General features: G+C 66.9%; 45 protein-coding genes and 1 riboswitch (1 of these 46 running past the window's edge). Of the genes, 17 read left to right on the top strand and 28 right to left on the bottom strand.

All coding sequences use genetic code 11. From position 1 onward, the window contains the following. On the bottom strand, positions 1-95 hold the 5' end (the start) of the coding sequence (gene rpmB, locus GIW57_RS03830; protein ID WP_005411638.1) for a 50S ribosomal protein L28. 142 nt of this gene lie to the left of the window's left edge; 95 of the gene's 237 nt are visible here — the first part of the coding sequence; its start codon is at positions 93-95; its stop codon lies beyond the left edge, outside the window. Between the two features lie 394 nt (positions 96-489). Then, complete coding sequence (gene dnaQ / locus GIW57_RS03825; protein ID WP_089237855.1) at positions 490-999, bottom strand: DNA polymerase III subunit epsilon; 510 nt, start codon at positions 997-999, stop codon at positions 490-492. 204 nt (positions 1,000-1,203) lie between these two features. On the opposite strand from dnaQ, the gene GIW57_RS03820 reads away from it, so the two are divergent. Next, positions 1,204-2,436, top strand: coding sequence for a glycosyltransferase (locus GIW57_RS03820; protein WP_100461985.1), 1,233 nt, complete (start codon positions 1,204-1,206; stop codon positions 2,434-2,436). Here GIW57_RS03820 and GIW57_RS03815 read toward each other — a convergent pair. Further along, positions 2,405-3,298 carry a LysR family transcriptional regulator gene (locus GIW57_RS03815; protein WP_100461984.1) on the bottom strand — a complete coding sequence of 298 codons (894 nt, stop codon included), beginning with the start codon at positions 3,296-3,298 and terminating at the stop codon, positions 2,405-2,407. The genes GIW57_RS03820 and GIW57_RS03815 overlap by 32 nt on opposite strands. 110 nt (positions 3,299-3,408) lie before the next feature. Between GIW57_RS03815 and GIW57_RS03810 the strand changes: the two genes are divergently transcribed. The 5 genes from GIW57_RS03810 (at position 3,409) to GIW57_RS03790 (ending at position 10,161) form a co-directional block, all read left to right on the top strand. After that, positions 3,409-3,807 (top strand): RidA family protein, encoded by a 399-nt coding sequence (locus GIW57_RS03810; protein ID WP_100461983.1) that lies wholly within the window; start codon positions 3,409-3,411, stop codon positions 3,805-3,807. Positions 3,808-4,091: 284 nt separating this feature from the next. After that, entirely contained in the window at positions 4,092-4,436 is a 345-nt protein-coding gene (locus tag GIW57_RS03805; protein WP_100461982.1) for a hypothetical protein, read from the top strand. A gap of 56 nt (positions 4,437-4,492) precedes the next feature. Next, positions 4,493-5,746 carry a TolC family protein gene (locus GIW57_RS03800; RefSeq protein ID WP_236509195.1) on the top strand — a complete coding sequence of 418 codons (1,254 nt, stop codon included), beginning with the start codon at positions 4,493-4,495 and terminating at the stop codon, positions 5,744-5,746. Next, a complete protein-coding gene (locus GIW57_RS03795) occupies positions 5,743-6,942 on the top strand; it encodes an efflux RND transporter periplasmic adaptor subunit (protein WP_236509194.1) in 1,200 nt (399 codons plus the stop codon). The genes GIW57_RS03800 and GIW57_RS03795 overlap by 4 nt, the downstream gene beginning before the upstream one ends. A gap of 9 nt (positions 6,943-6,951) precedes the next feature. Then, a complete protein-coding gene (locus GIW57_RS03790; protein WP_236509193.1) occupies positions 6,952-10,161 on the top strand; it encodes a CusA/CzcA family heavy metal efflux RND transporter in 3,210 nt (1,069 codons plus the stop codon). Between the two features lie 116 nt (positions 10,162-10,277). Here GIW57_RS03790 and GIW57_RS03785 read toward each other — a convergent pair whose 3' ends face one another. From GIW57_RS03785 to GIW57_RS03745, 9 genes are all read right to left on the bottom strand, one after another. After that, on the bottom strand, positions 10,278-12,050 hold the full coding sequence (locus GIW57_RS03785) for a DUF885 family protein (RefSeq protein ID WP_236509192.1): 1,773 nt from the start codon (positions 12,048-12,050) through the stop codon (positions 10,278-10,280). 652 nt (positions 12,051-12,702) lie between these two features. Further along, entirely contained in the window at positions 12,703-13,050 is a 348-nt protein-coding gene (locus GIW57_RS03780) for a lipid-A-disaccharide synthase N-terminal domain-containing protein (RefSeq protein ID WP_025878793.1), read from the bottom strand. Beyond that, the gene (locus GIW57_RS03775) at positions 13,050-13,772 is read right to left on the bottom strand and encodes a glycosyltransferase family 2 protein (RefSeq protein ID WP_100461979.1); all 723 of its coding nucleotides are present in this window, start codon (positions 13,770-13,772) and stop codon (positions 13,050-13,052) included. The genes GIW57_RS03780 and GIW57_RS03775 overlap by 1 nt, the downstream gene beginning before the upstream one ends. Positions 13,773-13,862: 90 nt before the next feature. Continuing rightward, positions 13,863-14,828, bottom strand: a complete 966-nt coding sequence (locus GIW57_RS03770; RefSeq protein WP_236509191.1) for an NAD-dependent epimerase/dehydratase family protein — start codon at positions 14,826-14,828, stop codon at positions 13,863-13,865. 64 nt (positions 14,829-14,892) lie between these two features. Next, the gene (locus tag GIW57_RS03765; RefSeq protein WP_236509190.1) at positions 14,893-15,618 is read right to left on the bottom strand and encodes a suppressor of fused domain protein; all 726 of its coding nucleotides are present in this window, start codon (positions 15,616-15,618) and stop codon (positions 14,893-14,895) included. Between the two features lie 144 nt (positions 15,619-15,762). After that, complete coding sequence (locus GIW57_RS03760; RefSeq protein WP_089237881.1) at positions 15,763-16,683, bottom strand: ParB/RepB/Spo0J family partition protein; 921 nt, start codon at positions 16,681-16,683, stop codon at positions 15,763-15,765. After that, positions 16,683-17,480: a ParA family protein gene (locus GIW57_RS03755; protein ID WP_025878788.1), complete on the bottom strand. Its 798-nt coding sequence runs from the start codon at positions 17,478-17,480 to the stop codon at positions 16,683-16,685. The genes GIW57_RS03760 and GIW57_RS03755 overlap by 1 nt, the downstream gene beginning before the upstream one ends. A 112-nt stretch (positions 17,481-17,592) precedes the next feature. After that, positions 17,593-18,231 (bottom strand): 16S rRNA (guanine(527)-N(7))-methyltransferase RsmG, encoded by a 639-nt coding sequence (gene rsmG / locus GIW57_RS03750; RefSeq protein WP_100461976.1) that lies wholly within the window; start codon positions 18,229-18,231, stop codon positions 17,593-17,595. A 39-nt stretch (positions 18,232-18,270) separates the two neighbouring features. Continuing rightward, positions 18,271-18,870 (bottom strand): 4'-phosphopantetheinyl transferase superfamily protein, encoded by a 600-nt coding sequence (locus GIW57_RS03745; protein ID WP_089237883.1) that lies wholly within the window; start codon positions 18,868-18,870, stop codon positions 18,271-18,273. A gap of 84 nt (positions 18,871-18,954) precedes the next feature. On the opposite strand from GIW57_RS03745, the gene GIW57_RS03740 reads away from it, so the two are divergent. Continuing rightward, positions 18,955-19,206, top strand: coding sequence for a GlsB/YeaQ/YmgE family stress response membrane protein (locus tag GIW57_RS03740; protein ID WP_025878785.1), 252 nt, complete (start codon positions 18,955-18,957; stop codon positions 19,204-19,206). Positions 19,207-19,278: 72 nt separating this feature from the next. Here the strand turns inward: GIW57_RS03740 and xth are convergent, their stop codons facing one another. The 4 genes from xth to GIW57_RS03720 form a co-directional block, all read right to left on the bottom strand. After that, positions 19,279-20,046: an exodeoxyribonuclease III gene (xth, locus tag GIW57_RS03735; protein ID WP_100461975.1), complete on the bottom strand. Its 768-nt coding sequence runs from the start codon at positions 20,044-20,046 to the stop codon at positions 19,279-19,281. A gap of 173 nt (positions 20,047-20,219) precedes the next feature. After that, positions 20,220-21,626 carry a coniferyl aldehyde dehydrogenase gene (locus GIW57_RS03730; RefSeq protein ID WP_236509189.1) on the bottom strand — a complete coding sequence of 469 codons (1,407 nt, stop codon included), beginning with the start codon at positions 21,624-21,626 and terminating at the stop codon, positions 20,220-20,222. Positions 21,627-21,855: 229 nt separating this feature from the next. Continuing rightward, positions 21,856-23,511, bottom strand: coding sequence for an MFS transporter (locus GIW57_RS03725; protein WP_100461973.1), 1,656 nt, complete (start codon positions 23,509-23,511; stop codon positions 21,856-21,858). A 111-nt stretch (positions 23,512-23,622) separates the two neighbouring features. After that, positions 23,623-25,044 (bottom strand): DcaP family trimeric outer membrane transporter, encoded by a 1,422-nt coding sequence (locus GIW57_RS03720; RefSeq protein ID WP_236509188.1) that lies wholly within the window; start codon positions 25,042-25,044, stop codon positions 23,623-23,625. Positions 25,045-25,289: 245 nt separating this feature from the next. On the opposite strand from GIW57_RS03720, the gene acs reads away from it, so the two are divergent. After that, positions 25,290-27,233, top strand: a complete 1,944-nt coding sequence (acs, locus tag GIW57_RS03715) for an acetate--CoA ligase (protein WP_089237893.1) — start codon at positions 25,290-25,292, stop codon at positions 27,231-27,233. 121 nt (positions 27,234-27,354) lie between these two features. Then, a complete protein-coding gene (locus GIW57_RS03710) occupies positions 27,355-28,020 on the top strand; it encodes a response regulator transcription factor (protein WP_005420420.1) in 666 nt (221 codons plus the stop codon). Between the two features lie 102 nt (positions 28,021-28,122). Here GIW57_RS03710 and GIW57_RS03705 read toward each other — a convergent pair whose 3' ends face one another. The 4 genes from GIW57_RS03705 to GIW57_RS03690 all read right to left on the bottom strand — a co-directional run bounded on the left by GIW57_RS03705 (position 28,123) and on the right by GIW57_RS03690 (position 35,490). Further along, a complete protein-coding gene (locus tag GIW57_RS03705; RefSeq protein ID WP_236509187.1) occupies positions 28,123-28,578 on the bottom strand; it encodes a transposase in 456 nt (151 codons plus the stop codon). A gap of 147 nt (positions 28,579-28,725) precedes the next feature. Beyond that, complete coding sequence (locus GIW57_RS03700; protein WP_230111190.1) at positions 28,726-29,301, bottom strand: manganese efflux pump MntP family protein; 576 nt, start codon at positions 29,299-29,301, stop codon at positions 28,726-28,728. 88 nt (positions 29,302-29,389) lie between these two features. Beyond that, positions 29,390-29,479: riboswitch (yybP-ykoY riboswitch) on the bottom strand. A gap of 253 nt (positions 29,480-29,732) precedes the next feature. Beyond that, a complete protein-coding gene (locus tag GIW57_RS03695) occupies positions 29,733-33,188 on the bottom strand; it encodes a PAS domain-containing hybrid sensor histidine kinase/response regulator (RefSeq protein WP_236509186.1) in 3,456 nt (1,151 codons plus the stop codon). A 154-nt stretch (positions 33,189-33,342) separates the two neighbouring features. Then, positions 33,343-35,490, bottom strand: a complete 2,148-nt coding sequence (locus tag GIW57_RS03690; RefSeq protein ID WP_236509185.1) for a S46 family peptidase — start codon at positions 35,488-35,490, stop codon at positions 33,343-33,345. 264 nt (positions 35,491-35,754) lie between these two features. Here GIW57_RS03690 and GIW57_RS03685 point away from each other — a divergent pair, with 264 nt between their 5' ends. Together GIW57_RS03685 and GIW57_RS03680 are read left to right on the top strand one after the other, a co-directional pair. Beyond that, positions 35,755-36,516, top strand: coding sequence for a hypothetical protein (locus tag GIW57_RS03685; RefSeq protein ID WP_236509184.1), 762 nt, complete (start codon positions 35,755-35,757; stop codon positions 36,514-36,516). Beyond that, positions 36,513-37,613 (top strand): hypothetical protein, encoded by a 1,101-nt coding sequence (locus GIW57_RS03680; RefSeq protein ID WP_236509183.1) that lies wholly within the window; start codon positions 36,513-36,515, stop codon positions 37,611-37,613. Before GIW57_RS03685 ends, GIW57_RS03680 begins: the two co-directional genes overlap by 4 nt. A gap of 51 nt (positions 37,614-37,664) precedes the next feature. Here the strand turns inward: GIW57_RS03680 and GIW57_RS03675 are convergent, their stop codons facing one another. From GIW57_RS03675 to glyQ, 4 genes are all read right to left on the bottom strand, one after another. Then, positions 37,665-41,531: a translocation/assembly module TamB domain-containing protein gene (locus GIW57_RS03675; RefSeq protein ID WP_236509182.1), complete on the bottom strand. Its 3,867-nt coding sequence runs from the start codon at positions 41,529-41,531 to the stop codon at positions 37,665-37,667. Further along, complete coding sequence (locus GIW57_RS03670) at positions 41,528-43,324, bottom strand: autotransporter assembly complex family protein (protein WP_100461964.1); 1,797 nt, start codon at positions 43,322-43,324, stop codon at positions 41,528-41,530. Before GIW57_RS03670 ends, GIW57_RS03675 begins: the two co-directional genes overlap by 4 nt. 298 nt (positions 43,325-43,622) lie before the next feature. After that, complete coding sequence (gene glyS / locus GIW57_RS03665) at positions 43,623-45,698, bottom strand: glycine--tRNA ligase subunit beta (RefSeq protein ID WP_236509181.1); 2,076 nt, start codon at positions 45,696-45,698, stop codon at positions 43,623-43,625. Positions 45,699-45,786: 88 nt separating this feature from the next. After that, positions 45,787-46,698 carry a glycine--tRNA ligase subunit alpha gene (gene glyQ / locus GIW57_RS03660; protein ID WP_099819939.1) on the bottom strand — a complete coding sequence of 304 codons (912 nt, stop codon included), beginning with the start codon at positions 46,696-46,698 and terminating at the stop codon, positions 45,787-45,789. An 83-nt stretch (positions 46,699-46,781) separates the two neighbouring features. Here glyQ and GIW57_RS03655 point away from each other — a divergent pair, with 83 nt between their 5' ends. The 3 genes from GIW57_RS03655 to GIW57_RS03645 are packed head-to-tail and all read left to right on the top strand — an operon-like array spanning position 46,782 to position 50,297. Continuing rightward, the gene (locus GIW57_RS03655) at positions 46,782-48,617 is read left to right on the top strand and encodes a GspE/PulE family protein (RefSeq protein ID WP_236509180.1); all 1,836 of its coding nucleotides are present in this window, start codon (positions 46,782-46,784) and stop codon (positions 48,615-48,617) included. Continuing rightward, positions 48,589-49,335 carry a glutamine amidotransferase gene (locus GIW57_RS03650; RefSeq protein ID WP_100461962.1) on the top strand — a complete coding sequence of 249 codons (747 nt, stop codon included), beginning with the start codon at positions 48,589-48,591 and terminating at the stop codon, positions 49,333-49,335. Before GIW57_RS03655 ends, GIW57_RS03650 begins: the two co-directional genes overlap by 29 nt. A gap of 50 nt (positions 49,336-49,385) precedes the next feature. Beyond that, positions 49,386-50,297: a BPSS1780 family membrane protein gene (locus GIW57_RS03645; protein ID WP_089237918.1), complete on the top strand. Its 912-nt coding sequence runs from the start codon at positions 49,386-49,388 to the stop codon at positions 50,295-50,297. 90 nt (positions 50,298-50,387) lie between these two features. Here the strand turns inward: GIW57_RS03645 and tatC are convergent, their stop codons facing one another. The 4 genes from tatC to GIW57_RS03625 all read right to left on the bottom strand — a co-directional run bounded on the left by tatC (position 50,388) and on the right by GIW57_RS03625 (position 52,815). Then, on the bottom strand, positions 50,388-51,137 hold the full coding sequence (gene tatC, locus GIW57_RS03640) for a twin-arginine translocase subunit TatC (RefSeq protein WP_099819942.1): 750 nt from the start codon (positions 51,135-51,137) through the stop codon (positions 50,388-50,390). Beyond that, positions 51,134-51,607 (bottom strand): Sec-independent protein translocase protein TatB, encoded by a 474-nt coding sequence (gene tatB, locus GIW57_RS03635; RefSeq protein ID WP_236509179.1) that lies wholly within the window; start codon positions 51,605-51,607, stop codon positions 51,134-51,136. Before tatB ends, tatC begins: the two co-directional genes overlap by 4 nt. A gap of 15 nt (positions 51,608-51,622) precedes the next feature. Then, positions 51,623-51,850, bottom strand: a complete 228-nt coding sequence (tatA, locus tag GIW57_RS03630; protein WP_100461960.1) for a Sec-independent protein translocase subunit TatA — start codon at positions 51,848-51,850, stop codon at positions 51,623-51,625. Positions 51,851-51,924: 74 nt separating this feature from the next. Then, entirely contained in the window at positions 51,925-52,815 is an 891-nt protein-coding gene (locus GIW57_RS03625; RefSeq protein ID WP_100461959.1) for a YSC84-related protein, read from the bottom strand. A 166-nt stretch (positions 52,816-52,981) separates the two neighbouring features. On the opposite strand from GIW57_RS03625, the gene hemH reads away from it, so the two are divergent. The 3 genes from hemH (at position 52,982) to GIW57_RS03610 (ending at position 57,186) form a co-directional block, all read left to right on the top strand. Continuing rightward, positions 52,982-53,944, top strand: coding sequence for a ferrochelatase (gene hemH, locus GIW57_RS03620; protein WP_100461958.1), 963 nt, complete (start codon positions 52,982-52,984; stop codon positions 53,942-53,944). Then, a complete protein-coding gene (locus tag GIW57_RS03615) occupies positions 53,941-54,798 on the top strand; it encodes an alpha/beta hydrolase (RefSeq protein ID WP_100461957.1) in 858 nt (285 codons plus the stop codon). The genes hemH and GIW57_RS03615 overlap by 4 nt, the downstream gene beginning before the upstream one ends. 291 nt (positions 54,799-55,089) lie before the next feature. Continuing rightward, a complete protein-coding gene (locus GIW57_RS03610) occupies positions 55,090-57,186 on the top strand; it encodes a methyl-accepting chemotaxis protein (RefSeq protein ID WP_236509178.1) in 2,097 nt (698 codons plus the stop codon). Positions 57,187-57,671 lie beyond the last annotated feature (485 nt).

The following is a 57,671-nucleotide window of genomic DNA, read 5'->3' as shown; positions in this document are numbered from 1 at the left end:
TTCGGCAGGAAACGACGACGGGTCTTGTTGTTGGCGTGCGAGACGTTGTTACCCGTCTGCACTCGCTTGCCGGAAACCTGGCATACGCGGGACATGGCGCACCTCGATAGTAAGTTGTGTCAGCCCGTAGCCCGGGAGACGGCGGCCTCGATGGTTGCCCACCACACGTCAAGAGAATCAAAGGGTTACGCTGGCGTTGGGCGGCCGGGGACGTGCTCCCGGGGGCGCCGCCCGGCACGAAACCGGACACAGCGAGCCGCGCATTATGCACGCAATCAAGACCTTGCGCAACTTACCCACAGGGCAAGGCTGAACACGGCGACGGGGCCCCTTGTAGCGCCGAAGGTAGCGGCAGGAGCCGCTGCCAACGTCGCTTGCGACGGCCCGTAGGGTGACGGTCAGGACGACCGGCATAGCCCACGCTCGGCTGGGTCGTACGGGGAGAGCAGCCGAGCATCGGCTCGGCTCTACAACAGCGACAGGGCCAGCTCAACGCAGGTGCGGCACCACCTGGGCCAGCAGGTGCGCATCCTTCAGTGCGCCATGCAGGCCGCGGGTGCCGGGAATACGCAGGCGCTGCAGCACATCGTCGAGCTTGTTGGGCATGCCCGGCCACCGGTTGCGGGCCAGCTTCAGGCTGCAGGTCACGCGGCAGTGCTGGGCCAGCCCATCGGCGATACCGGCCAGGCGCAGCTCGTTGTCGAGGAAGCCGACGTCGAAGGTGGCGTTGTGCGCGACCATCTCGCTGCCACGCAGGAATTCCAGCAGCTCGGCAGCCTTGCTCGCAAACAGCGGCTTGCCCACCAGCATCGCATCGCTGATGCCGTGCACGCGCTGTGCGCCCCAGTCCACTTTGCGCTGCGGCTGCAGATACGTGTGGAACTGGCGGCCGCTGAGCTGCCCATCGATCAGTTCCACCGCCCCGATTTCAATCACCCTGTGGCCCAGACGATGCGAGATGCCGGTGGTTTCGGTATCCAGCGCAACGACGCGGCTCATGCCCCACACCCGAATGCGGCAACGGGCATGCGGGAGACAAGGAACGGTAGTGAAGGCATTGCGGTCATGCGGTGCTGGATCCTGTTGCGCGCGCCCCGTGCAGCGTGGGCAGGTGATGCGGGATTGTCCCATGCGGCGCGCCAGCGGGTAGGCGGGACGAACACGGCGACACCGGCATACTGCCGTTTCACTGCGGAGGCTCCAATGCGACTGCTGGCCCTCACCTACGGCACCGAAGGCGACACACGGCCGCTGGTCATGCTCTGCCACGGGCTGATCGCGGCCGGCCACGAGGTCATGCTGCTGGCCGACGGCGGCACTCTGGGCAGCGCTAAAACAATGGGCGTCCCGCACGCCGCGCTGGAAGGCGACATCCACGATGAAGTGGTGGCGCTGGTCTCACGCGGCAACGGCGTGGCCGCCGCCAGCACCGGGCTGGCACGGATGGCGCTGCAGCACGTCGCCGGCTGGATGCGCCAGGCCGATGCTGCAGCCGACGGCTGCGATGCGATCCTGACCGGCGGCCTGGCGGCGTTCGTCGGCATGAGCGTCGGCGAACGTCGTGGTCTTCCGGTGATCGGCGCCGGCATGATTCCGCTGACGCCGACGCGCGCATTCCGCTCGCCCTTCCTGCCACCCGGGCGCTCACCGGGATGGATTAACCGGGCCAGCTACGGGCTGGTCAACGGCCTGATCTGGCGTCAGTTCCGCGGCCCGATCAACGCTGCCCGCCAGCACGCCGGGCAGCCGCCACGACGCTCGCTGTGGACCGGCCTGCCGATGCTGTACGGCATCTCGCCGCAGCTGTTGTCGCCGCCTTCGGACTGGGCGGCCGACCATGTCGTGTGTGGCCAATGGTCGGCACCTGCTGCGCCGTGGCAACCGTCGGCGGAACTGCAGACTTTCCTCGATGCCGGGCCACCGCCGGTCTACCTGGGCTTCGGCAGCATGACCGGCTTCGACCGCGAACGTGTGCTGCCGGCGCTGTTGTCGGCGCTGGCACCGCGCCGCGTGCTGCTGTTCCCCGGTTGGGTCGGCGTGCCCGACATGGCGTTGCCCGATACGGTATTTGTGATCGGGTCCACCCCGCATGAAGCGTTGCTGCCGCGCTGCGCGCTGGTGATCCATCATGGTGGCAGCGGCACCACGCATTCGGCCTGTCGCGCCGGCATACCGTCGATGGTGATGCCGTTTGCCGCCGACCAGTTCTTCTGGGCCGATCGCCTGCAGCGGCTGGGTGTAGCGCCTGCGCCGCTGTCACCGAAACGGTTGCAGCCGCAGGCGTTGGCCGATGCACTGGCGTTCGCCGAGCATGCGGATACATGCGCGCGTGCAGCCGCGTTGGGCGCTGCAATGGCGAACGAGGACGGAGTGGCATGCGGCGTGGCGGCGATCGAGCGGTGGCTCAGCCCAACACCTCCACCACCCAATCAATGAACACCCGCAGCCGCTGGCTCATGTGCCGGTTCGGCGGGAACATCACGTGCATCGGCATCGGCGGCAACTGCCAATCGTGCAGCACGGGCAGCAACTCGCCGCGCGCCACATGCGGTTCGGCCATGTAGCTGGGCAACGCGACCACGCCGAGGCCGGCCAGACCCGCCGCCAGATAGGCATTGCCATCATCGAAGCCGATTGAATAACACCCCTGCACCTCGATGCGCTCGGTGCCGCGCTTTGCGCTGAACACGCGGGCACGGCCACTGCGCGGGCTGAGGAAACCGACCGTGTGGTGGTCCGGCCCTTGCAGCGCGAGCGGGTGTTCCGGCATACCGAACTGCCGCACATAGCCTGGGCTGGCATGGAAGCCGATCGGCAGGCTCGCCAACGGCCGCGCCACCAACGCCGGGTCGGCCGGGGTTCCGCCGCGGATCACGCAGTCGACGTTGTCGGCGATGACATCGACCTCGCGGTCGCTGACCCCCACCTCCAGCTGGATGTCCGGATAGCGCGCCTGGAAGCCGGGCAGCGCCGGCACCAGCAGCAGCCGTGCGAACGGGCCGGGCACATCGATGCGCAGGCGCCCACGCGGTTGTGCGGCGGCATCGCCCAGCCCACCCTCGACCTCTTCCAGCTCGGCCAGCAGACGCACGATGCGCGGGTAATACGCCGCGCCATCGGCGGTGACACTGACCCGGCGGGTGGTGCGGTTGAGCAGCCGCAATCGCAGATGTGCCTCCAGCTGCTGCACCAACTGGGTGACCGTGGTGCGGCTGAGCTGCAGGGTGTGCGCGGCGCGGGTGAAGCTGCCGGTCTCCACCACCCGGGCGAAGGCCCGCATCGCCTCGAAGCGGTCCATGTCAGCGGCCCTGATTGTTTGGAATTATCAATCAATCTAGGCGCATCATTGCGGTTTATCCAGACAGCGGCAGCGGGGAGGATGGTCTCCTCCCGTCTGGAATCCGTCTTATGTCCCACCGTGATGTCGTCTTTCCCGCCGGCCGGCAGGCGCTGTACGAGCGCAACCGTTACTCACCGGCGATCCGGTCCAATGGCTTCCTGTTCGTCTCCGGCCAGGTCGGCAGCCGCGAGGACGGCTCGCCCGAGCCGGACTTCGAGACCCAAGTGCGCCGCGCCTTCGACAATCTCAACGCGGTACTGGCCGCGGCCGGCTGCACGTTCGACGACGTGATCGACGTGACCGTGTTCCTGGTCGACCCGGAAACCAACTTCGAAAAGGCCTGGGCAATCGTGCCGGAGTACTGGGGCGAAGCGCCGCACCCGACCCTGACCGGTATCGGCGTGACCTGGCTGTATGGCTTCCAGTTCGAGATCAAGGTGATCGCGAAGCTGCCCGCCGACCGGTAGTGCCGGCCGCTGGCCGGCAATGTGTCGGGGGTCAAAAAGCGTGTCGACCAAGGTCGACACCTACCGGGGCAGCTGGTCGCGCGACAGCAGCCGAGCACGGGCTCGGCTCTACAGAAGCGCATCCCGGTGTCGCACCCCACGGACCGAAAGGCGTGCCGACCAAGGTCGGCACCTACCAGAGCAGCAGTTCCGTGCGCGGCGCACCTGAACGGGAGGTTCCGACGAATTCCCGAGGTGGCCATTGATATTGTATCCACCGAAAACCGCTTGCTAGCCTCCCCTCCATGCGCCGGATCGCCCGCCACCTTCGTTCGTACCTGCTGATGCTGCTGATGGCGGCGTTTGTGGTCGTGCCGGTGGCCGATGTACTGGCGTGTGCGGTGGAACCGCACGACAGCACGGTGGTGCATGTGGAGTCGGCTGCCGAAGAGCCCGACGGTGACAATGACAGTGACGGCAAGCACACCGCTGCCTGCAGTCATAACCACTGCCACCACTCCAACCTGAGCCTGCCGGCGAGCACCTTCGCCGCCTTTGGCACGCCGCAACCGGCGCGCTGGATGAATGCAGGCGACGCGGCGACCTATGCGGTCGCCCAGGACGAACTGGCACGTCCTCCCCGGGCGTGAGTTGAGCGCGTCCCGCAATCGCGGGCTCCCGTTTCACTCACAACCGGAATCCCCCTATGTCGATCCTGACACGTCGGTCGCCGCGCGCGACCGGGCTGGTCGTCGCCGTGCTGCTGGGCCTGATCCCCGCCGCACAGGTCGCCGCACAAGCCGCACCTTCGTACGACACCCTGCTTGAACGTCTCGACCAGCTGCCCGGCACCCGCGTCGGCGCGGCATTGGCCGAGGCGGCCGATGCCCGCGCCGACCAGGCCCGGGCGCTGCCCAACCCCTCCCTTTCCTGGTCCGCCGAAAACGCCTGGGGCACCGGCTCCTACGGCGGCATGGGCAGGGCCGATACCGTGCTTACCCTGTCCCAGCCCTTGGAGGTCTGGGGCCAGCGTGGCGCGCGCGTCCGCGCCGCCCGCGCCGAGGCACAGGCCGCTGCCCTGCGCGGTTCGCAGAGCCGCAGCGATGTCGCCAGCCAGCTGGCGGCGATCTACGCACAGGCGGAAAGCGCCCTGCGTCGTTACACCCTGGCCGACGAAGCGCTGACCCTCACCCGCGACGATGCGGCGGCGGTCACCGCCATGGTCAAGCATGGCCGCGAGCCGCAGCTGCGCGCGGTGCAGGCACAAAGCGAAGTGGCCAATGCCAGCGCCGCGCTGGATGAGGCGCAGGCCTTCCGCGATGCCGCACTGGCCCGCCTGGCCGGCGCGGCCCTGCTCGATGCACCGGTGCAGACCATCGACAACAGCCTGCTCGACCGCGCACCGCCGGCACCGCGTGGCGCCATCGATGTGGCACTGGCCGTGCGTGTGGCCGAAGCCGAAGTTGATGCGGCCGGTCGCCTGGTCGATGTGGAGCGCAAGCGTGCCCTGCCCGACCTCAGCGTCACGGCCGCGCAGACGCGTTTCCGCGAGGACCGCGAGCAGGCCTACACGCTGGGCGTCAGCCTCTCGATCCCGTTGTTCGACCGCAACCGTGGTGGCATCCGCGCCGCCAGTGCCGAACAGCGCGCGGCCGAGGCGCGGCTAGACCAGCAGCGCCGTGACAGCGAAGCGGAACGGTTGTCGGCGGTGGCGGGCCTGAAGGCCGCCGGCAGCCGCACCCGCGCGGCCGACGAAAGCGTGGTTGCCGCCGAGGAGGCCTATCGCCTGGCCCGCGTCGGCTTCGACGCGGGACGCATCTCGCAGCTGGAACTGCGCAGTACCCGCAGTGCCCTCATCGCCGCCCGCGGCACCGCTGTGGACGCGCGTCTGTCGCGCGTCGGCGCGGAAATCGATCTCGCCCGCCTAGAAGGGCGCGCACCTTTTGTGGAGGCCCGATGAACCTGTCCCGCTCTTTCCCCCTGGTGGGTGGCCTGCTGCTGACCGTATTGCTGGCCGGCTGCTCCGGCAACGCACAGCCCCCGGAAGCTTCCGCACCCGATGCCAAGGCCGCAGCCGACGATGGCCATGGCCACGCCGCCGACAGCACCGAAGCCAAGGCCGAAACAAACAAGGTGCCCGACGCCGATGAAGGCGTGGTGCAGCTGACGCCCGAGCAGATCAAGGCATCCGGCATCGACGTGGTTGCCGTCGGCCGCGGCGGCGGCGGTTCGACGCGGCTGTCCGGGCGGGTGGAGCCATCGATCGGTGCGCGTGCATCGGTCGCCTCCACCGTGATCGGGCGCGTGGAGCGCGTGCTGGTCGCACCGGGCACGGCAGTGAAGCAGAACCAGGCACTGGCGATCGTGGTCAGCGGCGAGGCGGCGGTGTTCCGCGCCAATGCGGTTGCCGCCGCAGCGGAAGCCGAGGCGGCGCGCCTGGCCCATGGCCGTGACAAGGCGCTGGTCGAACAGGGCGTGGTCGCCCGCCAGGAACTGGAAACCTCACGCGCGCGCTCGCTGGCAGCACAGGCGCAGGCCGCGGCCGCACAGGCACAGGCCGCCGCCAACGGTTCACCCGACAGCAGCGGCCGCGTGCGCATCACCAGCCCGGTGGCCGGCATCGTCGGCAACGTGCAGGTCACGCCCGGTGGCGTGGTGGCGGCCGGCAGCCCGGTGGCCGACGTCGCCGATCCGTCGATGAACGAACTGGTGTTCACCGCACCGCCAGCGCTGGCCGCACAGGTCAGCCCGGGCATGACGCTGGAAGTCACCGTGCCGGGCGGCAGCTTCAGTGCCACCGTCACCGGTTCTGCCGCCGATGTGCGCCAGCAGGGCGGCGTAGCGGTGATCCGTGCCACGCCGGTCAATGCGGCATTGCCGCCCGCCGGTTCGCCGGTGTCGGCGGTGGTGGTCACCGACGGCAAGGACGGCGCGTTGAGCGTGCCGGCCGATGCCGTGCAGAACGTGGATGGCAGCAGCGCGGTGTTCGTCGCTGTCGAGGGCGGCTTCAAGGTGCAGCCGGTGCTGGCCGGCCGACGCGCCGGCGACCGCATCGAGATCCTCGGTGGCCTGAGCGGCAGCGAACGCATCGTCGGCGCCAACGCGTTCCTGCTCAAGGCCGAACTGGCCAAGGGCGAAGCCGAGCACGGGCACTGAGGACCTTCCATGTTCAAGCTCATCATTGAAACCGCGGTACGCCACCGCTGGCTGGTCGTGGCCCTGGCTGCACTCGTTGCCGCCGTGGGCCTGTTCCAGCTCGGCAAGCTGCCGATCGACGCGGTGCCGGACATCACCAACCGCCAGGTGCAGATCAATACCGTGGCACCGGCACTGACGCCCGAGCAGATCGAGCGGCAGGTGACCTATCCGCTGGAAACCGCGCTGGCCGGCATCCCCGGCCTGACCACCACCCGTTCGCTGTCGCGCAATGGCTTCTCGCAGGTCACCGCGATCTTCACCGATGCCACCGACATCTACTTCGCCCGCCAGCAGGTGGCCGAACGCATGCGCGAGGCCTCAGAAGACCTGCCTGATGGTGCGTCGCCGATGCTGTCGCCGGTCACCACCGGCCTCGGCGAGGTGTTGATGTGGACGGTGGACTTCACCGCGTTCGATCCTGCGAAGCTGGCCAGGCCGGGCGAAGCCGGCTGGCAGGCCGGCGAGGTCTACCGCACGCCGGAAGGCAATCTGCTGCGCACGCCGGAAGAGCGCGCCACCTACCTGCGCACCGTGCAGGACTGGATCATCGCGCCGCAGATGCGCTCCAGTCCCGGGCTGGCCGGCGTGGACACCGTCGGTGGTTACGTGAAGGAGTACGGCGTGCATCCGGACAGCGCGCGGTTGGCCGCGCATGGCCTGGGCCTGGCGGACCTGGTGACGGCCCTGCAGCGCTCCAATGTGCAGGCCGGTGCCGGCTTCGTGCAGCGTGCCGGCGAAGGCCTGGTGGTGCGTGCCGACGGTCTGGCACTGACCACCGACGATCTGGCACAGGCGCCGGTAGCGACCCGCAATGGCGTGGTGGTGCGCGTGGCCGATGTGGCCGAGGTCGAACTGAGCCGCGCACCGCGCCTGGGTGCGGCCAGCCGCAACGGCCATGAAGCCGTGCTCGGTACCGCGCTGATGATCGCCGGTGGCAACAGCCGCACCGTGGCCCAGGCCGCCGCCGCGCGCCTGGAACAGGTGAACAAGTCGCTGCCGGCCGACATCGTGGCAGCGCCGGTGCTGGACCGCAGCGTGCTGGTCAATTCCACCATCAAGACCGTGGCCAAGAACCTCACCGAGGGCGCGCTGCTGGTGGTGGTGGTGCTGTTCCTGCTGCTCGGCAACCTGCGTGCGGCGGCGATCACTGCACTGGTGATCCCGCTGTCGTTCCTGTTCGCGGTGATCGGCATGAACCGCTTCGGCATCAGCGGCAACCTGATGAGCCTGGGTGCGCTGGACTTCGGCATCCTGGTGGACGGTGCGGTGATCGTGATCGAATCAACGCTGCTGATGCTGGGCCAGCGTCGCGCCGAACTGGGCCGTGCATTGACCGCGATGGAACGCCTGCGCGTAGCGGCCGATTCGGCGCGCAGGATGGCGCGACCGGCAGCGTTCGGCCAGCTGATCATCCTGCTGGTGTTCGCGCCGATCCTCACCCTGGAAGGCGTGGAGGGCAAGACGTTCCACCCGATGGCGGCCACGTTCATGCTGGCTCTGGTGGGTGCCTTCATCTTCTCCTTCACCTTCGTGCCGGCGATGGCCGCACTGATGGTGCGCGAGCCGAAGCTGAAGGAAGGCGAGGCACACAGCGATGATGGCGAGCACGAAACGAAGCTGATCCGCGTGCTGCGAGGGCGCATCGAGCCGATCATCCGCCGGGCCGTCGCGCGGCCGCGGTCGGTGGTGGCGGGTGCGGGCCTTATGCTGCTGGTGGGTATTGGTTCGTTCGGCCTGCTCGGCCGCGAGTTCATGCCGACACTGGATGAAGGCAACGTGGCGATGCAGGCACTGCGCGTGCCATCGACCTCGCTGGAGCAGTCGCTGGCGATGCAGCTGGCGCTGGAAAAGGCGATTGCCCAGCAACCGGAAGTGGAAACGGTGTTCTCGCGTACCGGTACCGCTGAAGCGGCGATCGACCCGATGCCGACCAACATTTCCGACAGCGTGATCGTGCTCAAGCCACGTGCGGACTGGCCCGATCCGAAACTGGGCAAGGAAGCACTGGTGGCTCGCTTCGAAAAGCTGGCCGGCCAGCAGCTGGGCAACAGCTTCGAGTTCAGCCAGCCGATCGAACTGCGCTTCAACGAGCTGATTTCCGGCGTGCGGACCGATCTGGCGGTGATGATCTTCGGCGATGATTTCAGCCAGCTGCAGAAGGTGGCCGACCAGGTGGCGCTGAAACTGCGTGCGGTGGAGGGTGCGGCCGATGTGCGGGTGGAGCAGATTTCCGGCCTGCCCACGCTCAACGTCAAGATCGACCATGTGGCAGCGGCGCAGTACGGGCTGACCGCCGCAGACGTCAGCGATGCGCTGTCCACCGGCATCGGCGGTACGGCAGCCGGCAAGATCTTCGAGGGCGACCGCCGCTTTGACGTGGTGGTGCGGCTGGACGACAGCGCACGCAACGACCCGGATCAACTGGCTTCGCTGCCGATCGCCACACCGGCCGGCGTGGTGATTCCGCTGTCCTCGGTCGCGCGCATCAGCGTCAGCGAAGGGCCGAACCAGATCAGCCGCAACAACGGCAGCCGCCGGGTGGTGGTGCAGGCCAACGTGCGTGGCCGCGATCTCGGCGGCTTCGTTGGCGAGGCGCAGACCGCCGTGGCCGAAGTGGCGCTGCCGCCGGGTGCGTACCTGACCTGGGGTGGCCAGTTCGAGAACCTGCAACGTGCGGAAAAGCGCCTGGCCACAGTGGTGCCGGTGGTGTTCCTGCTGATCGGCAGCCTGCTGTTCATGGCCCTGCGCAGCGGCAAGGAAGCGGTACTGGTGTTCAGCTGCGTACCGCTGGCGCTGGTCGGCGGCATCCTCGCCCTGCTGCTGCGCGGCATGCCGTTCTCGGTGTCGGCAGCGGTGGGCTTCATCGCAGTGTCCGGCGTGGCCACGCTCAACGGCCTGGTTTTGATGCAGGCGATCCGTGAGCGCCTGGACGCCGGTGACGTGCCGATGATGGCCGCAATCAATGGTGCGTCCAGCCGTATCCGCGCGGTGCTGACCACCGCGCTGGTGGCCATCGTCGGCTTCATTCCGATGGCGATCGCCAGTGGTTCCGGTGCGGAAGTGCAGAAGCCGCTGGCGACGGTGGTGATCGGTGGCTTGATCACCGCCACGGTGCTGACCCTGCTGGTGCTGCCGACCTTTGCTGCGCGCGTGGCGAAGGTGCGGACGGTGGGGTGAAAGAAAAAAGGGGCGGATCATGCGATCCGCCCCTTTCCGCTGAGGTTGCCGGCCAGCGGCCGGCACTACCACCTCGCGTTCCGGTAGCGCCGGGCCATGCCCGGCGACGCGGCGGGTCAGGCCTTCCTGCGCTCGGCGATGTACGCCTGGATCTGCTGTTCCAGTACCGGCAACGGCACCGAGCCCTGCTTCAGCAGCGTGTCGTGGAAGCCTTTGATGTCGAACTTGTCACCCAGTTCCTTCTCCGCCTGCGCGCGCAGGCGCACGATGGCGATCTCGCCGAGCTTGTAGCTCAACGCCTGGCCCGGCCAGGAAATGTAGCGGTCCACTTCGGTGGTCACTTCGTGCTCGCTCAGCGCCGTGTGGTCACGCAGGTAGGCCAGCGCCTGCTCGCGGCTCCAGCCCTTGCTGTGCACGCCAGTGTCGATCACCAGGCGCGTGGCGCGCCACATCTCATAGGTCAGGCGACCGAAATCCTCGTACGGGGTTTCGTAGATGCCCATTTCCACGCCCAGCTTCTCGCAGTACAGCGCCCAGCCTTCGCCATAGGCGGAGATGTAGGCATTGCGGCGGAACTCCGGCAGGTTCTTCTGCTCGGCGGCGATGGCACCCTGCAGTGCGTGGCCCGGATCGGACTCGTGCAGGGTCAACGCCGGCAGGTTGTACAGCGGGCGCGACGGCAGGTTGTAGGTGTTGAGCCAATAGGTGCCCATGCCACCACGGCCGGCGGTCCAGAACGGCGCGATGTCCGGCGGCACCGGCACGATGGTGAAGCGCGCACGCGGCAATGTCATGTACTTGCCGAGCTGGCCGTCTGCGCGCTTGGAGATCCACGCGGCACGCGACAGCAGTTCTTCCGGCGTCTTGGCATAGAACTGCGGGTCGGTACGCAGGAAGGTCAGGAACTCGGCAAAGCTGCCCTTGAACTTCACCTGCTTGATGATGTCGTTCATTTCCTTCTGGATGCGTGCCACTTCATCCAGGCCGATGCGGTGGATCTCGTCCGGCGACAGGTCCAGCGTGGTGTATTCGTGGATCTGCTGCTTGTAGTACGCCTTGCCGCCGGGCATCGCTTCGGCAGCCAGGGTGGTACGCGCCTGCGGCACGTATTCGTTGACGAAGAAGGTGCGTAGCTGCTGGAACGCCGGCACCACCTTGCCGCTGATCGCCGCGCGGGCCTGTGCCTGCAGCTTGGCCTGCTCGGCAGCCGGGACTGTGTTGGGCAGCTTCTTGAACGGCGCGTACAGCGGCGATTCGGTCGGATCCTTCAGTTCGGCGACGGTGGCGATGGACACCTCGCGGCCATCGAGCACCGCACGCGGCACGCTGAAGCCGCGCTTCAGGCCGGCACGCATGTTGTCGGTCTGCTGGTCGAAGTAGCGCGGCACATCATTCAGGCGCGCGATGTAGTTCTGGTAGTCCTGCACGGTCTTCATCTCGCGTCGGGCCATGAAGGACAGGTTGGACCAGAACGAGGAGTCGGCGTTGAACGGCATCTCGTAGCCGCGCAGGCGCACTTCTTCGGCCAGGTTGAACACCTGGTCGCGGTAGATCGCGTAGTTGACCTGGTTGTCGGGCGACAGGGTCTTCGGGTCGATCTTCTTCAGCGCGGCCAAGGTTTCGTCCCATACCTTCAGGCGTGCCTGCTGCGCGGCCGCGCCGACGTCGGGCATGCGGGTGGCGTTGGCCGGGGCGTCTTCGTCCTCGCTGGCCTCGCCGCCGCCGTCCTGGCGCCACTTCCATTCCTTCTCGTACAGCGCGCGAAAAGCGGCGTCGGCGGGCGATTCGGTGGCCACGCTGGCCGGCGCGGTGGCGGTGGGCGGTGCGGCCAGGGCCACGGCAGGGGCAGACAGGGCGATCAGCAGGGCTACGGCAAGACGGGTTTTCACGAGCACAGGTTCCCGGGAAGGCAGACCCCGATCATGGCACCCCGCACCACGCAAGGCATGGGACGAAGGTCCTGCCTGCAACGCAGGCAGGACCGGGAACCGGCCGCAGGCCGGACCCCAGCGCCGAAGGCTGGTCGGCTGCTCTTGCGCTCGATGCGTGGAAAAATCCACGCCTCGCATGGCATGGGACAGAGCCCGGCCTCAGTAGATCCACGCCATGCGTGGATGCCCCTGCCGCTGGGCACACCTGCGCCGACCAAGGTCGGCGTCTACCTGGGCACCGCGGCACCTGCATGGCCGCTCTGGTAGTTGCCAACCTGGGTTGGCACCCGGAGAAACCCAGCGCCGACCAAGGTCGGCGTCTACCGGAGCACCGAGGCGCCAGCATGGCCGCTCTGGTAGTTGCCAACCTGGGTTGGCACCCGGAGAAACCCAGCGCCGACCAAGGTCGGCGTCTACCGGAGCACCGAGGCGCCAGCATGGCCGCTCTGGTAGCTGCCAACCTGGGTTGGCACCCGGAGAAACCCAGCGCCGACCAAGGTCGGCGTCTACCGGAGCACCGAGGCGCCAGCATGGCCGCTCTGGTAGCTGCCAACCTTGGTTGGCACCCGGAGAAACCCAGCGCCGACCAAGGTCGGCGTCTACCGGAGACCTAGTGGCTGGCCTTGTCCCGCTTCCACCCGCGGTGCTTGATGTCCAGCTGCAGGCTGTACAACGCAGTGAAGGCCGGGAACAGGTTCTGCAGCACGCCCACCGAGTCCTGTTTGGCCGAGAACAGGAAGTAGCTCAGCGTCATCAGGCTGCCGACCACGCTCATGTACCAGAACAGGCGCGGAATCACCGGCTTGCCGGCGCGCTTGGAGGCGACAAACTGGACCAGCCAGCGGCCACCGAACATCAACGCACCGGTGTAGCCGATCAGCTTCCAGCCGGTCACATGCAGGCCGGTCCAGTACAGCCAGGTCAGCGGCTGGTCCAGCCAGTGCAGCTCCAGATCCATCAACGCTCCTCCACTGCGGTGCGCTTGCTGCGGGTGATCAGCCAGGCCACACCGCGCAGGTCGCGGATGCCGACGAGTGCGCGGCCGAGGTTGTTGTACTTGGACACGCCGGCAGTGCGGTGGCGATGGTTGACCGGCACGCTGGTGGTCTTCCAGCCGGCGCGCTGCATCAATGCCGGCAGGTAGCGATGCATGTGGTCGAAGTACGGCAGATCGAGGAAGGCGTTGCGCTCGAACAGCTTGATGCCGCAGCCGGTATCGGGGGTGTCATCGCGCAGCATGCGCGCGCGGATGGCGTTGGCCCACTTGCTGGCCCAGCGCTTGCTGCCGCTGTCCTGGCGGTTGACGCGCCAGCCGGCAAACAGCTTCACCTGGGCATCGGCGGCACTGCGGGCCTGCAGCAGCTTGGGGATATCGGCCGGATCGTTCTGGCCATCACCATCGAGGGTGGCGATCCACGGTGCACGCGCATGCTTGACGCCGGTACGTACTGCGGTGCTCTGCCCGCTCTGCGAAACGTGGTGCAGCACCCGCAGTTCCGGCGTGGTGGCCTTCAGGCCCTGCAGCACGGCCAGGGTGTCATCGCGCGAATGATCGTCGATGTAGACGATCTCGAACGGCAGCCGGCCGCGCAGTGCAGCGGTGATTTCGGCCACCAGGGGCGCGACGTTGTCGCGCTCGTTGAATACTGGGACGACGACGGACAGCTCGGGTTGGCTCATGGGGGGACTCGGCCAAGGAGGGACAAAGACCGCGCATTTTCCGACGCCGAGGTTATCCGAAGATGAATCCGGCAGTGTGAGGATGCGTTCTCACGCGCGATCAGCAAAATACTCGCGACACCACTGCACCACCGGCGGCAGGCCCTGTTCGATCGGCATGGCCGGTTCGTAGCCAAATGCGTCATGTGCGCGCCGGGTATCGGCCATCGTGCGTACCATGTCGCCCGGCTGCATCGGCTTGTAGACCTTCTGCGCGGGGCGACCAGCGGCCTGCTCGATCACGCCGATGAAGCGCTCCAGCTCGACCGGCGTGTGGTTGCCGAGGTTGAACACCCGGTGCGGCACCGGACCATCAGCCGGGTGCGCGAGGGCGCCGAGAATACCGGCAACGATGTCGGAGACATGTGTGAAGTCGCGCTGCATGCGGCCTTCGTTGAACACATCGATCGGACGGCCAGCCAGCACCGCGCGCGAGAACAGCAGCGGCGCCATGTCCGGCCGGCCCCACGGGCCGTACACGGTGAAGAAGCGCAGGCCGGTGGCGTGCAGGCCATACAACTGCGCGTAGGTGTAGGCCATCAGTTCATTGGCGGCCTTGGTCGCTGCGTACAGCGAGCGCGGCTGGTCCACGCGCTGGTCTTCCGAAAACGGCGGCGTGGCCGAATCGCCGTACACCGAACTGCTGGACGCATACACCAGATGCTGCACGCCACGGTGGCGGCACAGCTCGAGCATGTTGACGAAGCCGACCAGGTTGCTGTCGACGTAGGCGTGCGGGTTTTCCAGCGAATAGCGCACGCCGGCCTGCGCGGCCAGGTGGATCACCGCCGTCGGCTGTATTTCGTCGAACAGCGCGGCCAGGCCGTCGCGGTCGGTCAGGTCCAGCATGCGCAGGTCCAGCGTCGGGCACAGTGCGGCCACGCGGTCGCGCTTGATCTGCGGGTCGTAGTAGTCGTTGAAGTTGTCCAGGCCGACCACGGACTGGCCCGCATCAAGCAGGGCGCGGGCGGTATAGGCACCGATGAAGCCGGCTGCGCCGGTAAGCAGGATGGTCATTGCGGTGGGCCTGGAATTCAGCGGTCGATTCAGTGGTTACAGCGTCTGATGGTACGCGCAGGACCTAGAACAGGCCGAAACGCTTCTTGGCCACATTGGTACGCCCGGGCTGGATGACATCCTGGATGTTCTTCGCATCGAAGCGGTCCAGCAGGGTTTCCGAATCCTTCTTCAGCTTCAGGTCCATCTCTTCCGGGTACAGCGGCACGATCGCCATGAACTCGATGGTCGTGCCGTCTTGCAGCTCCAGCGTGCCGAAGTCGTCCGGGGCGGTGACCGGCGGCAGCACGATGGCGCCATCGAATCCCACGCCCGGTGCATAGGGCTCGGACGGATGGCCGTTGGGAATGGTGTGGCCGAAGCCCAGCCAGGTGTCGTACTCATGCGGCAACCGCGCCAGGGTCTTCAACAGACGCACCGGCCAATAGTTGCGCTCGTCCTCGAAGGCTTCCTGGGTGATCGGCCAATCCGCCGGCAAGGTCACCATCAGCTCCATGTGCCGGGGGGCGTCCACCTCATCCGGCACGGACATCGGCAGATCGCTCATGCCCGAGGTCACCAGGCGCAGGTACGGACACGCGTCGGTGGCCGGCACCACATGCACGTCGATGTGCACGATATCGGAGATGATTTCGTGGAAGACGCCGGAGATCGGGCCCAGATGGCGCTCGATGTGCGCGCTGATCGCCTCGATGTGTTCTTCGCCGTGGGCCGGGGTGAAGTCCTTCTCGCGGCTGTGCACGAGAATCGGGCTGCCGCCCGGGCTGACGTCGTCTACTTCAATGGTCATGTCCTGCTCCCTGGATGAGCCACGGGGCGGAGCGGGCCCACCCTGCGGTGGACGATACGACCTCCGGCACGCGCGGCGGTGCGTTCCCTGCAATCGACGGAGCACGGCAGGAACAGGCCGTGCGCCCATGAAACTGCGCCGGGGTCAGCCCTGGCGCGTGCGCAGCCGCTCCAGCACGCCATCGAGCGTGTCCAGGTTGGCGTAATGGATGATCAGCTTGCCCTTGCCACCGCGGCCATGGTTGATCGCAACGGACGTGCCCAGCACTTCGGACAGCTCGGTTTCCAGCGAGGCGATATCGGCCTGCTGCACCTTGGCCACCGGCTGCGGACGGTTGCTCGGCACCTTGCCGGCGGCGAACGCCTGCGCACGACGCTCGACCTCGCGCACCGACCAGCCCTCATCGGCCGCTTCCTGGGCCAGCTTGCTGGCCAGTTCCGGAGCCAGGGTCAGCAGCGCGCGGGCGTGCCCCATCTCCAGCCGGCGCGTTTCCAGCAGCAGGCGGATGGCGATCGGCAGCTCCAGCAGGCGCAGCAGGTTGGACACCGCCGCGCGCGAGCGGCCGACGGCCTCGGCGGCCTCGGCATGGGTCAGGGTGAATTCGCTGATGAGGCGCTGCAGCGCTTCGGCTTCTTCCAGCGGGTTGAGGTCTTCGCGCTGGATGTTCTCGATCAGCGCCATCGCGATGACGGTGCGGTCTTCCAGCTCGCGCACCACCACCGGCACTTCGTCCAGGCCTGCCAGCTGCGAGGCGCGCCAGCGACGTTCACCGGCGACGATTTCGAAGTTGCCTGCCGGCAGCTGACGCACCAGGATCGGCTGGATCACGCCCTGCGACTTGATCGAGTCGGCCAGTTCGGACAGCTTGCCCTGGTCCATCTCGCGACGCGGCTGGTACTTGCCCGGCTGCAGCTGGCCTACCGGCAGCTTGCGCAGCACTTCACCGGGCAGCGGCTCGATCACCGCCGTGCTGGCCTGCACCTGGCTGACCGCGCCCTTGGGCCCCAGCAGGGCGTCCAGGCCGCGGCCGAGGCCACGCTTCTTGGCGGCAGGCTTGCTGGTCATCAGACGGTCTCCACGGCCTTGGTGGCCTTGTTGCGTTCGTTGTTGCGGCGGATGATCTCGCCGGCCAGGCCGAGGTAGGCCACACCGCCACGCGAAGCACGATCGTAGCCGACGATGCTCTGGCCATGGCTGGGCGCCTCGGCCAGGCGCACGTTGCGCGGCACGATGGTGCGGAACACGCGGTCACCGAAGTGCTCGGTGAGCTCGGCCGACACGGCATTGGCGAGGTTGTTGCGCACATCGAACATGGTGCGCAGCACGCCTTCGATCTCCAGCGCCGGGTTGAGGTTGGCGCGCAGCGCTTCGATGGTTTCCACCAGCGCACTCAGGCCTTCCAGCGCGTAGTACTCGCACTGCATCGGCACGATCACCGAATCGGCGGCGGCCAAGGCGTTCAGGGTCAGCAGCGAGAGTGCCGGCGGACAGTCGATCAGGATGTAGTCGTACTCGTCGCGGATCGGCGCCAGCGCGCGCTTCAGGCGCTGCTCGCGCTCGCTCTGCGCCATCAGCTGGATCTCGGCCGCGGTCAGGTCGATGTTGCCCGGCAGCAGGTCGTAGCCTTCGGCGGTCTGCACGCGCACGTCGGCAGCGCTGGACTCGCCCAGCAGCAGATCGTAGGTGGAGGAGACCAGCTCGCGCTTGTCCACGCCACTGCCCATGGTCGCGTTGCCCTGGGAATCCAGGTCGACCAACAGCACGCGCTTGGGTGCGTTGGCCAGGGAAGCGGCCAGGTTGACGGCGGTCGTGGTCTTGCCGACGCCACCCTTCTGGTTGGCGATGGCGATGATGCGGGCCATGCGGGTGTGCCTCGTCGACGTGTGCTGGGACCGGTCATTATGCGTACAACCGGGCCCGTGCGGAAATCGTGGATCGCCAACCGCTTGTTCCACAAGGGGCTGGCGGCGGGGTTCAGGGGCCTGTGACGGTGACCAGATGGCGTTCGCCGGCCAGGCCGGGCACGCTCAGCGGGACCACCTCGCGCACCTGCCAACCGGCCGGCAGCGCTGCGATCTCTTCATGTGGGTAGACGCCCTTCATGGCCAGCAGCACGCCACCGGGTCGCAGCAGGTGGCCACCGACGCGGACGATGCCGGCCAGGGTGTCCATCGCGCGCGCGGTCAGCTGATCGTAGCTGCCCGGCTCGTCCAGCGCTTCGGCGCGCGACTCGGCCACGCGGGCATTGCCCAGGCCCAGCTGGCGCACGGCCTCGCGCATGAAGCGGGCCTTCTTGCCGTTGCTTTCCACCAGGGTGACCTGCAGGCCCGGGCAGGCGATCGCCAGCGGGATGCCCGGCAACCCGGGGCCGGTACCGAGGTCGGCCAGGCTGCCATCGGCCACGAACGGCTGCATCGCCAGCGAATCAAGCAGATGGCGGGTGACCATTTCCTGCGGATCGCGGATGGCGGTGAGGTTGTAGGTGCCGTTCCAGCGGTGCAGCAACGCCAGGTAGCGCAGCAGCGGCGGGGCCAGCTCGGCGGCCAGGCCCATGCTGGCCAGGCCCTGCTGCAGCGTGGACGCTACGCCGGCGGGAAGATCGTGTTCGCTCATGCCGACATTATCGCCGGTTTTCACTGCAGATTCGGCGATTCACTGCGGATACCAGGCCAATGCGGCACGGAACTGGCCACTGGCCTGCCACTCGTGCAGGTGCCAGCGCGCGGCCTCGCCCAGTTCCGGGTCACACCAGCGCAGGTGCAGCGCGCCATCGGCGGCCGGGGCCAGCTGCAGGCGGTGCAGGCCAAAGGAAATGCCCTGCCCGTGCGCCTTCAGCATGGCTTCCTTGGCGCACCACACGCGGAAGAACCAATGTTCGCGGTCGGCCTCGTCCAGGCCCTGCAGCCAGACCACTTCGTCGGGATGGAAGAAGCGCTGGATGATTTCCAGCATGCGTGGGCGCGGCCGCAGCAGTTCCAGGTCCACGCCCAGCCGCACGCCCTCGCCCAACGCCACCAGCAGCACCTCGCCGCTGTGGCTCCAGCCGGTGCCGTAGTGGGCCAGCGCGCCGCTCAGCTCCGGCCGGCCCTTGTCATCGCGCAGCAGCGGCAGCGCGTCCGGCTCGCCGCCCAGGGCCTGTGCCAGCACCTGCCGGGCCTGCGGCTCGCCACGTTGTCCGGGCACATGGGGGCAGCGCCAGACAGTAACCGGACCAAACCGCCAGGGGCCGTCGAGGGTGGCTGGCAGGCTCATGCGCACGCGACCGTCACGGGATTGCACAGCGGGTTCACGGCACTGCGCGTCAACTGGACACGGTTATCCACCGGAGAGTCGATCATGGGCATCATCATCTGGCTGATCGTCGGCGGCATCGTCGGCTGGCTGGCAAGCATCATCATGAAGCGCGATGGCCAGCAGGGCATCATCCTCAACATCGTGGTGGGCATCGTTGGCGCATTGATTTCGGGCTGGCTGTTCGGCGGCGGCATCAATGAAGCGATCACCCTGCGCACGTTCCTGTTCTCGCTGATCGGCGCGGTGATCCTGCTGGCGATCGTCAACCTGTTCACCCGCAAGAGCATACGCTGACGCAGCGGTAGTGCCGGCCGCTGGCTGGCAGATGCATCGCAACGGGCCCGGCCATCGCCGGGCCTCGTTGTTTCAGCCCAGCTGCACCCACGCCGGTGCATGGTCGCTGGGGCGTTCCCAGGTGCGCGGCTCACGGTCGATGCCAGAGGCCACCGCACTGCCCTTCAGTGCATCGGAGACCAGGGTCAGGTCGATGCGCAGGCCGAGGTTGCGGCGGAAACCGGCCGCCCGGTAATCCCACCAGCTGAAGGTGCCGGCCTCGTCGTTGTGCAGGCGGAAGCCGTCGTGAAGGCCCAGCTGCAGCAGTTTGGCCAGCGCACCGCGCTCGGCGGTGGAGGTCAGGATGTGGTTCTCGTTCCAGACCTCGGGGTCGTGCACGTCGCGCGCATCAGGGGCGATGTTGAAGTCGCCCATCACGATCAGCTTCGGATGCCGCTGCAGTTCTTCGGCGATCCACGCATGCACCGCCTCCAGCCAGCGCAGCTTGTACTCGTATTTGTCGGTGCCGATGTCCTGGCCATTGACCACATACAGGTTGATCACCCGCAGGTCGCCGAAGGTGCCGGCGATGACCCGCTTCTGCTCGTCCTCGAAGCCGGGAATGCCGATCTGCACGTCCTGCGCCGGCTCGCGCGACACCAGCGCCACGCCGTTGTAAGTCTTCTGGCCAGCGAACACGCTGCGGTAACCGGCGGCGACCAGCGCCGAATCCGGGAACTTATGGTCCTCCAGCTTGGTTTCCTGGATACCGACAATGTCCGGGCCGAAGTCCTTGAGCCACTGCTCCAGGTGCGGCAGGCGGACATTGAGCGAATTGACGTTCCACGAGGCGATCTTCATGCGGGCATTCTACCCGGCCCAGCTTTGGTAGACGCCAACCTTGGTTGGCGCTTGGGGTGCCGTGCGCCCCGGTAGAGGCCGACCTTGGTCGGCGCTTTGGGTTCACGCGTGCCAACCAAGGTTGGCACCTACCGGAACCCGGTCCCATCAATAGAGCCACGCCATGCGTGGCTTCACCGCAACAGCAACCTCAACAACCCCGCAATCTTCGAATACGGCGGCCGCAGCCGATCACTGGCCGCCCAGCGCGACTGCCACAACACCGGCAGCAGCTTGCTCATGGCATCGAACCCAGCCTGCCCGTGGTACGCACCCATGCCACTGGCGCCAACTCCGCCGAACGGCAAACCATCAGCGGCGAAGTGCAGCAGCGTGTCATTCACCGTCACCCCGCCGGCCACCACCTGGCCGAGGATGCGCTCCACCGTCGCCCGGTCATGGCTGAAGGGATACAGCGCCAGCGGCCGTTCGCGGGCCACGATGTCGGCCAGCGCCGTATCCAGGTCCGGATAGGCCCGCACCGGCAGGATCGGACCGAAGATCTCCTCGCGCATCAGGTCCAGGTCATCCGGCGGGTCCAGCACCACGGTCGGCACCAGCAGCCGCTCGCGGTCGGCGCGCGCCTCATCCACTTGTGCCAATGGAATCACCGGCACGCCGCGCTCGCGCGCCTGCGCCAGATAGCCCTGCAGGCGCCGGTACTGGCCTTCGTTGATGATGCGCGTGTAGTCACCCGCATCGCTGAAATCGCCGTAACGCTCGCGCACCTGCTGCTGCAACGCCTGCACGAATTCGCGCTGGCGCACGCTGTCGATCAACACATAGTCCGGTGCGATGCAGGTCTGCCCAGCGTTGAACCACTTGCCGGTGGCCAGCCGCGCCGCGGCTTTGTCCAACGGGAAATCGCGGCACACGATCGCCGGCGACTTGCCGCCCAGTTCCAGGGTCAGCGGCACCAGATGTTCCGCCGCCGCCGCCATCACCTTGCGACCGACCGCGGTGGAACCGGTAAACACGAGGTGGTCCAGCGGTAGCGCGGACACTGCCGCTGCAACATCGGCCCCGCCCTGCACCACCGCCACACGTTCGGGCGGGAACACGCTGGCCAACAGATCGGCCAGGAACGCGCTGGTGTGAGGTGTGTGCTCGGAAGGCTTCAGCAGCACATGGTTGCCAGCGGCAATCGCCGTGGCCAACGGCACCAGCGCCAACGTGACCGGATAGTTCCACGGTGAGATCACCCCGACCACACCCAGCGGTGTCGGCCGCAGCTGCGCGCGGGCTGGCCACAGCTTCCAGCCTGCAGATGCATGACGCAGCTTCGACCAGCGTCGCAGGTGGCGGCGCAGGTGATCGATGGCCGACAGCACGCTCATGCCATCGGCCAGTTTCGATTCAACGTGGGCGCGGTGGCCGAAGTCCTCGGCGATGGCCGCAGCCATTTCGTCCAGGCGCGCCTTCAGCGCCTCGCGCAGGCGACGCAGATCGGCTTCGCGCTGGTCGAGCGAGGGGCGCTGCGACTGCCAGGCACTGCGCAGGGTGTGCAGGATGGCGGGGAGGTCGGCGGCTGAGGTGCTCATTCCGCGACTATACGGTGTGTGCACGTGAGGCGGCGGTCTCGATGGGGTCAGAGGGCGTGTGGCTTCGGATGCTTGTCAACCGCGATGACGGCATTGAGCGCTGTATGTTCGCGTCTGCGGAGTCTTGTGCCGCGCGTTGCGCGCTCGCCGAGCATGGCTCGGCGCTACAGGGAAACGAAAAGGCCGTGGTCTGCACCACGACCTCTCCTTCATCCAATGAACATCATTCTTACTTGGTGATATCCACGTTCTTCGTCTCGCGCAGGAACAGGCCACCCACCACCACCGACATCAGCGCGATGATGATCGGGTACCACAGGCCGTAGTACAGGTTGCCGGTACCGGCCACCAGCGCGAACGAGATCGCCGGCAGGAAGCCACCGAACCAGCCGTTGCCGATGTGGTACGGCAGCGACATCGAGGTGTAGCGGATGCGGGTCGGGAACAGTTCGACCAGGTAGGCGGCGATCGGGCCGTAGACCATGGTCACGTACAGCACCAGCAGCCACAGCATGAAGATCGTGCCGGCGATGTTGATGCGCGAGCCATCAGCCTTGGCCGGGTAACCCGCGGTGACCAGTGCGCCCTTCAGCTCGGCGCCGAACGCATCGGCCTTGGCCTTGCCTTCTTCCTTGGTCAGGCCGGCGGCCTCATACGAGGTGACGCTGGCACTGCCCACGTTGACCATCGCCAGCGAGCCGGCGGCGGCGGGCTGCACGTCATACGGCACACCGGCCTTGGTCAGCGCAGCGGTAGCCACATCGCAGGAGCTGGTGAACTTGCGCAGGCCGACCGGATCGAACTGGAACGAGCAGGTGTTCGGATCGGCCACGACCAGCGCCGGCGAGCTGCTGCGGGCTTCTTCGATGGCCGGATTGGCGAAGTGGGTCAGGCCCTTGAAGATCGGGATGTAGGTGACGGCGGCCAGCAGGCAGCCGGCGAGGATGATCTTCTTGCGGCCGATTCGGTCGGACAGCCAGCCGAAGAAGATGAAGAACGGCACGCCCAGTGCAAGCGCGGCGGCGATCAGCAGGTAGGAGGTGGTGGCATCGACCTTCAGCATGCTGCTGAGGAAGAACAGCGCGTAGAACTGGCCGCCATACCAGACCACCGCCTGGCCTGCGGCAGCACCGAGCAGCACCAGCAGCATCAGCTTCAGGTTGCCGCCCTTCAGGCTGTCACGGAACGGCGTCTTGGAACCCTTGCCTTCCGACTTCATCTGCTGGAACAGCGGCGACTCGCTCAGCTGCAGGCGGATCCACACCGACACGCCCAGCAGCACGATCGAGACCAGGAACGGAATGCGCCAGCCCCAGGCTTCGAAGGCTTCGTTGCCGAGGAAATAGCGGCAGGCCAGGATGATCAGCAGCGACATGAACAGGCCAAGGGTGGCCGTGCACTGGATGAAGCTGGTGTACAGGCCACGCTTGTCGTCCGGTGCGTGTTCGGCCACATAGGTCGCCGCACCACCGTACTCGCCGCCCATCGCCAGGCCCTGGGCCAGGCGCAGGATGATCAGGATCACCGGCGCGGCGAAGCCGATCGAGGCGTAGTTGGGCAGCACACCGACCAGGAAGGTCGAGATGCCCATGATCAGGATGGTGACCAGGAAGGTGTACTTGCGGCCGATACGGTCGCCGAGGCTGCCGAAGAAGGCCGCGCCGAACGGTCGCACGAAGAAGCCGGCCGCGAAGGCCAGCAGGGCGAAGATCATGCCCGTGGTTTCATTGACGCCGCTGAAGAACTGCTTGGCGATGATCGCCGCGAGCGAGCCATACAGGAAGAAGTCGTACCACTCGAAAACGGTGCCCAGGCTGGACGCGAAGATGACCTTCTTGTGTCCCTGGGTAAGTTGGGCTTTCGCCGGTGCGGGTGTTGTGGACATGGGACGCTTTCCCTCTGTAGGTGCCGACCTTGGTCGGCACGCAGTCTAGGTAGATACCGACCATGGTCGGCACTCAATCTCGGCAGGTGCCGACCGTTGGTCGGCACTCGATCAGAAGCTGTATTTCGTGGTGAACTGCAGACGGGTGATGTCGCCCTTGTTGCCGTTCTCGATCTCGCGCTTGCCGTACATCAGCTCGGCGCCGACATCGACCTTGGGCATCGGCGAATAGAAGATGTTGCCGCGGATGCTCTGCACGCTCTTGGTCACCAGCGGGCCGAGGATGCTGTCGTTGTCGTAGTCGCTGCGCGCGTAGATCAGGTTGGTGCGCAGCTTCGGCGAGAAGGCATGGCGCCAACCGACGTAGCCGGCGATCACACCGGTCGGGTTGAGTTCGTCGCGTGCCACGTCATAGGCCGAATCGGCGGTGATGCCCAGGCCGATGTAGCGGGCGATGCCCTCGCCACCGGTGAACTGGTAGTGCAGCGAATCGCTGTCACCCATCACCCACTTGCCGCCCAGGGTCAGGCCACCGGCCACCTTGTCAGCCTTGGCACCGGTGGTCTGGTTGTCGACCTTCAGCTGGCGGACCACGCCACCGACACCGAAGGTGCCCCAGTCACCCTTCCAGCCATAACGCAGGGTCAGGTCCGGCAGGCTGCCGCGATCGGAGTTGGCGCTGGCGTTGGTCCAGGCGCCGGTGACCGGATTGCGCGTGCCGGTGAGGGTGGTGGTTTCCGGATTCTCCAGCGCGACGCTGAAGCCGCCCTTGGTGTAGCGAACCTGGGCCTGGCGCACGAAGATCACACCGTCGGTGGGGCCGACGAAGTCGACCGCTTCCGGCAGCGACGCCGCATCCATGAAGTTCGACCAGGTCTGGCCGGCCATCCAGTTGTTCCAGTACATGTACGCATGGCGCAGGGTCACGCCATAGGTGTTGGTGGCGGTCTGGTTGCCCAGCGAATTGCCGAAGAAATCCATCTCGAAGAACGCGCCGGCCTTGTTGCCCGACTCGCTGACGTTGTCGATGCCCAGGTTGAAGCGCGAGAACTTGGCGTGGGCGTTGTAGTCCACGTCCGAGCGCTTGCCGCTGCCGCCTGCACCTTCCACCGGGGTCTGCCCGGGCAGGTACAGCGCGCGGCCGGTGGCATCGTCGGCCAGCTGGCCATCGCTGGTCTGGGTGGCCAGGAAATCGGCCTTGATGAAGCCGCCGATCTTGACCGTGGTACCCGGCGCCGCGCCGGGGGTGATGGTGGTGACCTGGATCGGCTGCTTGCCCGCAGGCACCGCCGGCTTCTGTTCGGCCTGCAGCGTGCGGACGTCGGTGACCGCCTGCTGGGTCTGCACGATCTGGGTCTGTTGCTGCTGTTGCGACGCCAGCAGCGCCTGCACCTGCCGCTCCAGTTCGGCGACGCGTGACTCCAGTGCCTTCTCTTTGGCGGTCTCGGCGAACGCCATGCCCGGTGCGACCAGGGCGACCAACAGGCAGGCCGCCAAAGGTGTGCGCACGGCTTTCAACGTACGGTGGCTCATGTTGCCCTCTCTCCCAAGTGGCAAGGTGATGCCGCGCGTGGGGCACGGTCGAGCCGAGACTGCGGGGCGTTTGCACGCACCGGCTATTGGCCATTGGTCGAACCCGGGCCTGCAGGGGCCCGACTTTCGACCAAGGTCTAACCGAAGTGGTGACGCGACCGGGGGTGGATGGGGCAAACTGAGAGGGAACGGCTGCTGCAATGCTGCGGCTGCACACACAAAGTCAACGTGCAAGTGAGGGTGCCATGGCTGATCTCTACCCCGTCGATCCGCAGTTCGCCGCCAAGGCGCGTATCGACAAGAATTCCTATGAACAGCAGTACCAGGCCTCGGTGTCCGATCCGGATGCGTTCTGGGGCAAGGCCGCCGAGCGGCTGGACTGGTCGCGCAAGCCGACGAAGATCAAGAACGTCAGCTACGACCTGGCCGACTTCCACATCAAGTGGTTCGAAGATGGCGAGCTCAACGCCAGCGTGAACTGCCTGGACCGTCAGCTGGAAAAGCGTGGCGACAAGACCGCCCTGCTGTTCGAGCCGGACAGCCCGGATGCGCCGGCCCAGCACGTGACCTATCGCGAGCTGTACGAGCGCACCTGCCGTCTCGGCAACGCGCTGCGCAACCTGGGCGTCAAGAAGGGCGACCGGGTCACCATCTACCTGCCGATGATCGTCGACGCTGCCGTGGCCATGCTGGCCTGCGCGCGCATCGGTGCGATCCACTCGGTGGTGTTCGGTGGCTTCGCGCCGAACTCGATCGCCGACCGGGTCAGCGATTGCCAGAGCAAGCTGATCATCACCGCCGACGAAGGCCTGCGTGGTGGCCGCAAGATTCCGCTGAAGGCCAACGTCGATGCGGCGCTGAAGCTGCCCGGCACGAATACGGTTGAAACCGTGCTGGTGGTGCGTCACACCGGCGGCGCGGTGGACATGCAGGCACCGCGCGACCGCTGGTTCCATGATGTGGTCGACAGCCAGCCGGCCAGCTGCGAACCGGAACCGATGAACGCCGAGGATCCGCTGTTCATCCTCTACACCTCCGGTTCCACCGGCAAGCCGAAGGGCGTGCTGCACACCACCGCCGGTTACCTGCTGTACGCGGCCTACACCCATGAAGCGGTGTTCGACCTGCGCGAGGACGACATCTACTGGTGCACCGCCGACGTCGGCTGGGTCACCGGCCACAGCTACATCGTGTACGGCCCGCTGGCCAATGGTGCGACCTCGCTGATGTTCGAGGGCGTACCGAACTATCCGGACACCTCACGCTTCTGGAACGTGATCGACAAGCACAAGGTGTCGATCTTCTACACCGCCCCCACCGCCATCCGCGCGCTGATGCGCGAAGGCGAGGAGCCGGTGAAGAAGACCTCGCGTGCCTCGCTGCGCCTGCTTGGCAGCGTCGGCGAACCGATCAATCCGGAAGCCTGGCGCTGGTACTACGAGGTGGTCGGCGACAGCCGTTGCCCGATCGTCGATACCTGGTGGCAGACCGAGACCGGCGGCATCCTGATCTCGCCGCTGGCCGGCGCGATGGATCTGAAACCGGGTTCGGCCACCCTGCCCTTCTTCGGCGTGCAGCCGGCACTGGTCAACGCCGATGGCGAGATCAAGGACGGCCCAACCGAAGGCAACCTGATCATCCGTGATTCCTGGCCGGGCCAGATGCGCACGGTGTATGGCGACCACCAGCGCTTCATCGATACTTATTTCCGCACCTACCCGGGCAGCTACTTCACCGGTGACGGCTGCCGCCGCGACGAAGACGGTTACTACTGGATCACCGGCCGCGTGGACGATGTGATCAACGTATCCGGCCACCGCATCGGCACCGCCGAAGTGGAAAGCGCGCTGGTCTCGCATCCGAAGGTGGCCGAGGCCGCCGTGGTCGGCTTCCCGCACGACGTGAAGGGCCAGGGCATCTATGCCTACGTCACCCTGGTGGCCGAAGAAGCGCCCAGCGACGAGCTGCAGAAGGAACTGGTCGCCTGGGTGCGCAAGGAGATCGGTCCGATCGCCACGCCCGATCACCTGCAGTGGGCGCCGGGCCTGCCGAAGACCCGCTCGGGCAAGATCATGCGCCGTATCCTGCGCAAGATCGCCGAGAACGCGCCGGACCAGCTCGGCGACACCTCGACCCTGGCCGATCCGTCGGTGGTGGCGTCGCTGGTGGACGAACGCAAGGTCCGTTGATGACGTGGGCGCGGGCACAGTACGCGCCACGAACGTGGCCGGGAGGAGGGACCCGGCCATGTTCAACCCGTCCTGTGCCAACCATCACACCGCCCTTTTTCCTGATCGATAAGCTCGACCCATGACCACCCTCCTGATTGCCGATGACCATCCGTTGTTCCGCGAAGCCCTGCGGGGTGCCGTGCAGCGGGTCATTCCGGGCGTTCAACTGTTCGAGGCCGACAGCGTGGAAGCGTTGTATGCGCTGGCCGACCAGCACAACGACGCCGACCTGGTCCTGATGGATCTCAACATGCCCGGCGCACAGGGCTTCAATGCGCTGGTGCACATGCGCTCGCTGCATCCGCAGCTGCCGGTGGTGGTGGTCTCCGCACGCGAAGAAGCCACGGTGATGCGTCGCGCACTCGACCACGGCGCGCTGGGCTTCATTCCGAAGTCCGCTGATTCGGACACCATCGGCCATGCGCTCGGCACCATCCTCGATGGCGAGACCTGGGCACCGCCGGAAGCACACAACGTGCCGCCGACCGGCAGCGAAGAACGCGAAGTCGGCCAGCGCCTGCGCGAGCTGACCCCGCAGCAGTTCCGCGTGCTGCAGATGCTCGGCGCGGGCCGCTTGAACAAGCAGATCGCCTACGACCTCAATGTTTCCGAGGCAACGATCAAGGCCCACGTCACCGCGATCCTGCGCAAGCTGGGCGTGACCAACCGCACCCAGGCGGTGCTGATGGCCGGCAAGCTGGCGATCGACGACGACGCCATCGTGCTGCCGCCGGAAGAAGACTGATCGTGATGAACTTCAGGGCCGAGCATGGGCTCGGCTCTACAGACTTCATGATGCATTTGTAGAGCCGAGCCCACGCTCGGCTGCTCTTCGCCAGATTCCAGATCACGCTTCAAGCGGCCATCGACTCCACGCATAGGGGTACTCCCCGATACGGGCAGCCAACCCGGCACGCACTGGATTCGCCGCAATGTACATCGCCTGCATTCGCAGGCATTCATCACTGCGCAGTGCACGATCGTAGTACCCCGGCTGCCAGATTGGCGCGTTGGCATCAACGCGCCTGCCGACGGACCTTCCACTCCTGGACTTCAGGATCTGCATGCAGCCAGCTAGCGTGCCGGTACGTAGTTCGAACAGCCAATGCAGATGATCCGGCATGACCACCCAGGCGAGGGATACGGTCCGACCGGTCCGCTCAACGGTGCGCAATGCCTCTATCAACAGCTCAATGTTGGCCTTGTCACTGAACCAGGGGCGACGCGCATGCGTCACCGTGGTAAGCGCATAGACATTGCCGGTATGCGACCAGCGACCATAACGGAGTGCGGGACTGGCCATACGGGAAGACTACGGCGCAGCAGAGGATCTCTACATCAGCGAAGTGCTGCGCTGCATGTCGGCCATTGCCCCAATGTAGAGCCGAGCCCATGCTCGGCTGCTTCAGACGTCAGCCGAGCATGGGCTCGGCTCTACAGGTATCCCTGCTTACGCGACACCGTGCAGGTGCTCATACAGGATCGTCGCACCGATGATCACCAGGATCACGCCACCGATTATTTCGGCGCGCTTGCCGACCATGCTGCCGAGCACGCGGCCCAGCATGATGCCGGCGGTGACCATGGTCAGCGTGCACAGGCCGATGACTGCGGCCATCACCCCGATATGCACGTCCATGAAGGCCAGGCCGATGCCCACCGCCATCGCATCGATGCTGGTGGCGAATCCGGTCAGTGCGAGTTTCCAGAAACCATGGTGCTGCGAAGGATCTTCATCGTCCTCGCCGTTGTCCGGACGCAGGCCGTTGTAGATCATGTGGATGCCCAGCGCGCCGAGCAGGCCGAAGGCGATCCAGTGGTCGAACGCTTCCACGTACTGCAGCGCGGCACGGCCAAGCAGCCAACCGATGATGGGCGTGATCGCCTCGATGACGCCGAAGATGATGCCGGCGCGCAGCGCATCACGGAACACCGGTTTGCGCATGGCTGCGCCCTTGCCGATCGCTGCGGCGAAAGCATCGGTGGACATGGCAAAGCCGATCAGGAGGATCGAAAGGGGGGACATTGGCGGCTGTTGAGGTCGGGCAAGGACGGACGCACGGCCTGCGCTCGCGCCCAACCTGATGTTGCGCGCGCGGGCCGCTGGTCTCGCCAACCATCATGGTTGTCCACGCCACGGCGCACTCGCCGAGTATGTTGACGTGGACGATTCCTGCGCAGGAATCCGGCTACTCCCCAAGGGGACGCGAAGCTTAGCACCGCGATCCGCGCGTGGCGCATTTCCAGCGAAACGCGCAGGCAGGGCTGGTTTTTATAGCGAAGGCTATATATGAGCCGCGCTTCGCGCAGGAGCCGAGCATGGGCTCGGCTCTACAGGGAGTTCGAGCAATCAAGATTTTGTAGAGCCGAGCCGATGCTCGGCTGCTCTCCAGCCAGACGGCGGAACACCGCGCTTCGCGCAGGAGCCGAGCATGGGCTCGGCTCTACAGTTGCCCATCAGGCATCGCCGTTGCGGGTATCCCGCAGCGCGCCCAGGAACGCGCGCAGCGACGCCGGCTTGATCGGCTTGGTCAACAGGCGATAGCCGCGTTCGCGCGCCATCCGCTTCAGTTCATCGCGGCCATCGGCGGTAAGCAGTGCACCGGGCAACGGATAGCCCGCCGCCTCGCGCAATGCCACCAGCGCGTCCAGGCCATCCATGCGATCGTGCAGGTGGTAGTCCACCAGCATCACCTGCGGACGCTCGGCGATCTTCTGCAGCGCCTGGTCCACCGTCGATGCGGTGATCACCTGCACCTGCCAGCGCCCCAGCAGCGCGCGCATGCCATCGAGGATCTCCTCGTCGTTGTCCACGCACAGCACGCGCAGGCCCGCCAACGAATCGCTGCGGACCGGCGGTGCCGTCGCCGCCAGGGCGACCGCATCGGTATAGCCCGGCAGTGGCGCCACCCGCGGCAGGATGATCGAGAACATCGAACCACTGCCGACCCGGCTGCGCGCGTTCAAGCGATGGTCGAGCAGGCGCGAGATGCGCTGGCAGATGGACAGGCCCAGTCCCAGGCCCTGCTCGCCCCAGTCGAACGGCTGCTGGTAGCGGTGGAACTCGTCGAAGATCTGCCGCATGTGATGCTCGGGAATGCCGGGGCCGGTATCCCACACCTGCAGTTCCACTTCATCGCCGCGCTGGCGCACCGCCAGCACGATGCGCCCCTGCCGCGTGTAGCGCAGCGCATTGGCAAGGAAGTTCTGCAGCACGCGGCGCAGCAGGCGGCGATCACTGCGCACCCAGGTGGTACGCGCGAACAGATCCAGGCGCAGCCCACGTCCGGCCGCAACCGGTGTGTACTGCGCGGCCAGCTCGCGCATCAGCGCACTGACGTCGAATTCGCCGATCACCGGATGCAGGCCGCCGGCATCCAGCCGCGACACGTCCAGCAGCCCATCCAGCAACTCCTCGGCCGCACGCAGCGACGCATCCACGCGCTCGGCCAGGTGCTTCTGCTCGTCGCTCACATGGTCACTGTCGCGCAGCGCCGAAGCAAACAATCGCGCCGCGTTCAACGGCTGCAGCACGTCATGGCTGATTGCGGCCAGGAAACGGGTCTTGGACTGCTGCGCGACTTCCGCAACATGCGAGCGCTCGGCCACGCGCTGTTCCAGCGTTTCGTTGGCTTCCAGCAGCGCGCGTTCGGCGTGCTTGTAGTCGGTGATGTCGTTGTAGCTGGTGACGTAGCCGCCGCCGGGCAGTGCCTGGCCCCGCATTTCGATCACCTTGCCATCGCTGCGGGTGCGCTCGAACACATGCGGCGAACCGGCGCGCATGTAGCCGATGCGGCGGTTGATCTGCAGTTCGATATCGCCCTCACCCAGCTCACCACGCTCGGCGTTGTAGCGGATCAGATCGGCCACCGGACGACCCACGTAGAGCATGCCATCGGGGTAGCCGAACATGTCCTGGTAGCGGCGGTTCCAGGCGGTCAGGCGCATGTCCGGATCGACCACGCTGACCCCGGCGCTGATGTTTTCCAGGGTGGTCGACAGGATCTCGCGATTGAAGCGCAGCTCCTGTCCTGCTTCGTCCAGCACCGCCACTACTTCGCCCAGGTCCATGCCCGAGCCGCGCAGCAGGCTGGTCAGCAGCAGGCGTGCGGAGGCCGCACCGATCGACGCCGCCAGCAGGCGTTCGGTGAACTGCACCCAGGGCCGGTCAGCCGGTGCCGAGGACTGCAGCTCGCGCCCCAGCGACTGCGCCTGTTCGAAGAACGAGCGTCGCGCATGGCGCTCACCGACCACGCGCGAGGCCAGTGCCAGCAGATCGCCCACGTGCACGTGGCCCGGCCAACCACCCGCCACGGAAGGCCGCTCGGCATAGGGATCGAGGAAGGGCGCAGCGCGCAGGCGCTCATCCACGCCCGGGCGCCAACGCGCCGATACCAGCATCATCGTCGCCGCGTTGACCAGCAGCGACCAGAACGTGCCATGGGTCAGCGGGTCCCAGCCGGTCATGCCGAACAGCTGCTGAGGCCGCAGCCAATCGATGCCGAACGGACCATGCTGCACCCAGCCGGCATCCATCCAGCCGGCCATCGTCATCGCTGGCAGCAGCAGGGTGTACAGCCAGGTGGCGAAGCCGAGCAGCATGCCGGTCTCGACGCCACGACGGCTGGCGCCACGCCAGTACAAGCCACCGATCAGGCCCGGCGCGAACTGCGCTACTGCGGCGAAGGCCATCAATCCATAGGAGGCCAGGGTGCTGTCGTTGCTGCTGCTGCGGTAGTAGCTGTAGGCCATCAATGCCAGCAGCAGGATCGCCAGGCGGCGGATCCACAGCACGCGCGAGGCGACGTCGGCCGCCTCCTGGTGGTCACCACTGCGCCGCAGCAGCACCGGCATCACCAGGTCGTTGCTGACCATCGTCGCCAACGCGATCGAGGACACGATGACCATGCCGGTGGCGGCAGAGAACCCGCCGATATAGGCGATCAGCGCCAGCGCGTTGCGACCCTCGGCCAGCGGCAACGCCAGCACCATCGAGTCGTCGGCCACGCCGCTTCCGGTACCGAACAGGCTGATGCCGGCCGTGGCGATCGGCAGCACCATCGCCGAGATCAGCACCAGGTAGCCGCCGAACATCCAGCGCGCGCGGCGCACGTCGCGCACGTCGCCGCACTCGACCACGGCCACGTGGAACTGGCGCGGCAGGCAGATGATGGCCAGGAAACTGAGCAGTGTCTGCGAGAGGAAGCCCACCGGTGGCAGCCCGGTGAACAACGTATGCACCGACTCCACCACCGCCTCGTTGCGGTCGCTGAGCCAGACATAGGCGAACACGCCCACCGCCACCATCGCCACCAGCTTGATCACCGATTCCAGCGCGATGGCCAGCATCATGCCGTGGTGGTGTTCGGTGGCATCCACTTGGCGGGTACCGAACAGGGTGGCGAACAGCGCCATCAGCAGTGCCACATACAGGGCCGGGTCGCTGAAGAATCCGGTCGGCCCGGTGTTGCCGGTCAGTACCTGCAGGCTCATCGCCACCGCTTTGTACTGCAGGGCGAGGTAGGGAATGATGCCGATCAGCGCGATGATCGCCACCAGCGCCGCCAGCCGCCGCGAGCGGCCGAAGCGCGAGGAAATGAAGTCGGCGATGGACACCACGTTCTGGCTGCGCGCGATCAGCGCCAGGCGCTCGATGATGCGCCAGCCGAACAACAGCAGCAGCAGCGGGCCGATGTAGATCGGCAGGTAGCCCACGCCGTTGCGCACGGCGGTACCGACTGCGCCGTAGAAGGTCCACGACGAGCAGTACACGGCCAGTGCCAGGCTGTAGACGACCGGTCGCAGCCACGGCCGGTCCGGGTACATCGGCCGACGGTCGCCCCACCACGCCACGCCGAACAGCAGCGCGGCATAGGCAACCGAGACCAGCAGCAGGATCCAGCTGGAGACCAAGCGCGTGTTTCCGTCGAAGGAACCCGCAGTGTAGGCCACGCGTGGCCGGGTGTACGGGCTGGGTGAAGGGCCACCACCCCCACCAAGGTGGGGGTCCACAATCATCAGGCACCCCCACCCAGGTGGGGGCCGGCAATCCGCGCTCGATCCGGCCTTATTCCGCCGGAACGCCCATTTCCTTCAGCAGCTCGGGCGCCGGGTAGACCTTGGCCAGCAGCCAGCGCAGGTAGCGCATGTCCACGTGCACGGCGCGCTTGTAGCGTGGGTCGAACCACCAGCTGGCACTGACCGACTCCCAGTTGCTGTCGAAGTTCAGGCCGATCAGTTCACCCTTGGCATTGAGCACCGGCGAGCCGGAGTTGCCGCCGGTGGTGTCCAGGTTGGTCAGGAAGTTGACCGTCTGGGTCTTCAGCGCCGGATCGGCGGTGCTGCCGAAGTCGCCCTTGGCAATCGCGGCCAGCAACGGCTTGGGTGCATCGAACGGATAGGCGTTGGTGTTCTTCTCGACGATGCCGGCCACGGTGGTCACCGGCGAGTACGTCACGCCATCACGCGGGTGCAGCGCCTCGACCTTGCCGTAGCTGATGCGCAGCGTGCGGTTGGCATCCGGGTACACCGCACGGCCCTGCTTGGCACGCCAGGCGAACAGCGCCTGCATGTAGGCCGGGCGCAGACGCAGCTGTTCGCCTTCGCGGGTCTTGCTCTCGTTCTCGATGCGCAGCTGCGCGGCCACCAGCGGGCCGGCCGCGGCGATGAGCGGGTCGGCGGCGAGCGCCTTGCCTTCGCGGGCAGCGGCGAAACGGGACAGACGCTGCGCTTCATCACCCAGCTGGGTGCCGGCGTACAGCGTGTCCAGTGCCTGCGCCAGCTGTGCCGGGGTGCGGCCGAACGCAGCGTCGAACTCGGCCACGCGCTGCGCATCCGGAAGCTGCTGGTATCGGGTCAGCAGGGTGGTCAGCAGTGCCTTCTCGACCTCGGGTGCATAGCGACGCTGCACCTGCTTCAGCACGCCCTCGATCATCGCCTGGTCGCGCTGCTGGTAGCCGGTCTCGCGCTGCGCGTCCGGCTTGGCCGATTCGATGCGCAGGCGTTCCAGCAGCAGCGCCGAGCGCAGCAGCTGGCTCTGGCCGGCCATCTGTTCCAGCAGCAGGTCGCGCTCGCCCACCGCCGCGCCCTGCGACAGGTTGGCCAGCAGCGCCTTGATGTCGCCCTGGTACTTGCGGTCGGTGGCGGCCAGCATCGCCTGCTCGTCGGCCGCACGCTGGGCCTTGGCGTCGCTGCGCAGCAGCCCTTCCAGCTCACCGGCGGCGCGCTTGCGGTTGTTCTTCAGCGACTGCAGCTGCGAGGCATAGCGGGTACGTGCCTGCGCATCCTTGGCACTGGCCGCTTCGATGGTGTCGATCATCTGCTGGAACACCGACACCCGGCGCGGCAGCACGGTATCGATCTGGCCCGCGAATTCGGCGGCGGTGCGATGGCGGTAGGTGATGCCCGGGTAACCGGCCAGCATCGCGTAGTCGCCCTCCTTCGGGCCTTCCACCGACATCTGCAGGTGCGCCGGTGCCTGGTAGGGCACGTTGTCCTTGCTGTAGGCGGCCGGCTTGCCGTCCTTGCCCACGTAGGCGCGCAGCAGGGTGAAGTCGCCGGTGTGGCGCGGCCACATGAAATTGTCGATCTCATCGCCGTAGTTGCCGATCGCACGCGGCGGCGCATAGACCAGGCGCACGTCGCTCAGTTCCAGCTGGGCGATGCGATAGAAGTCGGTGCCGTAATACATGTTGGCCACCGAGCAGCGCACGCTGCCGTCCTTCTCGCACTCGGCCACGATCTGCTTGCTGGCTGCATCCACCGCGTCGAAGTACGCGCGGCCGGTCTTGCCCTGGGCCTGCGCCAGCACCTGGTCGGTCACCTTGTCGAAGCCGACGGTGACCAGCACGCGGAAGTCCGGATTGGCCGGACGCTCGTCAGCGCGACCCTTGGCGATGAAGCCATCGTTGATGAAGTTGTGCTCGGGCGAGCTGTTGTACTGGATCACGCCCATCGCCACGTGGTGGTTGGTCAGCAGCAGGCCATCGGCCGACACGAACGAGCCGGTGCCACCGCCGGCACGCACGACCGCACTCAGCGGCGGCGCGGTCACGTTGGCCAGATCGGCCGGGTTGCCCTTGAAGCCGGCCGCCTGCAGCGGCTTGGCCAGCTCCGGCAGCTGGGTCGGCATCCACATGCCTTCATCGGCGTGGGCGCCAGCGGCGAGGGTCAGGCCCAGGGCCAGGGCGGTGGGGAGGGCTTTGCGTGGCGACATGAGGCAATCCGGTACGACAGAACAGCCCGGGACCATAGCCGCTGGGGCCGGATGGGGCAACGGCCGATGGTTGGGGGCACCGATGCTGGCTAGAATCAGGCACGGATACCAGGGAAGGACCGATGATCGCAGGAATCGATCTGGGCACCACGCATTCGCTGATCGGCGTGAAACGCGCCGATGGGGCAGTTCTGTGAACAGGCCCGCTACGCAAAGCTCGGCAGCGGAAATCCTGCGTGGCAAGCCGCAAGGAAATCACGACGCATGAATGATGAAGCCGCAGTGACGGGGCCATCTGCCGCCGAAGCGCTTGCCGACCGCATCGTCCGCCACGGGCAGCAGCACGATCCGGCAGATTTCGCAGCCTGGCTGCAGCAGTCCCCGGAACTGCAGGCACCCGCGGATGCCAGTGCGGTGAAGCTGGCAACCTGGCAACGGCTGATGAAGGGCACCACGCCGTTTCCGCAGGCGAACTTCGAACAGCTGGCCGACCGCTTCCAGTGGTATGACTGGGGCAGTATCCGCGAGTGCTACGACATGGCCGCCCTTGGCCGCAGCATGCACGTGTGCTGGTTGCTGGTGCCAGGCAACGAGGCCGCGCTCGCCCGTTACATGCATCGCGAGGATGCGCCGGTTTCGGTGGCACAGGCCCGCATTCGTGTCGGCCGGCTCAGTGGACCCTGGCACCCACTGCGCGCGCGCGTCCAAGCGCTGTCCGCGCGCACGCGGCGCGAGATGCGTGAAACGCTGCATTGCCTGGTCAGCTTGCCTGTCATGGCGCACGTGGCGCCCCCGCCCCCATTGCAGCGCCAGCAAGTCCTGTTCTGGGCGGCCGCATGCGACGCGCTGCATCGTTCCGTGCCGTCCCGCAGGCGCTTCACCTGGCGAACGGTGGCTCTGGCACTCCTTCTGGCGTGCGCCCTGCTGGCCACCATCGCCATCCTCCGCGGGGCGTCTTCCAGTTCCCTGGGCAATGCAGACAGTGATCGTTCAAACCTGCTGTCCCCACAAGAGGCAACCCCATGAGCAACTGGATGGAACTGCTGGAGCGCGCCAAGGCCACCGATCCGCAGCCTTTCGCGGTATATCTGCAGGGCCTGCGCAGCCAGTGGTCCCTGGACGAGCGCGATGAAGCCAGTACCTGGGTGCTGCAGGCGCTGCGCGCCCGGCAGGCCCCCATGAACCTGTCCGCAGCAGCGGCGCTTTACCAGGCCTTCGGCTGGGACGATGCGGGCTGTGGCCTGGCACCAGGTGAACTACGCGAGCTGGCCGAACACGCCTGGCAGGACTGGCTGCAGCTGCCCGCGCAGACCGACGTGCTGGCCCAGCAGATGGAGGCGCGTGGCGGACGCTGGACCAGCCACGATGACGCTGCCAGCCGCCTCAAGCAGCTACGCAAGCCGCATTCGCACCTGCGCAACCTGATGTCCGCGCTGCCGCTGCGCGTGCCGCGCCAGGCCGCAGCGTTGATGGACGTACTGGGCTGCCATGAGGACCGCCCTGTGCCGCCCGGCATCGATCCGGGCCAAGCCCGTTTCTGGGCCGGCGCCAGCGATGTCACCCGCCTCATTGCGGCACAGCTGTCATTGCTGCGTGCACTGCTGGCAAGCGTGGCACTGACGTTGGTGGCCTTCATCGCGTTGGCCACCACCCAGATCACCAGCATGCTGCTGCCCTACCAGTCGGAGGAGCAGCGCAGGGCGATCGTACTGGGCACGGCAGCGCTGGCGCCAGTGCTGGGCACTCTGCTGGCCATAGGCCTGCGGCATCTGTTCGTCTGGCAGAGCGCCCCTGAAGAACCGTCCCTGCCGCCTTCCGGGCTGCGTTGGCTGACCCTGCCGGTCGCCTGCGCAGCCATCGCAGTGGCCGGTACCGCCGTCTACCTGTGGGTGCCCTCGCCTTCGCTGTGGCTGGCACCGCTGTGCTGGCTGCTGGCCTGGACCGTGCTGACCACAGCGTGGATCCGCTACCAGCTGCGCCGGGGCAAGCCCGTCCGCATGGCATTGCCAGTGTCATTCCTGATGATGCTGTCCGTGCTCAGCGTGCTGCCGGCGTTGCTGGGTGCGCTGCTGCTGTGGAGCATGGACCTGTTCGGCCACCGCCAGCGGCTCCGCCGCAGCTGAAGAAGCCGGGGTCGGATCCCTTTCAAGGAAAGGGCGCCGACCCCGACCCGGTCATTTCTCCCGCCGCCAGTTCAACGAGCCACGGTTTTCCACCGTGCTCGATTCCACTTCCACGTCGAAGCCGCGGCGCAGCAGGTACTTCAGCGTGATCACCGAACCGGCACCGACCAGCGATACGCCGTAGCCCACGTACAACTTGGGCGAAATGTACTTGCCCACACCGATCACCGAGCCGCCCAGCGCGCGCGACTGGCTGACGCCGGCATCGTCCAGGCCCAGCTTGGCACCCAGCTGCGAAGCCAGCAGCCCACTGCCCGCCGACAGCGCGGCCGATGCGGCGTTCACCTGCTGGGTCTGGTCGCTGCTGGCACCGGTCAGGCTGCGCCCCAGCACCAGGTAACCCAGTGCTTCGGACTGCGACATCGCCGGATCGGACCAGACATCGGCGCGCGGTTGCTGCGCGCGCCCGGTCACGTCGATGCCGGCGGTGACATCACCGATCCGGCGCTCGGCGCGGATGTTGATGCGCGGGTCGGACACCGCGTTGTAGTTCCAGTTGAGGTTGCCGCGGGTGATGGTCAGGTCCTGGCCATAGGCCTTGTAGCGGCCACTGACTTCCAGGCCACCGTTGGCGGTCATCTCGCGGCCGGGCTTGGCCCAGACCTGCATCTTGCCGGTCAGCGCGCCCTTCAGGCCGAAGCCGCTCATCTTGACCTTGTCACCCAGGCTGACGGCCAGCTCCATGTCCAGCGGTGAGGTGCGCGACTCTTCCGGATCGGCCGGGTCCAGCACCACCACGTCCTCGGACACCGAGGTGCCACGGTCCAGGCGCTCCAGATCGATGTCGGCCTCGGGCACGTGCACCGTTCCGCGCAGCTCCATCGCGGCCTTGGCCAGGGTGAAGTCCAGGTTGGGATTGGCGATGATGCGCAGCTCGCTGGTGTTGGACAGCAGCACATTCTCGCCGTGGATCTTCAGCTGCAGCGGCTGTGCATCGCCGAACCAGGACAGGCCGCCGTCGACATACAGCGTGCCCTTGCCCGAATTGGCCTGTGCGGTGATCTTGGCCGACCCATCGGGCTGGGCGACGAAACTGCCCTTGCCCTGGTCGAAGGTCAGGCCCAGCGCCGGGAACTCGCCCTTGAAGTTGCTCAGCTGTGCATCACCGCCCAGCGACGGTTGGCCGCGCGTGCCACGCAGGCTCACGTGGCCTTCGATCAGGCCGGTCGGGCGCACCACGTCCGGCGAGAACAGTTCCAGCCAGTACAGGCGCGACATGTTGAGGTAGAGCTCGCCGTTGAGCGGTGCACTCGGCTCCCAACCGGTCTGCATCTTCGCATCGACGAAGCCGTTGCCCTGGAAGCCCATGCCCAGGTAGCCCTTGATGCTGGCCGGGGTCATGTCCAGCTTCAGCGAGAACTGGTCATAACGCACCAGCTCGCCACGGTTGGCATCGCCGACGCCGGTGTTGCGGTTCTCGCCGAGGCGTACACCACCTTCGGCCGAGCGCACTTCCACGTGCCCTTCCCACGCGTTGCCACGCGGACGGATCTGCGCGTCCAGGTTGAGTTCGCCACGCAGGTAGATGCGCCGGCCGGACTGCGGTGGCAACCACGGCTGCACCAGCGCCAGCGGCAACGCATCGCCGCGCACCACCAGGCCTTCGCGCGGCCAGTTGGCGTGCGCGCACAGGGCGCCGCCGGTCGCAGCGCCCAGGCAGGTTTCGCCCAGCGTGTAGGTGCTGCCGTTGATGGCGAATGCCGCGGGCGCACGCAGTGCCCACGCATCGCCCTTCACCGGTGCGATGCGCAGCGCGGCCAGTTCGCCACGCCATTGCTCGCTCTGCTGGCGCACGCTGCCCCGCAGTTCGATCGCGCCCAGTTCGTTGCGTGTCTGTGCGGCCAGGCGCAGGTTGGAGACACTGCCCTGCGCATCGATGTTCAAGCGTTCCAGCAGCATGCCGGCGTTGACCTGCTGGCCTTGAATCGCCAGCGTGCCACTGTCGCCACGCCACGGCAGCCGGCCCTTGATGCTCAGGCTTTCAGCGCCGTAACCGTCCCAGTTGAGATTGTTGCCGACCAGATCGGCGGTGATGTCCGGCGCATCGCGCGGGCCTTTCACCTGCACCTGGCCACGCAGGCCACCATCGGCGCCGGGCAGCAGATCGCTCAGCTGCAGCGGCTCGAAGCGCGCGTCGATGTCCAGGCGGTCGCCGACCTTGCCCGAGGCGGTCACCCGGCTGCTGCCGACGGCCAGTTTCAATTCACCCTGGCCCTGTTCACCCTGCAGGGCGAACTTGCCTTGGGCATCCACATTGCGCTGGCGCAGGATGCCCTTCAGCGACGGCAGGTCCACCGTGGCCTCCAGCGTGCCCGCAGTGCCCGGCGGCGCGTTGGCCGGCGGCGGCAACTGACGTCCCTTGGACGCGAGATTGCCGGACAGACGACCATCCCAACCCGGCGCGAAGTAGCCCGGGTCGAAATCCTTCAGCGTGGCCTTGGCATCCCAGTCCAGCTGCGGTGCCCAGGCCACCTTGCCTTCCACCTGCAGCTGACCACCCGGGGTCTGCGCCTGCAGTTCGCGGATCTCAGCGGCCTGATCGTTGCCACGCACATCGAAGCGCAGCTGCGCCTTCTGCTTTTCGCGCTCGACATCGGCACGGCCGATCGCCGCCCACGCCTTCAACGTGCCGGCCAGGCCGAAGCGTGCTTCCTTCAGTGTCACCGGCACCGGTGAACTGCCGGCAGTGTTCGGGTCCGGCGCCGGCACCCAGGTCAGGTCCTGCGCGATCACCGAGAAATTCAGCTTCTGCTGGTCTTCTTCGCTGAAATCAGCGGTACCTTCCAGGCGCGCTTCGCCGCCCAGGCCCTTGACCACCAGCGGCGAGACCTTCAGCACCTGGTCCTGCAGCGAAACCACCGACGGCGCCAGCTCCAGTTCCTGCTCACCCTGCTTCACCCGGCCATGCAGGTTGGCGTTGCCGCCCTTGCCGGAGGCGGTGAAGTCCAATGCCAGCGGTGCGATGGCCGAGCTGGCCAATGCCGGCGACAACAGCGCCACGTCCAGCTCGTCGCTGCGTACGGTCGCGTTCCAGGTCGGATCGGTGCGGCCATCGAACACCAACATCGCGTGCAGCGGCTTCGGCGCGCGACCGGCCAACGCCACTTCCATATGCGCCAGATCACCGCGCGCGACCAGGCCGACCGTGGCCGCAGTCCGACCGCGCGGTGCCGGCAGCACTGCAGTGACGGTAACGTCGGTGTCGTAATCCTTGGCCGGGATGTAGCGGCCCTGGGCAGTGAAATTGCCCATGTCGCTGTCCACGACCAGCTTGCGCGCCTGGAACTCGCCATTGGCGATCTCGATGCCACCGCGCACGCGGCTGATGTCGATCACCGGCTCGTTGGCCTGGCTGATGCGGAAACTGTCGATGGCGATCACATCGGCCTGGATCGCCAGCGGCATCTCGATCTGCGGCAGCGAATCCGGCCACGACGGCAGCTTGAACGGCTCATCGCTCTTGGCCAGGTTGAGCGTGGCGTTGGTCAGTTCCAGCTTGTCCAGCAGCAGCTTGCGGCCCAGCAGCGGGCGCAGGTCCGGCTCCAGGTGCGCGCGCTCGGCGTGGAAATGGATGTCGTCGTAGCGGAAGTCGACGTTGTAGAGGGTCAGCGGCCCGGCCACCGGGCCGTCGACCTTGTCCCAGGTGAAGCTGGCACCCACCGGCAGGCGCGCCACCACCTGCGCCAGCAGCACGTCGCGGCCGGCCACCGTCTGCAGCAGCCAGTACACGGCCAGCAGGGCGACCAGCACCAGGCCGACCACGCCCGCGCCGGACCATGCCCAGAAGCGGCGACGACGGTAGAAGCGCACGCGCCGCGGCGGCGTGTTCGGCGACGGAGTCGGTGCGGGCGTGCTCACAGGTCCGCTCCGATGTTGAGGTACAGCTGGAACTGCGAATCAGGGTTGTTCAGGCCATGCGCGATATCGACCCGCACCGGGCCCACCGGCGATTTCCAGCGCACGCCGAAGCCGACGCCGGTATGCAGGTCGATGTTGGTATCGAAGGCGCTGCCGGTATCGACGAACACCGCTGCACCCCACGGACCGCCATTGAAGTAGTGCTCGTATTCGGCCGAGCCGACCACCAGGTGCTTGGCACCCAGCGCGTACTTGTCCGGTTTCGGCGTGCGCGGGCCGACCTCACGGTAGGCATAGCCGCGGATGCTGCGGTCGCCACCGGCGAAGTAGCGCAGGCTGGGCGGCATCGCTACCAGATCGCTGGTCCAGGTGGTGCCGCCTTCGCCGCGCAGGATCAGGCGATTGGTCGGCCCCACCGGGATGTACCAGCGCAGCACGGCATTGGCCTGCACGAAGCTGGTGTCCGATCCGACGCCTTCGACGCCGGCACGCACCGTCGCCGTGCCACTGATGCCGCTGCGCGGGAACAGCTCGTCGTCCACCTTCACGTAGTCGGCCACGATCTGCGGGTAGACCAGCGTGGACGTGTTGTAGACCGCATCGGTGAACTCGGTGCCCGAGGCATAGCGCCAGCGCTCGCGCAGCGCGTTGATCGAGGCGATGGCGGTCCAGTTCTCGTTGATCTCGCCGCTGCGGCTGGCGATCAGCTTGAAGTTGCGCAGATCGATGTAGTCGGTCTGCTCGTCATAGGCACTGGCCGCGAAGGTGTACCAGCCATCCAGCCAGTTGAACGCCGGAATGCGGTAGCTGGTGATCAGGCTCTTGCGCTTCTGCGCATAGTCCAGCTGGGTGTTCATCTTGTGGCCGCGGCTGTTCAGGAAGCGCCGTTCAAGGCCACCGCGCACACCGGCGCCACTTTCGCTGCCGTAGCTCAGACCGTAGGAATAGATGCTGCGCTTGGCCCGCGTCAGCTTCACATCAACCGGCACCTCGCCGTTTTCATCGGCCTGGTCCGGGCGCGGCTGGATGTCGATCACGCTGAAGTAATCGAGCTTGGTCAGCGACTCGCGCAGGCGGTCCAGCTTGCCTTCGTGGAAATAGCTGCCCTGGTCCCAGTACACCAGCGGGTCGAACAGCTTGTCGTCGAAGTAATTCTGCTCGAAGGTCACCGGGCCCATGTTGTAGCGGCGGCCGCTGTCCCAGGTCAGGTCGATGTCGGCAGCGTTGTCCGCGCGGGTGATCTGCACCTGGCGCTGGGTGTAGTCGGCGTCGAAGTAGCCACGCTCGGCCAGGCGCCGGGTCACGGTGATCTTGCTGGCTTCGTACTGGGTATGTTCGAAGCGCTGGCCCTTGCGGGGCTTGAATGCGGTCAGGTCGTCCTGCAGGTACTGGTCGTACATCGCCGGACCGGTGATGTCGATATGCTCGCGGCGCACCAGCACCGGCGGGCCCTTGTCGACATGGATCAGCACGGTGACGTGCTCGTCCTGCCGCGGCGCCTCGACCTTGATCACCGGGTTGTAGTACCCGAACGGCTCCAGCGCCTGGCGGGTCTGCCGCTCGGCCTGCGACAGCAGGTATTCCAGGCGCGACTCGCCCTGCTCCTTGCCGATCGTGTCGAACAACGACAGCGATTCCTGGATGTTCTCGATGATCGCGGCGTCGTCGCCCTTGTCCAATCCCTTGATGTCCACCTTGTCGATGGTGCCGCGCGCATGGGCCACGGACGTGGCGCAAAGCGAGAGGACCATCAGCGGCAGGGCGTATTTCGTTGGCTGCATGCGGCACAGCATACCGACCGAAGGTGACGATGCGAAATGCATCACGTGTTTCGGGATCGGTTGTTAAGTGGCGGTCAAAATACGCGCCTTTGTGGCGATCATCGCGAGCGGATGCGGAAATGCCGGCACCGTGTGCGATGCCGGCGATGATCCCGATGGACAGCGCCGGGTAGTGCCGGCCGCTGGCCGGCAACGCCACGTTCGTGCCATGAATCGCCGTGTTGCCGGCCAGCGGCCGGCACTACCGGAAATCCACACCATGCGTGACGGTTGCCCAGTAGATCCACGCCATGCGTGGATGGGCTACCGATCAGCTCGACAGATGCTCGATCGCCGCGACCTTGCCCAGGCGTTCACCCAGCATCGTCAACAGCGCCAGGCGGTTGCCGCGCAGTGCCGGATCCTCGGCATTGACCATCACCCCGTCGAAGAACGCATCGACCTGCGGACGCAGGCGCGCCAGGCGCGCCAGCACGGCCACGTAGTCCTTCTGGTGCAGGCTGGCGCCGGTGTCGTCGATGGCTGCAGTCACGGCTTCCGCCAGCGCGCGCTCGGCATCTTCCTGCAGCAGGGCCGCATCGATCTGGCCCGGAATATCGCCGTCGGCCTTGCGCAGGATGTTGCGGATGCGCTTGTTGGCCGCGGCCAGCGCCTCGGCTTCCGGCAGCGCGGCGAAGATCCCGATCGCGTCCAGGCGGCGGTCGAAGTCGTACAGCGAGACCGGCTTCAGCTCGGCCACCGCATTGAAGTGGCTGGCCGGCACGCCCTTGTCGCTGTAATAGCCCTTCAGGCGATCGAGGATGAAGTCGTACAGCTCAGCCACGTCAGCCTGCACGTTGCGCACGGCCAGCCCGGCATTGGCGCTGGTCAGCAGCGCGCGCAGGTCCAGCTCGAAGCCGCTTTCGATGATCGTGCGGGCCAGGCCCAGCGCGTTGCGGCGCAGGGCGAACGGGTCCTTGTTGCCGGTCGGCTTCAGGCCCGCGGCGAAACCGCCGGCCAGGGTGTCCACTCGCTCGGCGATCGCCAGCACCTTGCCCAGCGGCGACAACGCGATGTCGTCACCACCGAAGCGCGGCTGGTAGGCCTCGTCGATGGCCAGTGCCACCTCCGGCGACTCGCCACCGACCACCGCGTAGTGGCGGCCGGCAATGCCCTGCAGTTCCGGGAATTCATTGACCATGCGCGACTGCAGGTCGTTCTTGGCCAGCTGCGCGGCACGCTTGGCCAGCACCGGGTCGGCCCCCACCTGCGCGGCGATCACCTCGGCCAGCGCCGCCACGCGCGCGACCTTGTCGGCCACGCTGCCCAGTTTGGCCTGGTAGGTCACCGTCTTCAGGCCCTCGCCCATCGCCTGCAGGCCCTGCTTCAGGTCTTCGTCGAAGAAGAACTTGGCATCGGCGAAGCGCGGGCGGATCACCCGCTCGTAGCCCTTGGCCACTTCGGCCACGTCCTTGGACTCGATGTTGGCGATGCCGATGAACTTCTCGGTCAGCTTGCCGCCGTCATCCAGTACCGGGAAGAACTTCTGGTTGATCTCCATCGTCTCGATCAACGCTTCCTGCGGTACCGCCAGGAACGCGCGCTCGAAGCTGCACAGCACCGCCGAGGGCCACTCGACCAGGTTCACCACCTGCTCCAGGTTGTCCTCGGTGATGCGTGCGCTGCCACCGGCGGTGGCTGCAGCGGCTTCAACCTCGGCGACGATGCGCTGGCGGCGCTCGGCCGGATCGACCAGCACGAAGGCGGCGCGCAGCGATTCCACATAGTCCTGCGGCTGGGTCAGCCACACGGTCTTGTCGTGCAGGAAGCGGTGGCCGCGGCTCATGCGGTCGGCCTTCAGGCCGAACAGTTCGGCCTCGACCACCTCACCGCCGTGCAGCAGCACCAGCCAGTGCACCGGGCGGGCGAAGCCCCAGCTGTGGTCGCCCCAGCGCATCGGCTTGGGGATGGGCATGCCGGCAATGGCCTCGCGCAGGATCTCCGGCAGCAGCGCAGCGGTGCGCGCGCCCGGGGTCACCGCGCGGTGCACGAAGCGCTCACCCTTGTTGTCGCTGGTCTTCTCCAGCGCGGTCCAGTCGATCCCGGCCTTGGCCGCGAAACCCTGCAGCGCCTTGGTCGGCTGGCCTTCGGCATCCAGCGCGATGTTCAGGTACGGGCCCAGCACTTCGCTGTGCTGTTCCGGCTGTTCCAAGCCAACGCCCGGCAGCAGCACGGCCAGGCGGCGCGGGGTCGACAGCGGGCGTGCATCGCCCAGTTCCAGTTCGACGCCGCGCTTGCGCAGGCCGTCGACGACACCGTCGAAGAAGGCCTGGGCCAAGCCCGGCAGCGCCTTGACCGGCAACTCTTCGGTGCCCAGTTCAATCAGCAGGGGAGACAAGTGGCTCATCGGTTCGATCCTGTGGTGGGGGCGCAGCGCGCGACGCGGCCGGCGCCCCTGGGGTAGTAGGTGAAACGCGTGATGGGAGAACGGGCCGTCAGGCCTTCTTCGCGCCCGGGAAGCCCAGCTTCTCGCGCTGCTCGTAGTAGGCCTTGGCCACCGCCTGCGCCAGCGCGCGCACGCGCAGGATGTAGCGCTGGCGTTCGGTCACGCTGATCGCCCGGCGCGCATCCAGCAGGTTGAAGGTGTGGCTGGCCTTCATCACCTGCTCGTAGGCGGGCAGCGGCAGGTTCACGTCCACCAGCTTCTGCGCCTCACGCTCGCAGGCGTCGAAGCGGTGGAACATTTCTTCCACGTCGGCGTATTCGAAGTTGTAGGTGCTCTGCTCCACCTCGTTCTGGTGGTAGACATCGCCGTAGGTCACCGGCTGCCCGTCCGGGCCGTAGGTCCACACCAGGTCGTAGACGTTGTCGCAGTTCTGCAGGTACATGCACAGGCGCTCGAGACCGTAGGTGATCTCGCCCAGCACCGGCCGGCACTCCAGGCCGCCAGCCTGCTGGAAGTAGGTGAACTGGGTCACCTCCATGCCGTTGAGCCAGACTTCCCAGCCCAGGCCCCAGGCGCCCAGCGTCGGCGATTCCCAGTTGTCCTCGACAAAGCGCAGGTCGTGCACCAGCGGATCGATGCCCACCGCCTTCAGCGAATCCAGGTACAGCTGCTGGATGTTGTCCGGCGCCGGCTTCATCGCCACCTGGTACTGGTAGTAGCGCTGCAGGCGGTTCGGGTTCTCGCCGTAACGGCCATCGGTCGGGCGCCGCGAGGGCTGCACGTAGGCCGCGTTCCAGGTTTCCGGACCGATCGCACGCAGGAAGGTGGCCGGGTGGAACGTACCGGCGCCCACCTCCAGGTCGAGCGGCTGGATGAGCACGCAGCCCTGCTGGGCCCAGAACTGGTTCAGGGTCTGGATCAGGCCCTGGAAGGTGATCGGAACGGTCGGGGTCGCGGACATGCGGACGAGTCTTGGCCGGCAAAGGGGTGCGCTAGTATAACGGCCGACCTGCGGGGCATTCCGTACCCGGAAGGAGCAGGTAGATGGAACATCGGCTGCCCACGGGCACGCCCGGCGAGCCTGGTGCGGTGCCGTTGCCGCCCGGTCGCCTGCAGTTCGAACAGGTTGCGGCGGCCCTGCTGGCCGATGGCGTGGTGGCTGCGCACGAGCGCGAGCGCATCCATTTTTCCGCGCAGGGCGCCCGCAATGCCAGTGAAGTACATCCGCTGGTGCTGCTGTCCAACCTCAAGCTGGCCGCCAGCGACGGCGGCGACCTCAATCTGGAACGCCTTACCGAGTGGCTGGCCCAGCGCACCGGCAGCCGCTACCTGCGCATCGATCCAACCCGGGTCGACGTCGCCTCGGTCACCGCCGTGGCCTCGCACGCCTATGCGCGCCGGCATCGCTTCCTGCCGCTGGCGGTGGATGGCGAGCGCGTACTGGTGGCCACCAGCGAGCCGCTGGCACAGGAATGGCTGCGCGACCTGCAGCACCTGACCCGCCTGCGCATCGAGCTGGCGGTGGTCAATCCGCTCGACCTGCACCGTTACACCATGGAGTTCTTCGGCGTCACCCGCTCGGTACGCGGTGCCCGTGGCGACGTGCGTGGCGAGGCCAACACCACCCTGCCCAGCTTCGAGCAGCTGGTCGAACTGGGCCGCACCGGCGACGTCAATGCCGACGACCAGCACATCGTGCACATCGTCGACTGGCTGCTGCAGTACGCCTACGAACAGCGCGCGTCGGATATCCACCTGGAGCCACGCCGCGAAATGGGCCGCATGCGCTTCCGCATCGACGGCGTGCTGCACAAGGTGTTCGAAGTGCCGCCTGCGGTGATGACCGCCGTGGTCAGCCGCATCAAGGTGCTCGGGCGCATGGACCTGGCCGAGCGCCGACGCCCGCAGGATGGCCGCATCAAGACCCGCTCGCCCGGCGGCCGGGAAGTGGAAATGCGCCTGTCGACCATGCCGACCGCCTTCGGCGAGAAGTGCGTGATGCGCATCTTCGACCCGGAAGCGGCCTTCAAGAGCATCGACCAGCTCGGCTTCAGCCCGCAGGAAGCAGCGGGCTGGACCGCCCTGGTCGAGCGTCCGCACGGCATCGTGCTGGTCACCGGCCCGACCGGTTCGGGCAAGACCACCACCCTGTATTCCACCCTGAAGCGGCTGGCCACGCCGGACGTCAACGTGTGCACGGTGGAAGACCCGATCGAGATGATCGCGCCGGAATTCAACCAGATGCAGGTGCAGACCAACATCGACCTGGACTTCGCCAGCGGTGTGCGCACCCTGCTGCGGCAGGACCCGGACATCATCATGATCGGCGAAATCCGCGACCTGGAAACCGCGCAGATGGCGGTGCAGGCCTCGCTGACCGGCCACCTGGTGCTGTCCACCCTGCACACCAACGATGCGCCCTCGGCCATCACCCGCCTGCTCGACCTGGGCGTGCCACATTACCTGCTGTCATCCACCGTCAACGGCATCCTCGCCCAACGCCTGGTGCGCACCCTGTGCCCGCACTGCAAGCAGCCGCACACCCTCGGCAGGGCCGATTGGGCGGTGTTGGCTGATAGCGAAGCTGCATATCCAGATGCCGCCACGCCCTGTCGGCCGGTCGGTTGCCTGGAGTGCCGGCGCACCGGATTCCTCGGCCGCATCGGCCTGTATGAGCTGCTGCCATTGGGCTCGCGCCTGCGCGGGCTGATCCGTGCGGACATGGATCTGGCCGGTTTCAACCGTGCCGCGCGTGCTGAAGGCGTGCGAACCCTGCGCCAGGCCGGGCTTGAAAAGGTGGCACAGGGGCTGACTACAATCGAGGAAGTCCTGTCAGTACTGCCTCCCCCGGATGAATCCAGCGCCCTTCCTGATCCTTGAAACCGGCCGCCCCGTGCCGTCGCTGCGCCGTTACGGGCGCTTTCCGCACTGGATCCGGGTGGCCGCTGGCCTGGAAGAACACGAGACCGTCGTGGTCGACGTCGAGCATGGCGCCGACCTGCCCGATCCGCGCGACTTCGCCGGCGTGCTGGTGACCGGCTCGGCCGCGTTCGTCACCGACCATGCCGAATGGAGCGAACGCAGTGCCGCCTGGTTGCGGCAGACCGCGCACGACGACGTGCCGGTGTTCGGCATCTGCTACGGCCACCAGCTGCTGGCCCACGCGCTGGGCGGCGAAGTGGCCTACAACCCCGCCGGGCGCGAATCGGGAACGATTGAACTGGCACTGGACCCGCAGGCCGCGCAGGACCCCTTGTTCCAGGGCCTGCCGAGCCACTTCGCGGCCCATGCCACCCATCTGCAGACCGTGCTGCGCGTACCCGAGGGTGCCGCCGTGCTGGCGCGCTCGCCGCTGGATGGCTGCCATGCCTTCCGCTGGGGCCGCCAGGCCTGGGGCGTGCAGTTCCATCCGGAATTTGCCACCCACCACATGCGTGGCTACGTGCGCGCACGCGCTGACTGCATCGGCCGGCACGGGGGATGTGCGCGCAGCATCGAGCGCGCGGTCAGCGCCGCCCCGCTGGCCCGGCAGCTGTTGCGGCGCTTTGTCCGCCAGGCCCGGCTGTCTTCAGCCCAGCCGGTGGCAAAACAGGGATAATCGGCGGCACGGGCACACCGCCCGGCCCCTCCTGTCCCTCCCGGATGTCCATGAAAGAGATTCGCAAGCTGCCAGCCTCGGCGGGCGCCCAGTGGTTGCTGGATACGTTCTCGCTGTATCGGCGTGCGCCGCTGCAGCTGGCGCGGATCGGCCTGACCTGGCTGCTGGTGAACTGGGTGGTCACCCTGCTGGGGACGATGCTGCCCGGCACCGCCGGCCTTGCCCTGCAGATGATGACGCTGGTGATTTCACCGGTGATGTTCGGCGGCATGCTGTACGCCATGGGTGAGATCGACCAGGGCCGTCCCGGCCTGGCCACCCACCTGCTGCAGCCGATCCGCGACCGCCGTGTCAGCCACCTGCTGGTGCCGCTGGCGATCCAGGTGCTGGCCGTGCTGCTGCTCGGCGCACTGCTGTACCTGATGATCGGCCGCGAGGGCTTCACCGCCTTCAGCGACACCATGACCAAGATGCAGGAACTCGGCCGCAGCGGGCAGCAGATCAGCCCGGAAACCGCCGCCGAACTGGTCGCCAACCTGCCGGCGCAGCGCATCGCGCTGTGGATGCTGCTGGTGTTCTGCACCGCCGTGGCGCTGACCCTGGCGATGTTCACCCAGCCGGCACTGGTGGTGTTCGACCGCCAGAGCGGCATGCATGCGCTGCGCCTGAGTCTGCAGGGCTGCATCGAGAACATCGGCGCCACCGCCGTGTTCACCGTGCTCGGCCTGATCGCCGCGTTCTGCGTCTATGTGCTGTTCGTGATCGTGGTCCAGCTCGGCATGCTGATCGGCGGCCCATTGGCGGCGGCATTCATCGCGCAGCTGGTGTTCACCACGGTGCTGATGCCGCTGTATGTCGGCGCGGTCTATGCGGCCTGGAAGCAGATGTTCGTGCATCGCGGCAGCCGCGGCGCACCGCCGGTGCCGCAGTCGCCGCCTGCCAACGACGTCTTCCACGCCTGAGCAGGCGCTCAACGGTAGCGCCGGGCCATGCCCGGCGGATGGATATCACCTCGCCCCACGAACGCCGGGCATGGCCGGCGCCATCCGGAATCAGGCTGCGGGCTTCTTGACCACCGAAGACGGCACCAGCCAGCGCGCGGCGTGGATGCCCAGCTCGTACAGCAGGCACATCGGGATCGCCAGCATCAGCTGCGACACCACATCCGGCGGGGTCAGGATCGCAGCGAGCACGAAGATGCCGACGATCGCGTAGCCGCGCCCTTCCTTGAACTGCTGCGGCGTGATCCAGCCCAGCAGCACCAGGATCACCATCGCCACCGGCAATTCGAAGCTGCCGCCGAAGGCGAAGAAGATCGCCAGCACGAAATCCAGGTAGGCATTCGCATCCGGCGTGATCGCGATCACTTCCGGGCTGAAGGTGGTGAGGAAGTGGAAGACCGCCGGCAGCACCAGGAAATAGGCGAAGGCGCAGCCGGTATAGAACAGCAGCACCGACGAGACCAGCAGCGGCATCGCCAGGCGCTTCTCGCGTGCATACAGGCCAGGCGCAACGAAGGCCCACAGCTGGTACAGCAGCCACGGCACGGCCACGAACAAGGCCACGAAGAACGTCAGCTTCAACGGCGCGAAGAAGGCGCCGGCCGGATTGGTCGCGATCATCGTCTGCCCGTTGGGCAACTGCGAGATCAGCGGCTCGGCCAATGCGTTGTAGAGCTTCTGGGTGAATGGCAGCAGGCCCAGCAGAACCACGCCCAGGCCCAGCAGCGCACGCACCAGGCGCGCGCGCAGTTCAACCAGGTGTTCCACCAGCGAACTTTCGCCGAAGTCGTGTTCGCTCATGACGGGCGCTCCGTGCGGGCGGGTGTTTCGGCCGCGGCATCAGCATCGGTATCGCCCGCAGGTTCGACGGTGATGGGCGCATTGGCAGCACCTTCCGCCGAAGCCACCACCGGCCCGGTCGCCTCCACCAGATGTGGGGGCTGTTCGGCCGGGGCGGGTGCACGCACCTGCTGCGCCAGCGTGTCGCTGTGCTGTTGCATCTGCTCGGCCTCGCGGCGCACGGCTTCACCGCTGGCACGCAGCTGGTTCTCGGTGTCCTGCATGCCCTGGCGCACGTCCTGCATCTGCCGCTTGATGTCTTCGGCCTGCAGTTCGCGTTCCAGTTCCTGCTTGACCGAATCCCATTGATTACGCGCGCGGCGCACCCACAGCCCGGCGAAGCGGGCCGCCTTGGGCAGGCGCTCAGGTCCGAGCACCACCAAGGCGACAACCGCGATCACCAGCAGTTCGCTGAAGCCGATATCAAACACCGCAACCGCTCCGGATCAACGCGCGTTGCGGTCGTGCTCGTCCTGCGCGGTGCGCGCGGCGTCCTGGCTGCGCGACTCGTCGCCCAACTGTGCGTTCGGCTTGTCTTCGTCGTGCATGCCCTTCTTGAATTCCTTGACCGCCGAGCCGAGATCCTTGGCACCACTGGTCAGGCGCTTGGTGCCGAACACCAGCAGGACGATGACGAGCACGACCAACCAATGCCAGATGCTGAAACTGCCCATAAGTCGCTCGTTACGTTAGTGATCAGATTGCCGAGCATAGCGCACCGGCTGTAAGCCGGCGCGCGTGACGAAAGTCAGTTGTTGCCCAGCGTTTCAGTGCGGATTTCACCGTCATTGACCGGCTGGAAACCCTGCTGGGCCGGCGGCGGGGTCTGCGGCACGGCCTGCAGCGGCGCCGTGGTCGCTTCAACCGGTGCCGCAGGTGCTGCCTGAACAGGCGCCGGGGGGGGCGCTGCAGCGGCGGCCGGACGCGGTGCGTCATTGCCACCGTTGCGGTTGTTGCGCGCCGCGTAGGTCGCCTCTTCCAGGCGATCACGGAAAGCGACCACATCCATTGACGGCGAGCCAGCCGCGCGTCCCTCGAAGATCATCCGCGGCGTGGTGTTGCTGCCGTAGGCGTCGAGATTGGCGGCATCGTCGATCTGCAGGATCGCACCATCCAAGGCAACGCCTGCGAACAGGCCACGGGCGCGCGACCACGACCAGATCTCAGCCTTCAACTGGCCATCGGTGGCGGCGGCGGCATTGCGGCCCACCGGACCGGCGGCCACACCGGCATCGGCGCCGAGGGTGAACTTGCCGTTGACGAGGTTGTCCAGGCTGCGGTCGTTGCGGAACACCAGCACCACGTCGGAGGACTGCACACCGGCCTGGAAGCCGATGCTGCCGCCGGTGAGCTTGATGAATACCGGGTTGGACCACGCACCGTTGGGCATGCGCACCGACATCAGGCCGTGGCCACGGCGTCCGCCGATCACCAGACCGGCCTTGATCGTGTCGGGAATGACGATGACCGCGCGGCCTTCGTCGAGCAATTTGTCCGGAATGCCCTGTTCAGGGATTCCCTGGATTTCAGCCAGTACACGCACCGCGTTGCGGGCGCGCTGGTCTTCCTGCGGTCCGGCCATGGCCTGGCTGGACAGCAGGCTGGCGGCGATCAGCAGGGCTTGGATCGGGCGACGCATGGCAGGCTCCAGAAGTCAGTCCATAGGAAGATATAGCAAGTGACTGAAATTAGTAGTGTTGTGATGAATCCCCAATGAGCGTTGCCTGCGCACATTGGCCTCAGCAATGACATCGATGCGAAGCCTGCATGCCGACGTGACGATGGAATCGGCGACAATAGCGCCCATGCTCGACGCACCCGATACCGCCGTATTGGCGGTCAACCTAGGCACGCCCGAGACGCCGACGGCTCCCGCTGTTCGTCGTTACCTGGCCGAATTCCTGTCCGACCCGCGCGTGGTCGCCCTACCGGCACTGCTGTGGCAGCCCCTGCTGCGCGGCCTGATCCTGCCGCTGCGCAGTGGCCGTTCGGCCGCCAAGTACGCCCAGGTGTGGCTGCCGGAAGGCTCGCCGCTGATGGTCCACACCCGCCAGTTGGCGCAGGCCATGCAGGCATTGCTGCCGACGCTGCGCGTACGCCACGCGATGCGCTACGGCGAACCTGCGCTGACCGCCGAACTGGATCGGCTGGCCGCCGAGGGCGTGCGCCGCATCGTGGTATTGCCGCTGTATCCGCAGTATTCGACCACCACCACCGCCTCGGTCGAAGACCGCGTGGATGCCTGGCAGCGCAGGAACCCGCAGGTCACCGTCAGTCTGGTGCAGGACTATTCGATCGATCCCGACTGGGTTGCCGCCGTCGCCGGCTCGATCCAGCGCTATTGGCAGCAGCAGGGTCGCGGCCAGAAGCTGATGTTCTCCTTCCATGGCATTCCACAACGCCTTGCCGATGCCGGCGATCCCTATCCGCAGCGCTGCGAGGCCAGTGCACGCGCGATCGCCGCGGCGCTGGGCCTGGGCGCAGACGAGTGGCAGCTGGGTTACCAGTCGCGCTTCGGCCGCGAACGCTGGCTGCAGCCCTACGCGGAACCCAGCCTGTGGGAGCTGGCCGAAGCGGGCGTGAAACAGATCGATGTGGTCTGCCCCGGGTTTGCCACCGACTGCCTGGAAACACTGGAAGAAGTCGCCATGGGCTTCACCGAAACGCTGGCCGAGCGCGGCGCGCAGATGCGTTACATCCCCTGCCTCAACGCCGAGCCGGAACACGCCCGCGCATTGGCTCGGCTGGCCGTGGCCTCGCTGGCATGACCCTGCAGCCGTTTGAACTGCAGGTCGCAGGCGTCCGCGTTGCCGGCCTGCGCCGTGCGGGCGACGGACCGCGCGTGCTGGCCCTGCACGGCTGGCTCGACAACGCGGCCAGCTTCGTACCGCTGGCGCCGCATCTGCCACAACTGGATCTGGTGGCGATCGACCTGCCCGGACACGGCCACAGCGCACATCTGCCCACTGGTGCGGTGTACACCACGCCGGCGGCGATCACCCATGTGCTCGATGTCGCCGACGCGCTGGGCTGGGACCGGTTCACCCTGATGGGCCATTCGATGGGTGCCGGCATCGCCAGCCTCACCGCAGCGGTCAGTGATCGCATCGAACGCCTGGTCGCCATCGAGGCGCTCGGCGGCCTGCGCGGACCGGAAGAAGACACCGCCAACCGTCTGCGCGAACACGTCGATGCCACCCGTGCACTCGCACGCAAGCAGCTGCGCGTGTTCCCCGATCTGGCCGCACCGATCCGGGCGCGGATGATGACCAACCAGCTCAGCGAAGGCTGCGCACGCCTGCTGGTCGAACGCGGTGTCGAGCCGGTCGAAGGCGGCTATCGTTGGTGCAGCGATCCGCGCCTGATGCTGCCCACTGCGATCCGTCTCAGCGAAGGCCAGATCGACAACCTGCTGCAGGCCATCAGCTGCCCGACCCAGGTGATCTACGCCACGCCTGCGCAGTCGTACTATCCCGAGCCGATGCGCAGTGAGCGCCTGCAGCACCTGCGTGATGGCCGCCTGGCGGTATTCCCCGGCAACCATCATCTGCACATGGAACACCCGGCACAGGTTGCCGCGGTCATCGATGCATTCCTGAGCGGAAACAGCAACGCGCGCTGACCATCGTCGGCTGCGCGTACTTCACTCTGCGCCAGTGCGGCCGATAGAACGGTAGTGGGCCCCTGCGCCCACAGCACGCAGGCCCTTTGTGCCTGCGGCTCGTTCCTGGTTCTGCAAGGAAGACCGCATGTCCCGTCTGCTGCACCGTCATCCACAGGATGTGGTCACGGTGTCTGTCCTCCGCGTCGCAGCCTGCGCCGCATTCCCCGAATTTCCCGACCCTGCCGTCGTTGCGCTAATCCGCGCAGCGCGTTGCATGGCCGCTGCCGTCCGTTGATCCAGGAGTTGCCGATGTCCATTGCGTCCTCCCGCCCGCCCGACCAGGGCCATGTCCCTTATCTGCAACAGCTGGCACAGCGGGGCGATCGTCGCCTGCTGCTGGGCAGCGTGGTATTTGCGTTGATCGGCCTTGTGCTGGCTCTGTGCGGCACTTCGCTGCCCGCTGCGAGCGCCGTTGCCGTCGCGGTGCTGCCAGCCGCCTGGCTGGGCTTGCGCCAAGCCGGCCACGCCATCGCGCGCAACGGTCTGGCGGTACTGCTGTCACTGCAGTTGGGCCTGCTCTGCCATATCGGCGGATTGAATGCCGCGTTGCCGATCGCGCTGCTGCTGGGCGTGCTGCTCACCCAGCGTGACCGCCTGCCGTTGTGGCTGGCCGGCGCCATCGGCGTCATTGCAGTACTGGCACCGTTGCTTGAAGGAGCGGCCGTCCTGCCGCCGCTGTTGAACGCCACTGCCCTGGCGGTGCTGACGCTGGTTCTGGGCCAGACCGCCGCGCGCCTGCGCCAACAGAGTGAAGCGCTGGGGCACGGACCGCACCGCCTGGCCGCACTGGCACGCGCCATCGCCACGTGCGCCGACCTCGGTGCACACAGCGATGCACGCAGCTACGCACCCGGTTCACTGGCCCACGCGTTGGCCGATACCGCACGTCACGTGCAGGCGCAGCGTGGCCGCGAAGCCGAGGCGCACGCCGAGAACGCGCAGATCCGCCAGGCACTTGATGCCTCGCGCACGGCGATGATGATTGCCGACAACGATCACGTCATCCGCTACGTCAACCGCTCGGTGGTGGCACTGCTGCGCAACCAGCAGGCCACACTGCGCCAGGCGTTCCCCGATTTCGACGCAGAGCGGCTGGTCGGCAGCAGCATCCATCGTTTCCATGCCAACCCGGACCGCATCCGCGGCATCCTCAACGGGCTGCAGGTGACGCATCACGGCAAGGTACGGATCGGGCCGGTGCATTTCGCCCAGGTGGTCACCCCGGTGTTCGATGCACAGGGCGCGCGGCTGGGCTTTGCGGTGGAATGGCATGACCGCACCCATGAGCTGACGCTGGAGAATGCCGTTGCCGGGATTGTCGATGCCGCCGCACACGGTGATCTCGAACAGCGCCTGCAGGCCAGCGAAGGCGCCAGCTTCCTCGACGGCCTGACCGGTGGCATCAACCAGTTGCTGGACACCCTGGGCAGCACGGTCGACGAAGTGCGGCAGATGCTCTCGGCGATGGCCAACGGCGATCTCGACCGCCGCATGCAGGGCGAGTACCACGGCGCGTTCGCCGCCATCCAGCGCGATGCCAACGCCACTGCCGGCCAGCTGGCACGCATGGTCGGCCACATCCAGCACTGCGCCACCACCATCAGCACGGCCGCCAGCGAGATCGCCGCCGGCAACGGCGCACTGTCCGAGCGCAGCGAGCGACAGGCTGCGCATCTGCAGGAAACGGCCGCTTCGATGGAAGAGCTGACCGCCACCGTGCGCCAGAATGCAGCGCACGCGCGACAGGCCAGTGAGCTGGCCGCCTCCACCCAGGGCGCGGCAAGTGATGGCAACCACGCCATGCAGCGGGTGGTCGACACCATGCAGGCCATTGAAGGCGCGTCGAAGCGGATCGGCGACATTACCGGCGTGATCGACGGCATTGCCTTCCAGACCAACATCCTTGCGCTCAACGCTGCGGTTGAAGCGGCACGCGCCGGCGAGCAAGGCCGCGGGTTCGCGGTCGTCGCCAGCGAGGTCCGTGTGCTGGCGCAGCGATCGGCGGCGGCAGCCCAGGAGATCAAGGTCCTCATCGACGAGGCAGGTCGTCAGGTCGGCGAGGGCGCCCAGTTGGTGGCCGATGCCGGACAGCGCATGCAGGGCATCGTCGGCGGCGTGGAGAACGTAAGCCACCTGATGCGCGAGATCTCGGCAGCATCGCAGGAGCAGTCCTCCGGTATCGAGCAGATCAACCAGACGGTGGTGCAGATGGACCAGGCCACGCAGCAGAATGCGGCCCTGGTGGAAGAAGCCACTGCAGCGGCACGTGAACTGCAGTCGCAGGCAGGCGCACTGAACCAAGCGGTATCGGTGTTCCGGCAGCGCGAGGCGGCGTTGATCGACTGAGCCGGCCCTGCGCCATGCTCCATGGAAGGCGGCGCCCGCAGGGCGCCGCCTTTTTTGTTGGGCGCGGTTCGCGGCAGGGTTCGTTGGTTCAACGGCTACGAAGGCAATCCGTTCAAGGCTGCCCGCGACACGATGATGAAGGCCGAGGGCACCTGCCGCTGCGGCGAAGTAAGTCCCCCCGCCGCCGAGCTGTACACAAAGCGGCGCCCTCTGGGCGCCGCTTTTTTGTGCGTGTGTGGAGGGCACATCCGGCCCCGCCGTTGGTAGTTGCCAACCTTGGTTGGCAGCACCGTACGCGGCGGCGGCATCCACGCATCTGCCGGCCCGCGGCCGGCACTAGCGGGTATTTCCTGCGCACAAAGAAAAACCCCGCTGCGTGAGCAGCGGGGTTTTTGGGTATAAACCCTGGCGATGACCTACTCTCGCATGGCTTAGGCCACACTACCATCGGCGCAGCTACGTTTCACTTCCGAGTTCGGGATGGG

It is taken from the genome of Stenotrophomonas sp. PA-6-5C (assembly GCF_021605635.1).
Classification (GTDB): domain Bacteria; phylum Pseudomonadota; class Gammaproteobacteria; order Xanthomonadales; family Xanthomonadaceae; genus Stenotrophomonas; species Stenotrophomonas lactitubi.
The sequence above is the reverse complement of the archived record's forward strand: the minus strand, read 5'-3'. Positions and strand labels throughout refer to the sequence as shown.

What these genes read in the sequence shown, in the direction of transcription:
- GIW57_RS03670 (WP_100461964.1), bottom strand. Translation starts at nt 43,324, where the DNA reads ATGCTGTGCCGCATGCAGCCAACGAAATACGCCCTGCCGCTGATGGTC.
- GIW57_RS03700 (WP_230111190.1), bottom strand. Translation starts at nt 29,301, where the DNA reads ATGTCCCCCCTTTCGATCCTCCTGATCGGCTTTGCCATGTCCACCGAT.
- GIW57_RS03705 (WP_236509187.1), bottom strand. Translation starts at nt 28,578, where the DNA reads ATGGCCAGTCCCGCACTCCGTTATGGTCGCTGGTCGCATACCGGCAAT.
- acs (WP_089237893.1), top strand. Translation starts at nt 25,290, where the DNA reads ATGGCTGATCTCTACCCCGTCGATCCGCAGTTCGCCGCCAAGGCGCGT.
- GIW57_RS03810 (WP_100461983.1), top strand. Translation starts at nt 3,409, where the DNA reads ATGTCCCACCGTGATGTCGTCTTTCCCGCCGGCCGGCAGGCGCTGTAC.
- GIW57_RS03650 (WP_100461962.1), top strand. Translation starts at nt 48,589, where the DNA reads ATGAATCCAGCGCCCTTCCTGATCCTTGAAACCGGCCGCCCCGTGCCG.
- GIW57_RS03615 (WP_100461957.1), top strand. Translation starts at nt 53,941, where the DNA reads ATGACCCTGCAGCCGTTTGAACTGCAGGTCGCAGGCGTCCGCGTTGCC.
- GIW57_RS03710 (WP_005420420.1), top strand. Translation starts at nt 27,355, where the DNA reads ATGACCACCCTCCTGATTGCCGATGACCATCCGTTGTTCCGCGAAGCC.
- GIW57_RS03690 (WP_236509185.1), bottom strand. Translation starts at nt 35,490, where the DNA reads ATGTCGCCACGCAAAGCCCTCCCCACCGCCCTGGCCCTGGGCCTGACC.
- GIW57_RS03770 (WP_236509191.1), bottom strand. Translation starts at nt 14,828, where the DNA reads ATGACCATCCTGCTTACCGGCGCAGCCGGCTTCATCGGTGCCTATACC.
- GIW57_RS03720 (WP_236509188.1), bottom strand. Translation starts at nt 25,044, where the DNA reads ATGAGCCACCGTACGTTGAAAGCCGTGCGCACACCTTTGGCGGCCTGC.
- GIW57_RS03645 (WP_089237918.1), top strand. Translation starts at nt 49,386, where the DNA reads ATGAAAGAGATTCGCAAGCTGCCAGCCTCGGCGGGCGCCCAGTGGTTG.
- GIW57_RS03655 (WP_236509180.1), top strand. Translation starts at nt 46,782, where the DNA reads ATGGAACATCGGCTGCCCACGGGCACGCCCGGCGAGCCTGGTGCGGTG.
- GIW57_RS03815 (WP_100461984.1), bottom strand. Translation starts at nt 3,298, where the DNA reads ATGGACCGCTTCGAGGCGATGCGGGCCTTCGCCCGGGTGGTGGAGACC.
- GIW57_RS03800 (WP_236509195.1), top strand. Translation starts at nt 4,493, where the DNA reads ATGTCGATCCTGACACGTCGGTCGCCGCGCGCGACCGGGCTGGTCGTC.
- tatC (WP_099819942.1), bottom strand. Translation starts at nt 51,137, where the DNA reads ATGAGCGAACACGACTTCGGCGAAAGTTCGCTGGTGGAACACCTGGTT.
- GIW57_RS03730 (WP_236509189.1), bottom strand. Translation starts at nt 21,626, where the DNA reads ATGAGCACCTCAGCCGCCGACCTCCCCGCCATCCTGCACACCCTGCGC.
- xth (WP_100461975.1), bottom strand. Translation starts at nt 20,046, where the DNA reads ATGAAGATCGCCTCGTGGAACGTCAATTCGCTCAATGTCCGCCTGCCG.
- GIW57_RS03820 (WP_100461985.1), top strand. Translation starts at nt 1,204, where the DNA reads ATGCGACTGCTGGCCCTCACCTACGGCACCGAAGGCGACACACGGCCG.
- dnaQ (WP_089237855.1), bottom strand. Translation starts at nt 999, where the DNA reads ATGAGCCGCGTCGTTGCGCTGGATACCGAAACCACCGGCATCTCGCAT.
- GIW57_RS03755 (WP_025878788.1), bottom strand. Translation starts at nt 17,480, where the DNA reads ATGGCCCGCATCATCGCCATCGCCAACCAGAAGGGTGGCGTCGGCAAG.
- GIW57_RS03680 (WP_236509183.1), top strand. Translation starts at nt 36,513, where the DNA reads ATGAGCAACTGGATGGAACTGCTGGAGCGCGCCAAGGCCACCGATCCG.
- rsmG (WP_100461976.1), bottom strand. Translation starts at nt 18,231, where the DNA reads ATGAGCGAACACGATCTTCCCGCCGGCGTAGCGTCCACGCTGCAGCAG.
- GIW57_RS03790 (WP_236509193.1), top strand. Translation starts at nt 6,952, where the DNA reads ATGTTCAAGCTCATCATTGAAACCGCGGTACGCCACCGCTGGCTGGTC.
- GIW57_RS03725 (WP_100461973.1), bottom strand. Translation starts at nt 23,511, where the DNA reads ATGTCCACAACACCCGCACCGGCGAAAGCCCAACTTACCCAGGGACAC.
- GIW57_RS03610 (WP_236509178.1), top strand. Translation starts at nt 55,090, where the DNA reads ATGTCCATTGCGTCCTCCCGCCCGCCCGACCAGGGCCATGTCCCTTAT.
- GIW57_RS03780 (WP_025878793.1), bottom strand. Translation starts at nt 13,050, where the DNA reads ATGGATCTGGAGCTGCACTGGCTGGACCAGCCGCTGACCTGGCTGTAC.
- GIW57_RS03795 (WP_236509194.1), top strand. Translation starts at nt 5,743, where the DNA reads ATGAACCTGTCCCGCTCTTTCCCCCTGGTGGGTGGCCTGCTGCTGACC.
- GIW57_RS03740 (WP_025878785.1), top strand. Translation starts at nt 18,955, where the DNA reads ATGGGCATCATCATCTGGCTGATCGTCGGCGGCATCGTCGGCTGGCTG.
- GIW57_RS03760 (WP_089237881.1), bottom strand. Translation starts at nt 16,683, where the DNA reads ATGACCAGCAAGCCTGCCGCCAAGAAGCGTGGCCTCGGCCGCGGCCTG.
- glyQ (WP_099819939.1), bottom strand. Translation starts at nt 46,698, where the DNA reads ATGTCCGCGACCCCGACCGTTCCGATCACCTTCCAGGGCCTGATCCAG.
- GIW57_RS03805 (WP_100461982.1), top strand. Translation starts at nt 4,092, where the DNA reads ATGCGCCGGATCGCCCGCCACCTTCGTTCGTACCTGCTGATGCTGCTG.
- GIW57_RS03775 (WP_100461979.1), bottom strand. Translation starts at nt 13,772, where the DNA reads ATGAGCCAACCCGAGCTGTCCGTCGTCGTCCCAGTATTCAACGAGCGC.
- tatA (WP_100461960.1), bottom strand. Translation starts at nt 51,850, where the DNA reads ATGGGCAGTTTCAGCATCTGGCATTGGTTGGTCGTGCTCGTCATCGTC.
- GIW57_RS03745 (WP_089237883.1), bottom strand. Translation starts at nt 18,870, where the DNA reads ATGAGCCTGCCAGCCACCCTCGACGGCCCCTGGCGGTTTGGTCCGGTT.
- GIW57_RS03625 (WP_100461959.1), bottom strand. Translation starts at nt 52,815, where the DNA reads ATGCGTCGCCCGATCCAAGCCCTGCTGATCGCCGCCAGCCTGCTGTCC.
- glyS (WP_236509181.1), bottom strand. Translation starts at nt 45,698, where the DNA reads ATGAGCCACTTGTCTCCCCTGCTGATTGAACTGGGCACCGAAGAGTTG.
- GIW57_RS03685 (WP_236509184.1), top strand. Translation starts at nt 35,755, where the DNA reads ATGAATGATGAAGCCGCAGTGACGGGGCCATCTGCCGCCGAAGCGCTT.
- GIW57_RS03765 (WP_236509190.1), bottom strand. Translation starts at nt 15,618, where the DNA reads ATGACCATTGAAGTAGACGACGTCAGCCCGGGCGGCAGCCCGATTCTC.
- hemH (WP_100461958.1), top strand. Translation starts at nt 52,982, where the DNA reads ATGCTCGACGCACCCGATACCGCCGTATTGGCGGTCAACCTAGGCACG.